Source organism: Streptomyces sp. DSM 116795, from assembly GCF_055792905.1.
The window spans coordinates 115,344-171,923 of the sequence record NZ_CM147707.1 but is presented as its reverse complement, the minus strand read 5'-3'; the positions used below and the strand labels follow the sequence as shown (position 1 = coordinate 171,923).

At 72.7% G+C, this 56,580-nt stretch carries 52 protein-coding genes, 1 pseudogene and 1 riboswitch (2 of these 54 running past the window's edge); of the genes and pseudogenes, 32 read left to right on the top strand and 21 right to left on the bottom strand.

What is annotated here, in order from left to right; translation table 11 throughout:
- The 4 genes in view from ACSMXX_RS00675 to ACSMXX_RS00660 are tightly spaced (at most 10 nt apart) and all read left to right on the top strand, a layout consistent with a single transcriptional unit that may run on beyond the window.
- A protein-coding gene (locus tag ACSMXX_RS00675) for a TRAP transporter substrate-binding protein (protein WP_473182050.1) crosses the window boundary here: on the top strand, positions 1-624 show its 3' portion. It extends 408 nt beyond the left edge of the window; 624 of the gene's 1,032 nt are visible here — the last part of the coding sequence; its start codon lies off the left edge, out of view; it ends in the stop codon at positions 622-624.
- A 10-nt stretch (positions 625-634) separates the two neighbouring features.
- Positions 635-1,288: a TRAP transporter small permease gene (locus ACSMXX_RS00670; protein WP_473182049.1), complete on the top strand. Its 654-nt coding sequence runs from the start codon at positions 635-637 to the stop codon at positions 1,286-1,288.
- Complete coding sequence (locus tag ACSMXX_RS00665; RefSeq protein ID WP_473182048.1) at positions 1,285-2,592, top strand: TRAP transporter large permease; 1,308 nt, start codon at positions 1,285-1,287, stop codon at positions 2,590-2,592. The genes ACSMXX_RS00670 and ACSMXX_RS00665 overlap by 4 nt, the downstream gene beginning before the upstream one ends.
- Positions 2,589-3,785, top strand: coding sequence for an MmgE/PrpD family protein (locus tag ACSMXX_RS00660; RefSeq protein ID WP_473182047.1), 1,197 nt, complete (start codon positions 2,589-2,591; stop codon positions 3,783-3,785). The genes ACSMXX_RS00665 and ACSMXX_RS00660 overlap by 4 nt, the downstream gene beginning before the upstream one ends.
- Before the next feature lie 45 nt (positions 3,786-3,830).
- On the opposite strand, the gene ACSMXX_RS00655 is transcribed toward ACSMXX_RS00660, so the two are convergent.
- Positions 3,831-4,577 carry an HAD family hydrolase gene (locus ACSMXX_RS00655; RefSeq protein WP_473182046.1) on the bottom strand — a complete coding sequence of 249 codons (747 nt, stop codon included), beginning with the start codon at positions 4,575-4,577 and terminating at the stop codon, positions 3,831-3,833.
- A 140-nt stretch (positions 4,578-4,717) separates the two neighbouring features.
- Here ACSMXX_RS00655 and ACSMXX_RS00650 point away from each other — a divergent pair, with 140 nt between their 5' ends.
- The gene (locus ACSMXX_RS00650) at positions 4,718-5,806 is read left to right on the top strand and encodes a lactonase family protein (RefSeq protein WP_473182045.1); all 1,089 of its coding nucleotides are present in this window, start codon (positions 4,718-4,720) and stop codon (positions 5,804-5,806) included.
- Positions 5,807-6,091: 285 nt separating this feature from the next.
- Here ACSMXX_RS00650 and ACSMXX_RS00645 read toward each other — a convergent pair whose 3' ends face one another.
- The 5 genes from ACSMXX_RS00645 to ACSMXX_RS00625 all read right to left on the bottom strand — a co-directional run bounded on the left by ACSMXX_RS00645 (position 6,092) and on the right by ACSMXX_RS00625 (position 11,254).
- On the bottom strand, positions 6,092-7,096 hold the full coding sequence (locus ACSMXX_RS00645; RefSeq protein WP_473182044.1) for a sirohydrochlorin chelatase family protein: 1,005 nt from the start codon (positions 7,094-7,096) through the stop codon (positions 6,092-6,094).
- Between the two features lie 106 nt (positions 7,097-7,202).
- Positions 7,203-8,234: an N-acetylglucosamine kinase gene (locus ACSMXX_RS00640; RefSeq protein ID WP_473182043.1), complete on the bottom strand. Its 1,032-nt coding sequence runs from the start codon at positions 8,232-8,234 to the stop codon at positions 7,203-7,205.
- A complete protein-coding gene (locus ACSMXX_RS00635; protein ID WP_473182042.1) occupies positions 8,231-8,908 on the bottom strand; it encodes a uracil-DNA glycosylase in 678 nt (225 codons plus the stop codon). Before ACSMXX_RS00635 ends, ACSMXX_RS00640 begins: the two co-directional genes overlap by 4 nt.
- Positions 8,909-9,097: 189 nt before the next feature.
- Positions 9,098-10,207, bottom strand: coding sequence for a WD40/YVTN/BNR-like repeat-containing protein (locus ACSMXX_RS00630; RefSeq protein ID WP_473182041.1), 1,110 nt, complete (start codon positions 10,205-10,207; stop codon positions 9,098-9,100).
- Positions 10,208-10,438: 231 nt separating this feature from the next.
- Positions 10,439-11,254, bottom strand: a complete 816-nt coding sequence (locus ACSMXX_RS00625; RefSeq protein ID WP_473182040.1) for a TetR/AcrR family transcriptional regulator — start codon at positions 11,252-11,254, stop codon at positions 10,439-10,441.
- Between the two features lie 427 nt (positions 11,255-11,681).
- Here ACSMXX_RS00625 and ACSMXX_RS00620 point away from each other — a divergent pair, with 427 nt between their 5' ends.
- Positions 11,682-12,191, top strand: a complete 510-nt coding sequence (locus tag ACSMXX_RS00620) for a hypothetical protein (protein ID WP_473182039.1) — start codon at positions 11,682-11,684, stop codon at positions 12,189-12,191.
- Positions 12,192-12,270: 79 nt separating this feature from the next.
- Here ACSMXX_RS00620 and ACSMXX_RS00615 read toward each other — a convergent pair whose 3' ends face one another.
- The 4 genes from ACSMXX_RS00615 to ACSMXX_RS00600 all read right to left on the bottom strand — a co-directional run bounded on the left by ACSMXX_RS00615 (position 12,271) and on the right by ACSMXX_RS00600 (position 15,236).
- Positions 12,271-12,996: a phosphatase PAP2 family protein gene (locus ACSMXX_RS00615; RefSeq protein ID WP_473182038.1), complete on the bottom strand. Its 726-nt coding sequence runs from the start codon at positions 12,994-12,996 to the stop codon at positions 12,271-12,273.
- 33 nt (positions 12,997-13,029) lie between these two features.
- Positions 13,030-13,974, bottom strand: coding sequence for a M56 family metallopeptidase (locus tag ACSMXX_RS00610; protein ID WP_473182037.1), 945 nt, complete (start codon positions 13,972-13,974; stop codon positions 13,030-13,032).
- Positions 13,975-14,039: 65 nt separating this feature from the next.
- A complete protein-coding gene (locus tag ACSMXX_RS00605; RefSeq protein ID WP_473182036.1) occupies positions 14,040-14,687 on the bottom strand; it encodes a DUF5134 domain-containing protein in 648 nt (215 codons plus the stop codon).
- Between the two features lie 156 nt (positions 14,688-14,843).
- Positions 14,844-15,236: a VOC family protein gene (locus tag ACSMXX_RS00600; RefSeq protein ID WP_473182035.1), complete on the bottom strand. Its 393-nt coding sequence runs from the start codon at positions 15,234-15,236 to the stop codon at positions 14,844-14,846.
- A 46-nt stretch (positions 15,237-15,282) separates the two neighbouring features.
- On the opposite strand from ACSMXX_RS00600, the gene ACSMXX_RS00595 reads away from it, so the two are divergent.
- The gene (locus ACSMXX_RS00595; RefSeq protein ID WP_473182034.1) at positions 15,283-15,840 is read left to right on the top strand and encodes a GNAT family N-acetyltransferase; all 558 of its coding nucleotides are present in this window, start codon (positions 15,283-15,285) and stop codon (positions 15,838-15,840) included.
- Here ACSMXX_RS00595 and ACSMXX_RS00590 read toward each other — a convergent pair.
- On the bottom strand, positions 15,812-16,495 hold the full coding sequence (locus ACSMXX_RS00590) for a glycerophosphodiester phosphodiesterase (protein WP_473182033.1): 684 nt from the start codon (positions 16,493-16,495) through the stop codon (positions 15,812-15,814). The two genes, ACSMXX_RS00595 and ACSMXX_RS00590, sit on opposite strands and share 29 nt — an antisense overlap.
- Positions 16,496-16,665: 170 nt before the next feature.
- Here ACSMXX_RS00590 and ACSMXX_RS00585 point away from each other — a divergent pair, with 170 nt between their 5' ends.
- The 4 genes from ACSMXX_RS00585 (at position 16,666) to ACSMXX_RS00570 (ending at position 21,060) form a co-directional block, all read left to right on the top strand.
- Entirely contained in the window at positions 16,666-17,661 is a 996-nt protein-coding gene (locus ACSMXX_RS00585; RefSeq protein WP_473182032.1) for an alpha/beta hydrolase, read from the top strand.
- Between the two features lie 102 nt (positions 17,662-17,763).
- The gene (locus ACSMXX_RS00580; protein WP_473182031.1) at positions 17,764-19,161 is read left to right on the top strand and encodes a DUF6421 family protein; all 1,398 of its coding nucleotides are present in this window, start codon (positions 17,764-17,766) and stop codon (positions 19,159-19,161) included.
- A gap of 61 nt (positions 19,162-19,222) precedes the next feature.
- A complete protein-coding gene (locus tag ACSMXX_RS00575) occupies positions 19,223-20,002 on the top strand; it encodes an SDR family NAD(P)-dependent oxidoreductase (RefSeq protein ID WP_473182030.1) in 780 nt (259 codons plus the stop codon).
- Entirely contained in the window at positions 19,981-21,060 is a 1,080-nt protein-coding gene (locus ACSMXX_RS00570) for a threonine aldolase family protein (protein ID WP_473182029.1), read from the top strand. Before ACSMXX_RS00575 ends, ACSMXX_RS00570 begins: the two co-directional genes overlap by 22 nt.
- 100 nt (positions 21,061-21,160) lie before the next feature.
- Here the strand turns inward: ACSMXX_RS00570 and ACSMXX_RS00565 are convergent, their stop codons facing one another.
- On the bottom strand, positions 21,161-21,880 hold the full coding sequence (locus tag ACSMXX_RS00565; protein ID WP_473182028.1) for a lysophospholipid acyltransferase family protein: 720 nt from the start codon (positions 21,878-21,880) through the stop codon (positions 21,161-21,163).
- Between the two features lie 178 nt (positions 21,881-22,058).
- Here ACSMXX_RS00565 and ACSMXX_RS00560 point away from each other — a divergent pair.
- From ACSMXX_RS00560 to ACSMXX_RS00520, 9 genes and pseudogenes are all read left to right on the top strand, one after another.
- Positions 22,059-22,490, top strand: a pseudogene (locus tag ACSMXX_RS00560) (thioredoxin family protein); the annotation flags it as partial.
- A gap of 336 nt (positions 22,491-22,826) precedes the next feature.
- Positions 22,827-23,612, top strand: a complete 786-nt coding sequence (locus ACSMXX_RS00555) for an electron transfer flavoprotein subunit beta/FixA family protein (RefSeq protein WP_473182027.1) — start codon at positions 22,827-22,829, stop codon at positions 23,610-23,612.
- Between the two features lie 77 nt (positions 23,613-23,689).
- On the top strand, positions 23,690-24,652 hold the full coding sequence (locus ACSMXX_RS00550) for an electron transfer flavoprotein subunit alpha/FixB family protein (protein ID WP_473182026.1): 963 nt from the start codon (positions 23,690-23,692) through the stop codon (positions 24,650-24,652).
- 152 nt (positions 24,653-24,804) lie between these two features.
- A complete protein-coding gene (locus ACSMXX_RS00545; protein ID WP_473182025.1) occupies positions 24,805-25,800 on the top strand; it encodes an NAD-dependent epimerase/dehydratase family protein in 996 nt (331 codons plus the stop codon).
- Between the two features lie 135 nt (positions 25,801-25,935).
- Complete coding sequence (locus ACSMXX_RS00540) at positions 25,936-26,649, top strand: class I SAM-dependent methyltransferase (RefSeq protein WP_473182024.1); 714 nt, start codon at positions 25,936-25,938, stop codon at positions 26,647-26,649.
- A 133-nt stretch (positions 26,650-26,782) separates the two neighbouring features.
- Positions 26,783-28,276 carry an amino acid permease gene (locus tag ACSMXX_RS00535; protein ID WP_473184578.1) on the top strand — a complete coding sequence of 498 codons (1,494 nt, stop codon included), beginning with the start codon at positions 26,783-26,785 and terminating at the stop codon, positions 28,274-28,276.
- Positions 28,277-28,286: 10 nt separating this feature from the next.
- Positions 28,287-28,742: an Lrp/AsnC family transcriptional regulator gene (locus ACSMXX_RS00530; protein ID WP_473182023.1), complete on the top strand. Its 456-nt coding sequence runs from the start codon at positions 28,287-28,289 to the stop codon at positions 28,740-28,742.
- 250 nt (positions 28,743-28,992) lie between these two features.
- Complete coding sequence (locus ACSMXX_RS00525; protein ID WP_473182022.1) at positions 28,993-29,793, top strand: carbon-nitrogen hydrolase family protein; 801 nt, start codon at positions 28,993-28,995, stop codon at positions 29,791-29,793.
- A 147-nt stretch (positions 29,794-29,940) separates the two neighbouring features.
- Positions 29,941-31,695 (top strand): flavin monoamine oxidase family protein, encoded by a 1,755-nt coding sequence (locus ACSMXX_RS00520; protein ID WP_473182021.1) that lies wholly within the window; start codon positions 29,941-29,943, stop codon positions 31,693-31,695.
- A gap of 32 nt (positions 31,696-31,727) precedes the next feature.
- Here ACSMXX_RS00520 and ACSMXX_RS00515 read toward each other — a convergent pair whose 3' ends face one another.
- The 3 genes from ACSMXX_RS00515 to ACSMXX_RS00505 form a co-directional block, all read right to left on the bottom strand.
- Entirely contained in the window at positions 31,728-32,939 is a 1,212-nt protein-coding gene (locus tag ACSMXX_RS00515) for an alpha/beta fold hydrolase (protein WP_473182020.1), read from the bottom strand.
- An 85-nt stretch (positions 32,940-33,024) separates the two neighbouring features.
- Positions 33,025-33,954: an LLM class F420-dependent oxidoreductase gene (locus ACSMXX_RS00510; RefSeq protein ID WP_473182019.1), complete on the bottom strand. Its 930-nt coding sequence runs from the start codon at positions 33,952-33,954 to the stop codon at positions 33,025-33,027.
- Between the two features lie 182 nt (positions 33,955-34,136).
- Positions 34,137-34,586, bottom strand: coding sequence for a hypothetical protein (locus ACSMXX_RS00505; protein ID WP_473182018.1), 450 nt, complete (start codon positions 34,584-34,586; stop codon positions 34,137-34,139).
- A gap of 51 nt (positions 34,587-34,637) precedes the next feature.
- Here ACSMXX_RS00505 and ACSMXX_RS00500 point away from each other — a divergent pair, with 51 nt between their 5' ends.
- Positions 34,638-39,134: a CHAT domain-containing protein gene (locus ACSMXX_RS00500; RefSeq protein ID WP_473182017.1), complete on the top strand. Its 4,497-nt coding sequence runs from the start codon at positions 34,638-34,640 to the stop codon at positions 39,132-39,134.
- 6 nt (positions 39,135-39,140) lie between these two features.
- Here the strand turns inward: ACSMXX_RS00500 and ACSMXX_RS00495 are convergent, their stop codons facing one another.
- The 4 genes from ACSMXX_RS00495 to ACSMXX_RS00480 form a co-directional block, all read right to left on the bottom strand.
- A complete protein-coding gene (locus ACSMXX_RS00495; protein WP_473182016.1) occupies positions 39,141-39,818 on the bottom strand; it encodes an alpha/beta hydrolase in 678 nt (225 codons plus the stop codon).
- A gap of 52 nt (positions 39,819-39,870) precedes the next feature.
- Entirely contained in the window at positions 39,871-40,815 is a 945-nt protein-coding gene (locus tag ACSMXX_RS00490) for a hypothetical protein (protein WP_473182015.1), read from the bottom strand.
- A gap of 200 nt (positions 40,816-41,015) precedes the next feature.
- Positions 41,016-41,798 carry a DUF5995 family protein gene (locus ACSMXX_RS00485; RefSeq protein WP_473182014.1) on the bottom strand — a complete coding sequence of 261 codons (783 nt, stop codon included), beginning with the start codon at positions 41,796-41,798 and terminating at the stop codon, positions 41,016-41,018.
- A 150-nt stretch (positions 41,799-41,948) separates the two neighbouring features.
- Positions 41,949-43,253 carry an MFS transporter gene (locus ACSMXX_RS00480; protein WP_473182013.1) on the bottom strand — a complete coding sequence of 435 codons (1,305 nt, stop codon included), beginning with the start codon at positions 43,251-43,253 and terminating at the stop codon, positions 41,949-41,951.
- Between the two features lie 284 nt (positions 43,254-43,537).
- Positions 43,538-43,668, top strand: a riboswitch (FMN riboswitch).
- 216 nt (positions 43,669-43,884) lie between these two features.
- On the opposite strand from ACSMXX_RS00480, the gene ribD reads away from it, so the two are divergent.
- The 10 genes from ribD (at position 43,885) to ACSMXX_RS00430 (ending at position 53,050) form a co-directional block, all read left to right on the top strand.
- The gene (gene ribD, locus ACSMXX_RS00475; RefSeq protein ID WP_473185049.1) at positions 43,885-45,012 is read left to right on the top strand and encodes a bifunctional diaminohydroxyphosphoribosylaminopyrimidine deaminase/5-amino-6-(5-phosphoribosylamino)uracil reductase RibD; all 1,128 of its coding nucleotides are present in this window, start codon (positions 43,885-43,887) and stop codon (positions 45,010-45,012) included.
- Positions 45,013-45,690, top strand: a complete 678-nt coding sequence (locus tag ACSMXX_RS00470) for a riboflavin synthase (RefSeq protein WP_473182012.1) — start codon at positions 45,013-45,015, stop codon at positions 45,688-45,690.
- Positions 45,687-46,361 carry a nicotinamide riboside transporter PnuC gene (gene pnuC, locus ACSMXX_RS00465; RefSeq protein ID WP_473182011.1) on the top strand — a complete coding sequence of 225 codons (675 nt, stop codon included), beginning with the start codon at positions 45,687-45,689 and terminating at the stop codon, positions 46,359-46,361. Before ACSMXX_RS00470 ends, pnuC begins: the two co-directional genes overlap by 4 nt.
- A 74-nt stretch (positions 46,362-46,435) precedes the next feature.
- The gene (locus tag ACSMXX_RS00460) at positions 46,436-47,812 is read left to right on the top strand and encodes a bifunctional 3,4-dihydroxy-2-butanone-4-phosphate synthase/GTP cyclohydrolase II (protein WP_473182010.1); all 1,377 of its coding nucleotides are present in this window, start codon (positions 46,436-46,438) and stop codon (positions 47,810-47,812) included.
- Positions 47,813-47,879: 67 nt separating this feature from the next.
- Positions 47,880-48,353 (top strand): 6,7-dimethyl-8-ribityllumazine synthase, encoded by a 474-nt coding sequence (gene ribH, locus ACSMXX_RS00455; RefSeq protein ID WP_473182009.1) that lies wholly within the window; start codon positions 47,880-47,882, stop codon positions 48,351-48,353.
- Positions 48,354-48,413: 60 nt separating this feature from the next.
- Positions 48,414-48,686 (top strand): phosphoribosyl-ATP diphosphatase, encoded by a 273-nt coding sequence (locus tag ACSMXX_RS00450; protein WP_473182008.1) that lies wholly within the window; start codon positions 48,414-48,416, stop codon positions 48,684-48,686.
- A gap of 137 nt (positions 48,687-48,823) precedes the next feature.
- Positions 48,824-49,672 (top strand): ATP phosphoribosyltransferase, encoded by an 849-nt coding sequence (hisG, locus tag ACSMXX_RS00445; RefSeq protein ID WP_473182007.1) that lies wholly within the window; start codon positions 48,824-48,826, stop codon positions 49,670-49,672.
- A 29-nt stretch (positions 49,673-49,701) separates the two neighbouring features.
- Entirely contained in the window at positions 49,702-50,148 is a 447-nt protein-coding gene (locus ACSMXX_RS00440) for a PH domain-containing protein (RefSeq protein ID WP_473182006.1), read from the top strand.
- A gap of 263 nt (positions 50,149-50,411) precedes the next feature.
- On the top strand, positions 50,412-51,797 hold the full coding sequence (locus ACSMXX_RS00435) for a hemolysin family protein (protein WP_473182005.1): 1,386 nt from the start codon (positions 50,412-50,414) through the stop codon (positions 51,795-51,797).
- Complete coding sequence (locus tag ACSMXX_RS00430) at positions 51,794-53,050, top strand: hemolysin family protein (RefSeq protein ID WP_473182004.1); 1,257 nt, start codon at positions 51,794-51,796, stop codon at positions 53,048-53,050. The genes ACSMXX_RS00435 and ACSMXX_RS00430 overlap by 4 nt, the downstream gene beginning before the upstream one ends.
- Here ACSMXX_RS00430 and ACSMXX_RS00425 read toward each other — a convergent pair.
- Positions 52,971-55,052, bottom strand: a complete 2,082-nt coding sequence (locus ACSMXX_RS00425; RefSeq protein ID WP_473182003.1) for an AAA family ATPase — start codon at positions 55,050-55,052, stop codon at positions 52,971-52,973. The genes ACSMXX_RS00430 and ACSMXX_RS00425 overlap by 80 nt on opposite strands.
- Before the next feature lie 504 nt (positions 55,053-55,556).
- Positions 55,557-56,168, bottom strand: a complete 612-nt coding sequence (locus ACSMXX_RS00420) for a uridine kinase family protein (RefSeq protein ID WP_473182002.1) — start codon at positions 56,166-56,168, stop codon at positions 55,557-55,559.
- A gap of 177 nt (positions 56,169-56,345) precedes the next feature.
- Here ACSMXX_RS00420 and ACSMXX_RS00415 point away from each other — a divergent pair, with 177 nt between their 5' ends.
- A protein-coding gene (locus tag ACSMXX_RS00415) for a peptidase C39 family protein (protein ID WP_473182001.1) crosses the window boundary here: on the top strand, positions 56,346-56,580 show its start. It continues 1,136 nt past the right edge of the window; 235 of the gene's 1,371 nt are visible here — the first part of the coding sequence; its start codon is at positions 56,346-56,348; its stop codon lies beyond the right edge, outside the window.

The following is a 56,580-nucleotide window of genomic DNA, read 5'->3' as shown; positions in this document are numbered from 1 at the left end:
CAGTTCGACCTCGTCAACGACAACCTGGCCCGCAAGGGCGTGCGCATCCTCGGCGGCATGCCCACGACGTTCGAATACCTGTGGACGGTGGACAAGCCGATCCGCAGGCCGGAGGACGTACGCGGCCTGCGCCTGCGCGTCGCGGGCGAGATCGAGGGTGAGACGGTCAAGGCGCTGGGCGGAGCGCCCGTCACCATGGGATCCGCCGAGGTGTACCAGGCGCTGGAGAAGAACACCATCGACGGGCTCGTCAGCTACATCGGCACCGTCGTCTCCCGCGACCTGCAGAAGATCGTCAAGTACGGGACGGCCGGGCACTTCGGCGCCTACACCGTCGACGCCTACTGCCGCAGCGACTGGTACGAGCAGCAGATCCCCGCGGTCCGCCGGGCGCTGGACGCGGCCGGCAAGACGCTGTACCGGCGCGGCACCGCGCACATGGTCAAGGTCCACACGGAGGAGTACCTCCCGAAGGTGAAGGCCGCCGGGGTGGAGCTGGTCGAGCCGGAGGGCGCCGAGATGGCGGCCTTCCGCAAGGCGATCGCACCGGTGTACGCGGACTGGAAGCGGCGCCTCGGCGCCCGCACGGCCGCGCAGGCACTCGAATCCATCAGGAACGCGTGAGGGGGCCGGCATGAGCGCACTGAACTCGATACGCAAGTACGTGCTGGGATGTGCCCTGGCGCTGGCCGTCGTCGCCATGGCCGTCGTCGGACTGATGATGCTGACCATCACCTACGACGTGATCGTCCGCTACGCCCTCGCCGCGCCTACGGACTGGGCGTACCCGCTGAACGCAGCCGGACTGCTCGCCGCGACGTCGCTGGCAGTCCCGTACTTCTACGCCAAGGGACAGCACATCTCGATGGACCTGGTGCACCGGGCACTGCCGTCCGGACTGCGCCGTGCCGCCGACCTGGTGACCGCCGCGGCGACCCTGTTCCTCGGGCTGGTGCTCGCCGTGACCGCCTTCCGCTCGATGACGGTGGCGATCGAGGGCGGTCTGACCGGCGCCGGCACCTTCAGCATCCCCCTGTGGGTCCCCGACGCCGTGCTGTTCACCAGCGGCGTGCTGCTGGCCGTCGTCGCCGTGCTCTTCCCGCCCGGAGCGGCCGACGGCGCCGCCGAAGACGGCGCGGAATCCGAACACCCGCCCGGCGAAGCCTCGTCCACGGTCACGTCGCCCGAGGAAGCCCCGCCCACCGCGGCACAGTCCACGGACGGCGCCCCGGCCCCCAGTGAGGGCCGCGCCGCTTCCGGCACGGGAGAAGGAGAGACCCGCTCATGATTCCCGACTCCGGTGTCGCGGCCCTCGCGGTCGTACTCCTCCTGCTGCTCATCGCTCTGCGCACACCGATCTTCGTGGCACTCGCCGTCGCCGGAATCGCAGGGCTCATCGGCCTGGACGGCCTCTCCGGGGTCGAGCTGGTGCCGCTGTCGCTGGTCGCGCAGCTGCAGAACTACGCGCTCGTCGCCGCACCGCTCTACATCCTCCTCGGTGAGGTGCTCGCGGTCAGCGGCCTGGGCCGCGACCTGTTCGGCGCGGCATACCGCTGGTTCAACCGGGTCCCCGGCGGTCTGGGAGCGTCCGCCATCGGCTCCTCGACGGTCTTCGGCGCGATGTCCGGCGTGAGCATCTCCTCGGTCGCGGTGATCGGCCGCATGGCCGTCCCCGAGATGCTCGCCCGCGGCTACGCCCCGGCGTTCGCCAGCGGTTCCGTCGCCGCCTCCGGGGCGCTGGCGATGCTCATCCCGCCGAGTCTGATGTTCATCCTCTACTCGTCCGTGACGGGCGTGAGCATCGCGGAACTCTTCGCCGGAGGCCTGATACCGGGGCTGCTGCTCGCCGCGTTCATGATCGTCTACGTGGTGGTGCGGGCGAAGGCCTCACCGGCGCAGGCGCCCAGGGCGAACGAGAGCTTCACCTGGGGGGAGCGCCTGACCGCGCTGATGAAGATCTCACCGGCGCTGGTGCTCATCGTCCTCGTCCTCGGATCGATCTACACCGGCTTCGCAACTCCCACCGAGGCGGCGGCAGTCGGTGCGCTCGCTGCGTTCGCCGTGACGGGATGGGTCTACCGGAAGCTGGGCTGGGCGAACCTGCGGACGATCTTCGTCTCCACCGCGCACGTCACCGCGTCCATCCTGGCCATCGTGGGCGCCGCGTTCGTCTTCACACAGATGCTCGTGGTCGCGCGGATCCCCGACGCGGTCTCCACCTTCGTCGTGGGCCTGGACATCTCGCCGTACCTGGTCATCGCGGCCATCATGCTGGTGCTCGTGCTGCTGGGCTGCCTGGTCGACGCCGCCTCGCTGCTGCTGGTGGTGACGCCGATCCTGGTACCGGCGATCGAAGGACTCGGCTTCGATCCCCTGTGGTTCGGAGTGCTGCTGGTGGTCAATCTGGAGATGGCGGTGATCACGCCACCGGTCGGGCTGAACCTTTACACGATGAGGTCCGTGGTGCCGGAACTGGACCTCGCCGACATCTTCCGTGGCATCCTGCCGTATCTCGCCATCGAGGCCGCGATGCTGGCGCTGGTCACCGCCGTACCCGAACTCGCCACCTGGCTGCCGGGGCTGATCGCTTGATCGCCGACCTCGCCGGCTGGGCCGCCGCGCTCGACCCGGGCGACGACGACCGCGAACTCGCCCGCACCGCGCTTGTGGACACGGCCGCGGTCACCCTCGCCGCGGCGGGCGAACCGGTCGCCGCCATGACGGCCGGGCTGCCGGAGCCGCTGCGCTGGGCCGCGACGGGACACATCCTGGACTTTGACGACGTCCATCTGCCCTCCACCTCGCACGTCAGCGTCGTATGCGTCAGCGCGACGCTGGCGTGCGGGGGCGGGGCCCGCGCCTACCTCGCGGGAGCGGGAGTGATGGCCCGGCTCGGTACGGCACTCGGCTGGAGCCACTACAGCAGCGGCTGGCACACCACCTGCACCGCGGGAGCACCCGCCGCAGCGGTCGCCGCCGGGGTCGCCCTCGGCCTCGACGCGGACGGACTCCGGCGGGCCATGGCGCTGGCCGTGCCCGCCGCGGGAGGGGTGCAGCGTGCCTTCGGCACCTCCGGCAAGTCCCTCCAGGTCGGCTTCGCGGCCGATGCCGGTGTGCGGGCGGCGCGGCTCGCGGCCGCGGGCGCGACGGCCGACCCGGCGGCGCTCGACGACTGGTTCGCCCTTGTCGGGGGCGCGTCGGCCCCCGAGTTGACGGGACCCGCCGTCCCCGGCGGACTCGCCGTCAAGCTGCACCCCTGCTGCTACGCGATGCAGCGGCCCATCAGCGCGGCACGCGAACTGCCTCGCGACGCCCGGGCCGTCGAGGACATCTCGCGCATCACCGTCACCACCCCCGAGGCAGGCATGCAGCCGCTGATCCACCACCGCCCCCGTACCGGGCTGGAGGCGAAGTTCAGCATGGAGTACGCGGTCGCGACGGCGCTCCTGGACGGCTTCCCCGGCATGGCCGACTTCACGGACACTGCCGCCGGCCGCCCCGAGGTGCGGCGCCTGCTGGAACGTACCGAGGTGCGCGTCCTCCCGGACGGCGGCACTCAGGGCCTCATGGGAGGGGAGACCCGCGTCGTCGTGGAACGCTCCGGAGGCGAACGGGCCGAAGCCGCACTGGAGTTGCCGCAGGGCCATCCGCAGCGCCCCGCGACCGGAGCGGAACTCGCCGCCAAGGTCGCCGCCTGCGTGGGCGAGGACCGCGCGGCCCAGGTCACGGGACTGACCTGGGAGGCCGCACCGCAGCTGCTCCGCGACACCCTCCCCGGACGCTGAACCGGGCGGGCCGGAGGCCGGGCGGGCAGGCCGGGGCCGAAGACGTCAGTCCACGCCCGTGCTTCCGGACCCTGTGCTCTCACGGTCCGTGTTCTCGCCGTCCGTTGCCCCGCCGCGCGTGATCCAGCGGTAGGCACGCCATGGGTCGAACTCGTCCTGGCCGCCGGCGAACAGCAGCCCCGCCGAGGCGAACGCCGGGTCCGTCTCCGTCCCGCGTACGTACGGAACAGCCGCACAGCGCATGCCGGCCCGGTGCGCCGCCTCGGCGCCGGGCGGTGCGTCCTCCAGCACCACACAGCCCTCCGGCTGCACGCCGAGCCGCCGCGCCGCCTCCAGGAAGACGTCGGGTTCGGGCTTGCCGTGGGCGACCTCCTCCGCGGAGACCCGTACGGGCAGCATCGGCGCCAGTCCCGACCCTGCGAGCACCGCGTCGATGGCCGCCCGCGAGGAGCCGGAGGCCACGGCGAGCGGATACGCGCCCTCGTGCAGCCGCTCCACGAGCGCGCGCATCGCCGGGAAGACCGGCGTGGAGCGCATGGCGAGCTCCAGATAGCTGCGGTTCTTCTCCTCCAGCAACTGCTCGACGGGCGCGGCGATTTGATGCTCGGTGCGCAGCGTCTCCATCGTCTGACGGGTGCCGATGCCGATGAACCGGGTGTGATCCCGCCATGTGAAGTCCATGACTCCGTGCGCGGCCAGCACGCGCCGCCCCGCCTCGTAGTAGTGGGGTTCGCTGTCAACGAGCGTGCCGTCGAGGTCGAAGATCACAGCGGTGGCGGGAGAGCTGTCCATGGTCACCAGGGTGCCAACAAGCACTCCGCGGGTGTGAGCGGGGCCGCAGGCGGGTGTGATCGAGTACGCCCCGGCCCCGAGCGGGCGCTGCTAACGTCGGCCAAGATCGCGGAACTCTCTGGCAGGAAGGGCGCAGCGCGGTGAGCGAAACGAACGGGCAGTGGGCCGACAGGGCGTACATCGGATCGTTCACCTCGGCGGGCGGCAGGGGCATCACCACCGCGTCACTCGACCCGGAGAGCGGTGCGCTGACGGAGCTGCACCACACCGAGACCCACCTCCCCGACCCCTCCTACCTCACCCTCACCGAGGGTCCCGGCGGACCGGGCAGCCCGGGCGGCCACCTGTACGCCGTGAGCGAGCGCGACACCGGCGGCGCCGCGGCCTTCTCCCTGGCCGACCGGGACAGACCCGAGCCGCTGGGCGAACCGACCCCCGTAAGAGGCGGCGGGCCGACCCACCTCGCCCTCGCCGCCGGCCACCTCATCACCGCCAACTACGGCTCCGGGAGCATCAGCGCACTGCCCGTACGGGCCGACGGCACGCTGGGCAGCCGCGCGTCCGTGCACCAGCACACCGGCAGCGGCCCCGAGGCGCAGCGTCAGGAGGGGCCGCACGCGCACGCCGTGGTGCCCGACCCGACGGGGCGGTGGCTGCTCGCCGTCGACCTCGGCACCGACTCGGTGTGGATCTACGACCTGCGCGACGCCTGCCCTGAGGGCGAGCCGCTGCCATACGCGGAGGCGCCGCTGCGCCCGGGAAGCGGGCCGCGGCATCTGGTCTTCCACCCTCGCGGCGACCACGCGTACGTCGTGGGTGAGCTCGACTCGTGCGTGACCGTGTGCAGTTGGGACGCGGACACCGGCGAACTCGAAGCCCTCTGCGGCATCGCGACCGTGCCCGACAGCGCCGCCCCGGAACGCAACTACCCCTCGGAGATCGTCGTTTCGCGGGACGGGCGCTTCGCCTGGGCCGCCAACCGCGGCCATGACAGCATCTCGGTGTTCACCGTCACCGCGTCCGGGGACTCGATGGAGCTGACCGGGACGGTGCCGTGCGGCGGGCACTGGCCGCGCGATCTAGCCCTGCACCCCTCGGGCCGCTGGCTCTACGCCGCCAACGAACGCTCGGGCGACGTCACCTGGTTCGGCATCGACCAGGCCACGGGCACCCCGCGCCGGGCGGGCACGATCGCGGCCCCGGCCGCGAGCTGCGTCGTCTTCGGCTGAGCCGCGCGGGGCGGGACGGCAGCCCGGGCCCCCGGCCCGGCGGAGCTGCCCGGCCGTCAGGACCCGCGCGGCGGCCCTTCCCGGCGACGCGGGCGGAGCCGGCCATGGAGGCGGCTCATGGAGAGCCCTCTCATGGAGAGCCCTCTCATGGAGAGGCGGCGTGCTCCGTCCTCCCCGACGGGCACACCGCCTCCGTTCCGCACCGGTGCGCGAGCCACGGCCTTCGCCCGCGCACCGCAGAGCCCTCCCGGCCGGTGCCGCCGCGGCAGCCCGGCCGCTGCCGCCTCAGCGCGCCGCCAGGCCCTGCGGCGACTGCTGCTGCGGGATGCCGAGCTTGGCCGCGTACGTCGACGCCACCAGCTTGCCCACCGCCGGGTAGGCGCCCAGCGGTTCGGCCACGGCGCAGCCTGCCTCCGCCGCCGCCGCGTCGAGCAGGCCCTCAGGAACCTCGGGTCCGATAAGGCAGGGGGCGACGGCGAGTTGCTGGGAGCCCGACTCGCGCAGCTGCTCGGCCACGCGTGCCACGGCGCCGGCCTCGTCGAGGCCCGCGGCGAGCACCGGAACCGCGAGCCGCGCGGCCAGCAGCATGCCGGTGATGCCCGCGGCCTGCACCGCCTCCTCACCGCCGACGGAGGCGAGGATGATGCCGTCGGCGGCGGTCGCGACGGTGAAGAGCCGGGCACGGTCCGCACGGGCGAGGCCCGCCTCGGAGAGCTTCACGTGCACGCCTTCGGCGAGCAGCGGGTGCGGCCCCAGCACGTCGGTGAGTTCCGCGCCCGTACCGCTGGAGAGCACCGCCTGCCGTATCTGCCGCATGCCTGCCGCGTCGGGGCCGGCGAGCAGCGGGATGACGAGAGCGACGAGGCGCTCCTCGGCACCCGTCTTCGGGCCCCGGCGTGCCTCGGCAGCCGCGCCGGGCTCCGCATGGCCGTTTCCGGCACCCTCCTCGGCGGCGGCTTCGACCGCGGCCAGTTCCGCGGCCCGCTCCTCGGCGGCCTGCTGGTCGGCGGCCGTCTGCGTGAGTACGCCCCCGAGGGTCGGGTACTCCTCGCCGTCGCCCTCCACGTAACCGATGCGGGCGTCCATCCCCGGCAGCTCCGAGCGGGCGATGCTGAGGATCTCCTCGGCGATGCTGCGGACGGTGCCGGAAGGGGCGCCGGGCACGGCGAGTACCAGGGCAGGGGCGTTCTCTGGTGCAACAACAGGCTCCGGCTTGCGGTGCCTTCCGGGCCTGCGTGGACGCGGCATTCGCACTGGCAGGCCGTTGTCCGGGTCAGTGGGGGAGCTCATGCGCCCGCATGCTAACGCCTTGTGGGACCTCGCAGTTCAGGCGGGGGAGACTGGCCTGAAATGCCCTTTTATTCGAGGGGTGGCTTGTTCTGATTTGCCGGAATTCTCAACTCACGGACAGCAGAGCCGGATCCGGCGGAAGCCGCAGCGCCCCCTCCGTGAGCCGGGCCGCGATGAGAAGCGCACCGTCCAGCGGACCGCCCGCGGGAGGCACGGTCCGGGCATGGGGGACATGCCGGGCCAACTCGGCCCGCAGCGGCTCCAGGAGCGGTGCGCCGGCATTGAACAGGCCACCGGTCAGGGCGACGGCGGCGCCCTCGCCGGAGGGACACACGGCGGCCGCGGCCGCGGCGATCTCCCGCGCCGCCGCCGACATCACCGCGCCGGCGACCGGGTCCCCGTCCGCGGCACAGGCGGTCACATCGGGAGCGAAGGAGGCCAGCACCGCGGGCCGGTCCGTACGGGGATACAGCTGCGGAGGCAGCCCGCTCAGCGGCGCTCCGAACCGGGCCTCGGCACGCTCCCTGAGCGGCTGTGAACCGCCCTCGCGTCCGTCGAACGCGCGCATCGCGGCCTGCAGACCGGCCTGCCCGATCCACGCTCCGCCGCCGCAGTCACCCAGCAGATGCCCCCAGCCGTCCGCGCGCCGCCAGCCGTGCAGATCGGTGCCCACGGCGATCAGGCCGGTGCCGCCGGCGACCACGGCTCCGGCCTGATCGCCGAGCGCGCCCGCGTACCCGGCCACCGCGTCGGCGGCAAGCGCCACGCGCCGGGTGCCGAACTCCCGGTGCAGCGCCTCGGGCAGCGCCGCACGCAGGCCACCGCCCAGCGTCGCCATTCCCGCCGCTCCGACGCAGACGGCGTCCAGGCCTTCGCCCTCCCCGCCTGCCTCGGCGAGCAGCCCGCGTACGGCGGGCACCAGTTGGGCCAGCATGTGGCCGGCGTCGATGCCCTCCGGGCCGGTGCGCACAGGCTCGGAGGAGCTGACCGTGCCCACCGTCTCCGGGTTGGCTCCCGGCCGTGACGCGTCGGCCAGCGCGATGCGCAGCCCCGAGCCGCCCGAGTCGGCGCCGAGCACCCATGAACGCGGCAGTGCCGCGCTGTCCGGGGCCGGGCGGCCGGGGACCGGTTCCGTCACGGAAGTTTCCAGTCCACCGGTTCCGCACCCTGCTGGGCGAGCAGTTCGTTGACGCGGCTGAAGGGGCGCGAGCCGAAGAACCCCCGGTCGGCGGACATGGGCGAGGGGTGCGAGGACTCCACGACCGGCCGGTTCTGCAGCAGAGGCCGCAGATTGCGTGCGTCGCGGCCCCAGAGCACCGAGACCATCGGCCGCTCCCGCGCGGCGAGCGCGCGGATGGCCTGCTCGGTGACCTCCTCCCACCCCTTGCCCCGGTGGGCGCCGGGGCTGCGCGGCGCCGTCGTCAGCGCCCTGTTGAGCAGCAGTACGCCCTGCCGCGTCCAGGGCGTCAGATCGCCGTTCGACGGCCGGGGGAGCCCGAGGTCGCTGCCCAGTTCGCGGAAGATGTTCTCCAGGCTGCCCGGGAGCGGACGCACGTCCGGCGCGACCGAGAACGAGAGCCCCACGGCGTGACCGGGAGTCGGATACGGGTCCTGTCCGACGATGAGGACCCGCACCTCGTCGAAGGGCTGCTGGAATGCGCGCAGTACGTTCTCCCCGGCGGGGAGGTAGGTTCTCCCCGCGGCGATCTCCGCGCGGAGGAACTCGCCCATGGAGGCGACCCGTTCGGCGACGGGCTCCAGCGCCTTGGCCCAGCCCGGTTCTACGATCTCGTTCAACGGTCGTGCAGCCACGGGCGGTTACTCTACTGGCTCCGCCGCGGTGCGAGGGGTGTCCGGCGGATCTTCGTGGGTCAGCGAGCTGGGGGCACTCCCCCTCGCTCCGCTGGGGGGACCCCCACCCGCGAAGCGGGGGAGAGGTGCGGTGCCGGGCGTCGCGAGCCCGCGAGGATCCGCCGGACACCCCTACGGCCGCCCGGCGGTTCAGTCGATCACCGCCGCCCGTACGCACAGCACATCGGGCAGATGCCCGGCCAGCTGCTGCCAGTTCTCTCCCTCGTCGGCGCTGGCGAAGAGCTCGCCGTTGCGGTTTCCGAAGTAGATGCCGGCCGGGTCGGCGCCGTCCGTGCACATCGCGTCGCGCAGCACCGGGCCGTAGTGCGCCGGTTCCGGGAGCCCGGCGCCGAGTTCCTGCCAGGTGGCGCCCGCGTCGTCCGTGCGGTGGACGCGGCAGCGGTGCCGCGCGGGAACCCGGTCGGAGTCGGCGTTGAGCGGGAAGACGTATGCGACGCCGCCTCGGCTCGGGTGGCTGACCACGGGAAAGCCGAAGTCGGAGGGCAGGGACTCGCCGATGGACGTCCAGCTCGTCCCGTCGTCGTCGCTGCGGTAGACGCCCCAGTGGTTCTGGAGATACAGCCGCGCCGGGTCGGCGGCGTCACGTGCCACCTTGTGCACGCACTGCCCGTACTCCGGGAAGCGCATGTTCTCCGGCAGGAACACCGCCTCCACGCCGCGGTTGCACGGCTCCCAGCTCTTGCCGGCGTCCGCGGTGCGGTAGGCGCCGCCTGTCGAGACCGCGACGGTCAGCCTCCGGGGATCCCTGGGATCGACAAGGATCGTGTGCAGGCCGAGACCGCCCCCGCCCGGCACCCAGTCCTTCCGTGTGGGGTGCTCCCACAGGCCGCGTACGAGTTCGAAGCTGCTCCCGCCGTCCTCCGAGCGGAACAGCGCGCCCGGTTCCGTGCCGGCCCAGACCACGTCGGGCTCGTCGGCGCCGCCTGGCTGGAGCTGCCAGACCCGCTCCAGGGAAACCTCCGTGTCCTGCGGGAACTTCACCGCCGGTGCCGGCGGCTCCGTCCAGGTCGAGCCCAGATCGTCGGAGTGGAAGACCGACGGCCCCCAGTGCGCGCTGTCCCCGCCCACGAGGATTCTGGGGGCTGAGTCGCGCCGGGTGTCGAAGGCGACCGAGTACACCGCCTGCGCGTTGAAGTGCGGGCCGTCGAACTCCCAGCCCCCGTCCCGCCGCGCGCCCACCGGCCGCCGGGCGAGGAAGAGTCCCTTTCTGGTGCCTGCCGCGAGAAGTACGTCTGACATGTCTGATCCCGCCTTCGTGACGTCTTTGTCCGGGCTGTCTGAGGTGGGCCATAGTCTGCACCCGACCACCGACAATGACGCCGGTGCTGATGTCGCCGCAGGTCAGCGCGGCGCGTGTGAGGCCTTCACGGGTCCCGGGCGCGGGATGCGGGATGGACGGCGCGGGAGGGACGGCGCGGGAGGGACGGCGCGGGAGGGGGTCCGGCGGGGCGGCGTCCGGCCTCCGCGCGTTCAGTTCGCCGAGGGCCGGTGCGGCCGTCCGGCCGGGGGATTCGGCCGGCGCAGCACCTCGTACGGCTGGGACGGAGGCTGCTCCGGCACCTCTGACGGCACCTGTGACGAGGGTTGCGGCGAGGGCTGCGGTGCGGCCGCAGGCCCGGTTGCTGCGGCCAGCCGCCGCCCGGGCGCCCGGCCGGACGGGCCGCAGGCGGGGCCTGCCGGGTCCTCCTGCGGCGGTCTGCCCAGCTCCCACTCCAGCCCGTAGCGCGCGAAGAGTTCGGCGCGCAGCCGCGCCACCGGCATCGGCGCACCGGGAAGCAGGACCGCGACCACGGCACCCATCAGCAGCGCGCGCAGCAGCGGGTAGTCGGCGTCCGGGTCGGGTGATCCGTAGCGCTCGACGGTCTCCCTCAGCAGTGCTGCCAGCCGCTGCTGCTCGGGGCACTGGACGAACCCCTCCTGCTGGAGGATTCCGGCCATATGCGCACGCATCAGGACGGGACGGTCCCGTCCCAGCCCGAGGACGGCGTCGATGGCTCGCGCGAGCGACTCGTCACCGGCGCCGGGGCCCTCCGGCAGCGGCGGGCGCGTCAGGGCCTCTTCGAGCGTGAGGTGCATCAGGCGGTGCACGGCGGACTGGAAGAGCTGGCGCTTCCCGGGGAAGTAGTACGAGATGAGCCCGCGCGCGGCGCCCGCGCGGTCCGCGATGTCGCCCAAGGTCGTCGCCTCGAAGCCGCGCTCGCCGACGAGATCGACCGTCGCCTGCAGCAACCGTTCCCGTGAGCGTCGGCGCAACTCTTCATTGACCGATGCGCTACGAGGGGACATCCTGTTAGCTCCTATGTTGACTGGCTCCCAGCCAATATACTCGTGGAGACTTCGGACGCACGCCCCCGACCAGGCTGCTTCCGGCCGGACCGCCGGTATTGGGCGACGCGGGGGATCGCCCAATACCGGTTCTGACGCGGCCCTCGCGACTCCGCCATGGAGGAGCGGGGCCGTTTTCGTGTGCGGGGCAGGCAACGCCCGTCGTGCGTGCCCTTTGCGGACGCCCGTTTCCCGGGCCGTCGTACCCCGCCGGGCGCGGCGCGGTACGACGCGGCTTGCCGCGCTCAACTCCCGTTGTTCAAACCGTTGTTGAATGACGGACAAGCAATAGTATGAGTGAACGAACACGCTGAGACGGGCACTTGTGCACGAGCTTCCCCGCCTGTTCTGCGGCCTTCCGGTATCCGCGGCCCCACAAGGAGAGCCCATGCCGTTAGCGGTGGTCTCGCTCATCTGGGATGCACAGAAGTCCTCCGGCTCGCAGCGCGTCGAGTACGACGACGACGGCTATTACCTCGTCCGGTTCCCCTACGGGGAGCAGGAGTCGTACGACCCGTGGAACATGCACGCCGCCCGGCGCGGGGGAGACACCTCCGAGTTCCCCGACGCCCGCTCGGGTCTCATCCACCCCAGCCACGAGGGCTGGGGCACGGTCTCGGCGATGGTCCACTGGGAGAAGGACGGAGATCCGCACGAGTACCGCGCCCGGTTCGTGCGCGATCCGCTCGGGGACGGATACGACTCGACGGCGACGACCGACGCGGCGGCGACGGGCGGCGGCCAGTACAAGGCGTACCAGTGGCAGATGTTCGTGTATCCGGACGTGCCGATCGGCCTGAAGGTCTCCGCACGCGGCAAGGGCGACAAGAAGATCGCCACGCCGCTCATGCACGCCCAGTTCAAACTCGCCATCCACACCGACGTGATCACGCCCTGAACACCGGACCCCGCGACGGGTGAGTGCCGGGCCGCGCGACGGCTGAGCACAGGGCGGCGCGGCGACGGCACTCCCGGCCTCAGGCGCCGGCTGACCTCGTCCCGGGCACGGCCCCCCGGTCCTCCAGCGAGTTCCACAGCCCCGCGGACGCCGAAGCCAGCGCCATGCCCAGCAGCGCTCCCGCGACGGTGTCCGAGAGCCAGTGCACGCCCAGCACGGTCCTCGTCAGGCACACCCCGGCGACCGAAATACAGACCAGGGCGAGCACCGTCGCACGCAACGCCTGCCCGGCGCCCGAACGCCCGACGAGCCACAGCACCAGTACGCACGCGATGGCGGCGGTCATGGAGTGGCCCGACGGCATGGAGGCGTAGTGGGCCGAGTCGACGGGCTGCTGCCACTGCGGCCGTTCCCGGTCCAGCAGCGTCTTGAGGCCCTGCTGAACCCCCACGCCGAGAACGGTCGTTGCCACACACCACACGGCGAGCAGCCGTTCGCCCCGCAGCCATACCCACACCGCTGCCACCACGACCAGGAGCCGCATGGTCACCGGGTCCCACACCCAGTCGGTGAGGATCCGGTTGGTCCCGGTCCAGGCCGGATGCGCCAGGGCATGTGCGTGCAGCGGTCCGGCGACGTCTCCGTCCACGCGCAGCAAAGGCCCCCAGCCGGCCTCGACCAGCACGATCACCGTGAGCGCGGCGACGCCCAGCGCGAGCGCCGTCCACAGCCACCGTGCCGCGGACTCGGGGCAGTTCGCGGTACGTGGCCGAGCCGGAGGCGGAGCATGAGTCGGTCCGTGCATGCGTCGATCTTCACCCGGCGGGCACGTTCCCCGCTAACGAAGCGCTGAGAGTCCCGGCACGAAAGCGACAAGCAGGGGCACGGCAGGCACGAGTACGGCAGCCGCGGTCATCCGCAGGCGGCGCGAGACGGGAAGCCGGGGAGCGGCGGCCAGCAGACGCTGCACCCTGTGTGGGACCTGGGCCAGCGGCGTCGGGGCCGGCCCGAACACCCCGCGGTCCTCGTTGAGTTCCACCAGGGCGAGGGCGATGGTGAGCCGGCCGTACCGTTTCGACGCGGCGTCGTCGGCGGCCATCTCGGCGAGGGCGTGCACCTGGTCGCGGAACGCGGCGAAGACCGGCACCTGGGGAAAGCCCGCCGCGAGCGCGGAGGAGCAGTGCATCAGCCAGTCGTGGCGGGCACGTGCGTGGCCCTGCTCGTGTTCCAGTACCGCGTCCAGCTGGCGGCCCTTCAGACGCCGGAGCGCGGCCGTGGTGACGACGAGCCGCGGCGTGCTGCCGGGCAGCCACCAGGCGTCCGGCTTGTTCCCCTCCAGCACCACCAGAGGGCCGGCGTCTGAGGGCTCCTCGCCGGGCAGCCGCGGGGCGCGCTCACGCAGTTCCGCACGCCGCCGGCGGCGCCTCATCCTTGCCTCGTGCACCTCGCGCAGCAGCATCGCGCCCGTCCAGGCGCCGCCGCAGGCCAGGAGCACCGCGAGGCCTCCGGCCCAGGGCCCGTACGTGCCGAGTCCGAGTCCGTATGCCTCCTCGACGCCGTTCGGTGCCGGCGCGAAGACATGACCCCGTACGACCTGCCACGCCGCCGCAGCCGAGAACGCCATGGCCAGCAGGCAGCACAGCAGGACCGCGGCGACGACGCACTGCCACATCCAGAGCCCGAGCACAGGCTCCCGTTCCGGCCAGGACGAACGGGCCAGTACGCGGGGGGCGACGGCAGCGGCCAGCCCGCCGAGTACGAGCAGCGCCAGCGGGACCATCATGACTGCAGACTATGAGCCGCCGGCCACGGGGCGGTACGCCCACCCGCGCAGAAGTGACCGATCCCTCACAGCATGAGCAGCATCGCCAACATGCCTGTGCCCATGGCGACTCGGCATGCCGCAGCCAGTCCCGGCACGTCGTGCGCCGCGCAGCCGCCGTCGGCCGTCCCGGCCGCGCCGGTCTCTCCGCAGGGCGCCGCCGGCAGCAGAAGCAGCCCCGTGCGCAGCACGTAGGCCGAGTAGTAGACGAGCAGCGCACCGGTCAGCAGCGGCAGCCCGGAAGCGGCGGCGCTCGCGGCCGAATGCCCCCCGGCGCCCGCCGAGGCGCCGTGGGACGCCGGCATCGCCAGCGCCATGTAGATCATCGCCAGCGCACCCACGAGGTGGTGAAGGTGATGAAGGTGGTGGGGGTGCGGCGCCTGCTCCGGACGTACGGTCCCGCGCGGCGGCCCGCCCGTACGCCGTGCTTCCAGCAGCAGCGCCAGCTCCCGCACACTGACGGCGCCGAAGAGCACCAGGAAGACGAGCGGGGACGGTGCCGCGGACACGCTGCCGGGCAGCGCCATCGCCGCCATCCCCAGCCCCATCAGGGCCTCGCTCGTGGCAGTACGCCGCCGCATCCCCCCGGCACCCCTCGCGCGCAGCAGGCATACGGCGGCGACGAACGCGCACAGAGCCGACAGCATCCAGCCGACCGTCGCTGACTCGTGCATCACCGGCCTCCCCGCTCGCCCCCGAGGTGAGGCTGCCCGCCGGGGCGCCGTCACACGGGAGCGCACGGGCGCAACGGGGGAGCGCTCAAGGGCTCGGCCGGGCGGCCCGCCGGTGCGGCCGGCGCCCGATGGGACCGGCCCCCTGACGGCTTCGGCTCAGATCCCCGGCCGGTAGCGCATCGGATGGTCCTCGGGAACCTCGACGACGCAGATGCGTACGCCGTCCGGATCGGCGATCCACATCTCGATCAGGCCCCACGGCTCCCGCACCGGCTCCCTCAGCACCTCGGCCCCGGCCCCGGTCAGCTCGCGCTCGGCCTCGTGTGCGTCCCGCACCTGAAGCCACAGTGAAAGGCCGGGCGCGGGAGGGGAGTCGGAGCGTCCGGACACCTCCAGGAATCCGCCGCCCAGGAAGTAGACCGTGCCGCGCTCCGGGCCCGTCCCGAACTCGCGGGCGACCGCGAGCCCGAGCGTCTGTCCGTAGAAGACCCGTGTGCGTTCCGGATCGGTCGGCCGCAGCAGCATGCGGCTGCTCAGTACGTGCACCATGCCGACCGACTCTATTCCCGGGCGCGGTGCCTTAGGGTCTCCGACCATGGAGAACGTCAAGGAGACCGGTGAGCTGACCTTCCGCGTCGCCGGGGCGGAGGACGTGCACGCTCTCGTCGCACTGCTGGAGTCCGCCTACCGCGGCGACTCCAGCCGCGCCGGCTGGACGACCGAGGCCGACCTGCTGGAAGGCCAGCGCACCGACCCGGAGGGCGTCGGCGCCGTCGTCACCGGTGACGGCAGCATCATGCTCGCGGTCGAGCGGGCGGGCGGCCTCGTGGCCTGCTGCCAGCTGGAGAGGCGCGGCGAGGCCGCCTACTTCGGGATGTTCGCGGTCCGTCCCGAAATGCAGGGCGCCGGGCTGGGCAAGGCCGTACTGGCGGAGGCCGAACGCACCGTCGCCGCCGAGTGGGATTCGCGCGAGATGCACATGACGGTGATCCGGCAGCGCGAGGACCTGATCGCCTGGTACGAGCGCCGCGGCTACGTCCGTACCGGCAAGGTCACGCCTTTCCCGTACGGCGACGAGCGGTTCGGGATTCCCCAGCGGGGCGACCTCGCCTTCGAGCTGCTGGTCAAGACGCTCGGCGCGCTGCCCTCTTGATCTCCGGCATATCGGTCACCAGGCCGTCGAGCCCCAGCTCGCGGACGCGGGCCAGTTCCTCGTCGGTGTTCACCGTCCAGGTGATGACCTTGATTCCGTGGGCGTGACAGCGCTCCACGGTCCCGGCCTCCAGCCACTGCAGCTCGCACGAGACCATGAACGCGCCCAGGTCCACGGCCCGTTCGGGGGCTGTGGGCGTCGACTGGCCGGTGACCAGCACCAGGGGCATCTCGGGCAGGTGCTCGCGGACCTCGCGCAGCGCCTCGTCGTGGAAGGAGATGACGGTGACGCGGTCGTGCAGCCCGAGTTCGGAGATCACCCCAGACAGCACCCGGGCGGCGGCCCGGTCCTTGATCTCGGCCTGCAGCGGGGACCGTACGGCGTCCACGACCTCCTGGAAGACGGGGATGCGTTCGCCCTGCCCGGCGTCGAGTTCGCGCAGTTCCGCCAGGGTGAAGTCGCCGATGGCGCCCGAACCGTCCGTGGTGCGCGAGACGTCGGCGTCGTGCATCACCACCAGCGCGCCGTCCTTGCTCAGGTGCAGGTCCAGTTCGATGACGTCGAGCCCCTCGTGCTCGGCGCGGACGAAGGAGCGCAGGGTGTTCTCGGGCTCCACGCCCATCACCCCGCGGTGGCCGACGGTGAGCAGTGACACGGCACCTTCTCTCTTCTCTGTGGCGACGGGCGCACATGGTGACGTGCGCGGCGGACAGACTAGCGGCCGGGGAGCCCCGGCCGGTTCCCCGGCCATCCTCGGCACCACGGGCGACGCCCGGACGAACACCCGGCGGACGAAACGTACATACGCGACGAAGGAGCAGCAACGTGAGCGGCAGCACCGCGTCCCACGAACCCGAGCGCCTCGCCCCGGGAGCCCGCGAGCTGATGGAGCTCCTGGTCGCCGCGTTCCCCGATGTCGGCGTCACCGTCCATGACGCCGCCGAGGCCCGCCGCGTCCTGGCCCTGTCGATGCCGGAGCCGCCGCGGCTTCCCGCCGTGGGCGAGGTCTCCGACCGGCTGATCCCCGGGCCCGAGGGCGCGCCCGAGCTGCCGGTGCGGGTCTACCGCCCGTACGGGGAGGAGTCCGGCCGCGCCGGTGTGCCCACGGTGGTCTTCTTCCACGGGGGCGGCTGGGTGCTGGGCGGTCTCGATTCGCACGACACGACGGCGCGTGCCATGTGCACGGCGTCCGGCGCGGTGGTCGTCTCCGTCGACTACCGGCTGGCACCCGAGGCCCGCTTCCCCGAGCCGGCCGAGGACGCCTACGCGGCGGTGTGCTGGGCCGCGGAGAACATCGCCGCTCTGGGCGGGGACCAGGACGCGCTGATCGTGGCGGGCGACAGCGCCGGCGGGAATCTGGCCGCCGTGTGCGCGATCATGGCCCGCGAGCGCGGCGGTCCGCGGATCGCACACCAGTCGCTGATCTACCCCTCCACCGACCCGCTGGCCGAGACGGAGTCCCGCCGTCTCAACGCGGAGGGGTTCTTCCTCACCGAGGCGGCCATGCTGTGGTTCGGCGCGCAGTACTTCGGTCCGGACTCCGACCCGACGCACCACTACGCGGCGCCGCTGCGCGCGGACCTGGCGGGACTGCCGCCCGCACACGTGATCACCGCGGGCTGCGATCCGCTGTGCGACGAGGGCCGGGCGTACGCGGCGAAGCTGCGCGAGGCCGGAGTCGCCGTGACCGAGGCGCACTTCCCGGGGATGTTCCACGGCTTCCTGGCGGTCGGCGAGCTGCTGCCGGACGCTTCCGAAGCCATGGCCGGACTGGGCAAAGTCATTGCGGCGACCGTGTCAGACAGGAAGATCGACGATTGAGGTAGGGGTTACGGCGAACGATTTCCTGCTGCTCCACTTGAGGGTACGCCCGGGCCCGGCTACCGTTTCCTTGACGCCAGGTTCTTCTGTGGAGGGGTAGTCATGACGGAAATGCTTTCGTCCAAGGCCGCGGACGCCGGGGATGCGTCCGCCGCCCGCGTGGTCGAACACCCGGCATGGGCAGTGCTGAAGGACGCCGTCGAAGCCATACGGGCCGGGCAGTCGAAGGACGGCTCGATCGACTTCGAGGCGGAGGGCGCGCCGTCCCGGGCCGCCGTGGAATCCGACCTGGAGCAGATCTGCAACGCTGTGCGGGACCTGACCCCGCTGCTGCCGCACGACTCCGCATACCACGAGGCCCTCGTCGCCGACCTGCGTGGCTGGGCGGACGCCGGTTTCGGCGTCCCGGACTTCCTCGACTCCCTGCTCGCCTTCCAGCCCGCGCAGGACCGCCGGGACGGCCTCCAGCACCTGGTCGTCTTCCCGATGTACACCCAGAACGGCAACCCCGACCGCAATCTCGAAGCCGTCGTGCTGCGCATGGTCTGGCCCGACTGGCTGGCCGAACTGGAGCGCGTCCGTTACGACAACCCGCTCTTCTGCGGCATCACCTTCGAGGACTTCACTTCCGGCTACGACACGAACTCGGCCGTCCTCTTCCCGGAGACCGTCGCCGTGCGCGAGGCGCCCGAACGCTTCTCCTGGGGCGGCATCTTCTGCGACCGCGAGGCCGCCCGCTTCCGCCGCGTCGTGGACGCCGCGTGCGACGTCACGAGCCTCGAACTCCCCGAGTACGCCCGCGGGCTCGTCACCGACCAGTCGCGCTGCCAGCAGACCTTCGTGCTCTGGGACATGATCCACGACCGCACCCACAGCCACGGCGACCTGCCCTTCGACCCGTTCATGATCAAACAGCGGCAGCCGTTCTGGATGTACGGACTGGAGGAGCTGCGCTGCGACCTGACGGCCTTCCACGAGGGCGTACGCCTGGAGGCCGAGGGCTACCCGCAGGGCCGTGACGTGCAGTTCGCCGTGCTGCTCGACCGCCTCTTCCGCTTCCCGGTCACCGGCGAGCGCAACCGCAACTACGACGGACTGGGCGGCCAGCTCCTCTTCGCCTACCTCCACCAGCACGGTGCGCTGCGCTGGACCGACAACAAGCTCGACATCGACTGGGACCGGGCGCGCCAGGTGACGGTGCGGCTGCGCGAGGAGATCGAGACCCTCTACCGCGCGGGCATCGACCGGCCCAAGCTGGTCCACTGGTTCAAGGCCTACGAGCTGGTCGCCGGCTACCTCGCGCCGCACCCCGGCTCCACCTGGGCCAAGGGCCCCGACGCGCTCGATCTGAGCCTCCCGCCGCGCAAGCTCGTGGACGAGGTGCTTCCGGATGAGTTTCCGCTGAGCATGTTCTATGAGGCCCTCGCGAAGAAGCTCCGATCCGTGATCGCATCGACCAAGGGCATCACCGCGCAGACCCCCTTGCAGGCCGCCGCCTGAGCACACCGGCGGGCGGTACGGCGAAGAAGCGGCGGGCGTCGAGGACCAGGAGGCGACAGGGATGAGCAACACGACGGCACGCGGATACCAGGGGAACGGAAAAGGCAGCCTCGAAGGGTCCGTCATCGCCGTCGCCGGAGCGGCGGGTCCGGCCGGAGCGGCGGCGCTGCTCCGGCTCGCCGAGGAGGGGGCCACGGTCGTCGCGGCCGACTCCGACGTCGAACGCCTCGCCCAGGCCGTCGACGCCGCCCGCTTCGCCCACGGCGGCGCGAGCGTCACGGGGGAGACCGTCGACCTGCTCGACCTGGCGGCGACTCGCGAGTGGGCCGCCCGTACGGAGAAGGAGTTCGGGAAGGTGCACGGGCTCGTGCACCTCGTGGGCGGCTGGCGCGGTTCGGCGACCTTCGCCGAGACCGATCTGGAGCACTGGGACACACTCCACGATCTGCTGATCCGTACCGTGCAGCACACTTCGCTCGCCTTCGAGGCGCCGCTGGCACGCAGCGGCAACGGCCGCTATCTGCTGGTCAGCGCCGCCGGAGCGAGCAGCCCGACCGCGGGCAACGCCGCGTACTCCGCGTCCAAGGCGGCGGCCGAGGCGTGGACGCTGGCGCTCGGTGACTCCTTCCGCAAGGCAGGGGGCGAAGCGGGACCGCAGGCGGCGGCTGCCATCCTTGTCGTCAAGGCACTGGTGAGCGATCAGATGCGGGCCGAGCGCCCCAAGGCCAAGTTCGCGGGCTTCACCGACGTCAAGGATCTGGCAGACACCATCGCCGGCACGTGGAGCAAGCCCACCGAGGAAGTGAACGGACAACGCCTGTGGCTGACCCCGAAGCCGTGACCACCGACGCGAAGCGCCGCCACGACCCCGGGACGCGCGGATTCGCGAGCGACAACTACGCGGGCGCGCATCCCGAGATCCTGGCGGCACTCGCCCTCGCCAACGGCGGCCACCAGCCGGCGTACGGCGACGACGAGTACACCGCGCATCTCCAGCAGACCGTACGAAGCCACTTCGGGCCGCGCGCCGAGGCGTACCCGGTCTTCAACGGCACGGGCGCCAACGTGATTTCGCTGCAGGCGCTGACGGACCGCTGGGGCGCCGTCATCTGCGCCGACAGCGCCCACATCCACGTCGACGAGTGCGGCGCACCGGAACGGGTCGGCGGGCTGAAGCTGCTGACCGTGCCCACCGAGGACGGCAAGCTCACGCCCGAGCTCATCGACCGCGAGGCTCACGGCTGGGACGACGAGCACCGCGCGATGCCGCAGGTCGTCTCCATCACCCAGAGCACCGAACTCGGCACCCTCTACACGGTGGAGGAGATCCGGGCGATCTGCGACCACGCCCACGAGCGCGGCATGAAGGTCCACCTCGACGGTGCCCGCATCGCCAACGCGGCCGCGGCGCTGGACAGGCCCATGCGCGCCTTCACCAACGCCGCAGGTGTGGACGTCGTCTCCCTCGGCGGCACCAAGAACGGAATGCTCTTCGGCGAGGCCGTCGTCGTGCTCGACCCAGGCTCCGTCCGGGCGATGAAGCACCTGCGCAAGCTGTCGATGCAGCTCGCCTCCAAGATGCGTTTCATATCCGCCCAGTGGGACGCCCTGCTCTCCGGCGATCTGTGGCTGCGTAACGCCCGGCACTCCAACGCCATGGCCCGCCGGCTCGCCGAGGGCGTCAAGGACGTCGACGGCGTGGAGATCCTCCATCCCGTCCAGGCGAACGCAGTGTTCGCGCGGCTCCCGAACGAGGTCAGCGAGCGCCTGCAGAAGCGCTACCGGTTCTATTTCTGGGACGAGGCCGCGGGCGACGTGCGCTGGATGTGCTCCTTCGACACCAGCGAGGCGGACGTCGACGGATTCGTCGCGGCGCTGCGCGAGGAGATGGGCCGCTGACGTACCGGCCGTGCCGACGCACCGGCAGTCGGCGGTGCTGACGTACGGGCAGTGCGGGCGGCGGCCCTCGCCGCCCGGGCCGGTGGCGGGTCAGCGTCCGCTACATCGCCCTCGCCTCGGCGGGCGTCGGCGCCGTGCCGCCCATGTGGGCCGGCAGCCACCACGAGTCGTGCGGGCCGTCCGGAACGGCCGGGTATGCGCGCTGCGCGGCCTCCAGCAGCTCCTGGATGCGCTCGCGCACCTTGGACGTCAGCCCCGCCGCCGGTTCGCCGGCCGTGGCGTGCAGAGGTTCGCCGACGCGGATGCCGACGGGGAAGTGGTTGCGTCCGAAGTCCCGCTTGCGGCCCTTGGTCCACAGCCGCTGCGTCCCCCACAGGGCGACGGGCACCAGGGGCACGCGCGCCTCCTGTGCCATCCGCGCCGCACCGGACTTGAAGTCCTTGAGCGTGAAGGAGCGGGAGATCGTCGCCTCGGGGAACACCCCGACGATCTCGCCCGAACGCAGCGCCTTCAGCGCGTGTTCGTAGGCGCCCTCCCCGCGCGACCGGTCGACGGGTATGTGCTTCATCGCCCGCATCAGCGGCCCGGAGACCTTGTGCCGGAAGACCGAGTCCTTCGCCATGAAGCGCACCAGCCGCTTCGCGGGCAGCGCCGCGAGGCCGGCGAAGACGAAGTCCAGATAGCTGATGTGATTGCTGACCAGCACGGCGCCGCCGCGGCGTGGCACGTGCTCGGTGCCCTGGATGTCGAATCGCAGGTCGAGGGCCTTGAACCAGGCACGCGCCGTGGCGATCACGGGTGGGTAGACGAGTTCTGCCATCTCGGGAGCCCTTCCTGTCCGTCCTGGAAGGGAGTGGCTCCCGCCAGGCGCGCAATCGTACCTACGGACGCGTAACTTCTGTCCGACGCAGATGGTTCCTCATCGGCGTCCCCGATGGCTACACCCGGGGCCGCCCGGCGGCCCGCCGCAGTCCGGCGCCGGCCGGGAATGCCCGTACATGCGGCATGTGCTGCACACTGCGGGACGCGGGGCCGCCGAGCGCGGTGACCGGACGGCGCAGCACCATACGAGCAGCACCACACGACGGGAGGGCGGAGTGCGGCAGCAGACCGGAGGCGAGGGCGCACGCCTGGATGCCGGGACACTCGGGCCCGGAGCCCTGGGGCGCCGTGCCACGCTCGTGCAGTTCTCCAGCGCTTTCTGCCAGCCCTGCCGTGCGACGAGGCGCATCCTGCGCGAAGTGACCGCGATGGTGCCGGGCGTGGGCCACGCGGAGATCGACGCCGAGGAGCACCTCGCGCTCGTACGGGAGTTGGGCATCCTGCACACCCCGGCGGTGCTCGTCCTGGACGCCGGCGGGCGGGAGGTGAGCCGCGCGTACGGCCAGCCGCGCAAGGCCGACGTCATCGCGGCGCTGGGCGCGGCGGTCGCGGCCAGGGAGGGCCACGAAACGGCCACGGAGCATCAGGCACCGGGGGAGCGCGACGGCCACGGGCGGTCCCGTGATTGATGTCGCATCCCGCGGTCCTTCCTTGACCCTCCCGCACGGCCTCGGCACGGTGACAGCGCGGTCGCCGATGGCGTCGCGGTGCAGCTGCCGTGATTGAGTTGGGCCCGTGCTCCGGCGGGCCCGGGGGTTGGCAAGGTCACAGTTCCCGGCCTTGAGAACCGGGTACGCGCTATGTGTACTGGCGAGTAATATAGTGAACGGGGTGCCGGTTCAGCGACGGACCGGAACCGTAGGACAAGCAGTAGGAGAGCCGGCGTGAGCCTGAGGATCGTTGTCTGTGTGAAGTACGTGCCCGACGCCACCGGCGACCGGCACTTCGCCGAGGACCTGACCACCGACCGCGAGTCCGTGGACGGCCTGCTCTCGGAGCTGGACGAGTACGCGGTGGAGCAGGCGCTGCAGATCTCCGAGGAGGCGGACGACGCGGAGATCACCGTGCTGACCGTCGGCCCGGATGACGCGAAGGACGCGCTGCGCAAGGCGCTGTCCATGGGTGCCGACAAGGCCGTCCACGTCGAGGACGACGACCTGCACGGCACCGATGTGCTGGGCACCTCGGCCGTACTGGCCAAGGCCATCGAGAAGACCGGATACGACCTCGTCGTGTGCGGCATGGCCTCCACCGACGGCACAATGGGCGTGCTCCCGGCCATCCTCGCCGAGCGCCTGGGCGTGCCCCAGGTGACGCTGCTGTCCGAGGTCTCCGTCACCGACGGCAAGGTCAACGGGCGGCGCGACGGCGACACCGCGACCGAACAGCTGGAGGCCTCGCTGCCGGCGCTCATCTCCGTCACCGACCAGTCCGGCGAGGCGCGTTACCCGTCCTTCAAGGGCATCATGGCGGCGAAGAAGAAGCCCGTGGAGTCCCTGGACCTGGACGACCTGGACATCGAGGCGGACGAGGTCGGACTCGAGGGCGCCTGGACCAAGGTCGACGACGCCACGCCGCGCCCGCCGCGCACCGCGGGCACCGTCGTCAAGGACGAGGGCGAGGGCGGCAAGCAGCTCGCTGAGTACCTGGTGGGCCAGAAGTTCATCTGAGACCCGACCGAGCGACGCGAACGCGACGCGAACGCCCGCCCGCACCACCCGCCCCACTTTTCCGCAGGAGCAATGCCATGGCTGAAGTCCTTGTCTACGTCGACCACGTGGACGGTGCCGTCCGCAAGCCGACTCTCGAACTGCTCACCCTCGCCCGCCGCATCGGCGACCCGGTCGCCGTCCACCTCGGACCGGGCGCCGAAGAGGCCGCGAAGACGCTCGCCGAATACGGCGCCGTGAAGGTACTGGCCGCCGACAGCGGCGAGTTCGCCGACTACCTCGTCGTGCCGAAGGTGGACGCGCTGCAGGCCGCCTACGACGCCGTCTCCCCGTCCGCCGTGCTCGTCCCGTCGTCCGCGGAGGGCAAGGAGATCGCCGCCCGCCTCGCGGTGCGCATCGGCTCCGGCATCATCACGGACGCCGTCGACCTGGAGGCCGGCGCCGAGGGCCCCGTGGCCTCCCAGTCCGTCTTCGCGGCGGCCTTCACCACCAAGTCCCGCGTCAGCAAGGGCACTCCGGTCATCACGGTCAAGCCCAACTCCACGTCACCGGAGGCCGCTCCGGCCGCCGGCGCCGTCGAGCAGCTGACGGTGTCCTTCGGCGAGACGGCGACCGGCACCAGGATCGTCTCCCGTACGCCGCGCGAGTCGACCGGGCGCCCGGAGCTGACCGAGGCCGCGATCGTGGTCTCCGGCGGCCGCGGCGTCAACGGCGCCGAGAACTTCCACATCATCGAGGAGCTGGCCGACTCGCTCGGCGCGGCCGTCGGCGCCTCCCGTGCCGCCGTCGACGCCGGCTGGTACCCGCACTCCAACCAGGTCGGCCAGACCGGCAAGACCGTCTCCCCGCAGCTGTACGTCGCGACCGGCATCTCCGGCGCGATCCAGCACCGGGCCGGCATGCAGACGTCAAAGACGATCGTGGCCATCAACAAGGACGCCGAGGCCCCGATCTTCGATCTCGTGGACTACGGCATCGTCGGCGACCTCTTCGAGGTCGTGCCGAAGCTGACGGAAGAGGTCAAGACCCGCAAGGGCTGACCGCACGCCCGGCCGTTCCCGCCCGGCCTTCCGCCGAACCGCCCCCGTACGCCCCCGGCGACGGGGGCGGCGTACGTGTCGGCCCGTTCGCACCGGTTTCGCCGAGAGCGCGAAGCGGCCTGCGCCCGCGGGCGCTTGGGCACAGTCGAAGCATGAGACTGCTGATGCTGGGCGGCACGGAGTTCGTGGGACGCGCCGTCACCGGTGAGGCGCTCGCGCGCGGCTGGCAGGTGAGCGTCTTCCACCGGGGACTTCACGAGGCGCCGCCCGGCGTGAGCGTGCTGCACGGCGACCGCACCACGACGGACGGTCTGGCCGCCCTGGCGCACGGCGAATGGGACGTCGTCGTCGACACCTGGTCCGGTGCGCCGAGGGCGGTACGGGAGACGGCGCGGCTCCTGGCCGAGGGCGACCGGGCGGGACGGTACGTCTACGTATCCAGCCGGTCGGTGTACGCAGAACCCGTCGCTGCGGGGCTCGATGAGGAAGGGCCCGTGGTGGAGGCGTCCGCTGCGGACGGAGAAGTCGACTACGCACGGGCCAAGCGCGGCGGGGAGCTCGCCGCATCGGAGGCCTTCGGCGGGCGGGCCCTGCTGGCCCGGGCGGGGCTGATCCTCGGGCCCTGGGAGAACGTCAACCGGCTGCCGTGGTGGCTGCTGCGCACGGCACGTGGCGGAGCCGTGCCGGCTCCGGGGCCGCGCGAGCTGCCGATCCAGTACATCGACGTGCGTGATCTGGCGGAATGGCTGCTCGACGCGACGGCCGGAGGGCTGGCCGGCGCCTACAACGTGGTGTCCCCGCCCGGGCACACCACCATGGGAGAGCTCCTGGAGTCGTGCGTGCGTGTCACGGGCGGCAAGGCCGAACTGCACTGGAGAAGCCCGGAGTCGGTCCTGGCCGCAGGCGCCGAGCCGTGGACGGGCCTGCCGGTCTGGCTGCCGCCGGGCGCCGACTACGACCACATGCACCGGAGCGACGTCTCGAAGGCCCTCGGGGCGGGACTGCGTTGCCGTCCCGTGGCCGAAACGGTGGCCGACACCTGGGAGTGGCTCATGCGGATCGGCGGGAAGGCCCCGACGCGTCCGGACCGTGCACCGACAGGGGTGGACGCGGAGACGGAGGCCAGGCTGCTGGCGATGCCCGGGTGACGAGCGGCCCGCTGCCCGCCCGGGGCCGGGCCGGAGGCCGGGGGCGACGGCGCGAGCCGCCGGCGCTAGGGCGGGCGGGCTTCGTGGTCAGACGAATCGCTTCCGGGCCGGTGCCCGCCGTGCTGCGATCCCCTCATGACCTCATTCACGCGTGACGGGCACTCAGGCACGGGTCCAGGCGAATTCACCCGCGACGGCTGCTCGGTGGAGATGTACGCCCGACTGCCCGGCAACGGCGAGACCGACATCATCATCGCGGCCGTGCCGCCGGGAGCCGCCGTTCTCGAACTCGGCGCCGGAGCGGGCCGGATGACGCGGCCCCTGGCGGCGGGCGGGCTCCGCGTCACCGCCGTCGACGAGTCGGAGGCGATGCTGGCACACATCGGGGACGTGGCGGAGAGGGTGCAGTCCGCGATCGAAGACCTCGACCTCGGGCGGCAGTTCGACGCCGTGACGCTCGCCTCTTTCCTCGTGAACACCGCCGACGACGCTCACCGCACCCGGCTGCTGCGGACATGCGCCCGGCACACCGCCCCGGACGGCTGCGTCGTCGTCCAGCGTGAGCGCGACGGCCTGCACACGAGCCTGAGCGCGGGGACGTCGTGGAGCAGAGGCGACATGACCGTCTCGGTCGTGTCCATCGAACCGCTGGGCGAGGACGCCTCCCGTACATGCATCGCCTACGAACTCGGGGGCGCACGGTGGACCCAGACCTTCTTCTCACAGAGCCTGTCCGAACCCCGTTTCGAAGCGGCGCTCGCCGAGGCCGGACTGGCCGTGGACGCCTACCTCACCGACGACCGCACCTGGGTGCGCGCCCGCGTGGAGCGCGGACTCGCGCGCTCCTGAACGATTCGCCTCCACGGGCCTCCCGCGCGCAACGGATCGCCGCGCACGCGCAAGGATGCCCAGTTACCGGCCGCCGTCGAGGCCTCGTAGGGTCGTGCCGCCACAGCAGACCAACAGCGAGGAGACCGCTGCCGTGTTGGACCAGGGCGCAGGCCCGACCGCTCCGAAGACCCCCGACGGGCGGCAAGGCGGGAGGCGGGGCGACGCCGCGCAGCTGATGCGCCGCAAGCCGGTGGAGACACTCGTCGCCGAGAGCGGCCACGGCGAGGGCGGTGAGCTGCGGCGCAGCCTCGGCCTGTGGCAGCTGACCATGATCAGCATCGGGGCGACGCTGGGCACGGGGATCTTCGTCGTCCTCGGCGAGGCCGTCCCCGACGCCGGGCCCGCGGTCGTCGTCTCGTTCGTCATCGCGGGGCTCACGGCGCTCTTCTCCGCGCTCTCCTACGCGGAGCTGGCCGGCACGATCCCCGTCGCCGGCTCCTCCTACTCCTACGCCTACGCGACGATGGGCGAGCTGGTCGCCTGGGTGTGCGGCTGGTGTCTGCTGCTGGAGTACGGGGTGTCGGTGGCCGCCGTCGCCGTCGGCTGGGGTCAGTACATCGACGAACTGCTGCACGGCACACTCGGCCTCGGCCTTCCCCAGGCCCTCTCGGCGCCGCCCGGCGAGGGCGGGCTCTTCAACGTTCCGGCGCTCGTCGTCGTACTGCTCGCCATGGCCTTTCTGCTCGGCGGCGCGAAGGAGAGCGCACGCGCCAACACCGTCATGGTCGTCGTGAAGATCGCCGCGCTGCTGCTCTTCTGCGGCATCGCCGCCGCGGGTATCCGGGCGGGCAACTACCAGCCCTTCATGCCGCTGGGCATGGCCGGGGTGAGCGCCGCCGGTGCCACCCTCTTCTTCTCGTACATCGGATTCGACGCGGCATCCACGGCGGGGGAGGAGGCGAAGAACCCGCAGCGCGACCTTCCGCGCGCGATCCTCCTCTCGCTCGTACTGGTCACCTTGCTGTACTGCCTGGTCGCGGCGGTGGCGGTGGGCGCCCTGCCCTGGCAGCGGTTCGAGGGCAGCGAGGCGGCGCTCTCGGGCGTCCTGCACAGCGTCACCGGACAGGGCTTCTGGCCGGCCGTGCTCGCCTTCGGCGCGGTCGTCGCCATCGCGTCGGTCGTGCTGACGGTGCTGTACGGACAGACCCGCATCCTCTTCGCGATGTCGCGGGACGGGCTGGTGCCCGCCGTCTTCTCCAAGGTCGACCCGCGCAGCGGCAGCCCCCGGGCCAACACCCTCATCGTCTCCGCGTTCTGCGGGACGCTCGCCGCGGCCGTGCCGCTGGGCCGGCTCGCCGATGCCACGAGCATCGGCACCCTCTTCGCCTTCGCCCTCGTCAACGTCGCGGTGATCGTGCTGCGGCGTACCAGGCCGGAGATGCGGCGGGGCTTCCGCGTGCCGCTCTCGCCGCTCTTTCCGCTCGTCGGCCTGGGGCTGTGCGCATGGATGATGCTCGCCCTGGACGCCGTTACCTGGGGGGTGTTCGGCGTCTGGATGGCCGTGGGCGCTGTGGTGTACTTCGGGTACGGGATGCGCCGCTCCCGGCTGAAGACCGCACCGACGCCCGCGCGCACGGAAGAGTGACCGGCCCGCAGTGACACTCGACGACCTCGACGAACGCATCGTCCACCTCCTCTCCGAGGACGCCCGCCGCTCGTACGCCGACATCGGCGCCGAAGTGGGCCTCTCCGCCCCCGCCGTGAAACGCCGCGTGGACCGGCTGCGGGCGGAGGGAGCCATCACCGGGTTCACCGTGCGCGTGGACCCGGCGGCGCTGGGCTGGCAGACCGAGGGCTACATCGAGATGTACTGCCGCTCGAAGACCGCACCCGAGGACATCCGCCGAGCGCTGGCCCGCTATCCGGAGGTCGCCTCCGCGTCCACGGTCACCGGCGAGGCGGACGCCATGGTGCAGATCTTCGCCTCCGACATGCGCCACTTCGAGCAGGTGCTGGAACGCATCGCCGGTGAGCCGTTCGTCGAGCGGACGAAGTCGGTGCTGGTGCTCTCGCCGCTGCTGCGCCGCTACACCGCGGGGGCGCCGCGCTGAGCAGGTTCTGACCTGCGACTTCTGGGTCGGGACACGGGTCGGAGCACGGTTCGGAGCACCAGCCGGTTCGGGCCGGTGCAACGAATCTCCGTGGAGCGTGCTGTATGCGCAACGGACAGCCTGCGAGCGCGCAACAGATGGGCCTTGTCGGCCGGTGTGCGGGACCGTACCGTCGAAGTGTTCCCCCGCACCTCCGTACGTGCGGGCCGCCGCGCCCGCGTCCGTACGCACGAGCACAGCCAGAGGTCACATGCCGACGTTGCGCCTCGCCCTGCACCAGGGCCCAGCCGGTGTTCCCCGCACCGCCGAGGACGGTCTCGCCGCGCTCGACGCCGCCGCCCGCGCTGCCGCCGCGGGGGGCGCCCGGCTGCTGGTGACGCCCGAACTCTCCCTGACCGGGTACGCGTTGGGGGACGGCGTCGCCGAGCGCGCCGAGACGGCCGACGGGCCGTCCGCCCGCGCGGTCTCCCGGATCGCCGCCGCACACGGCATCGCCGTGGTCTACGGATACCCCGAACGTGCCCCGGACAGCGGCGCGTTGCACAACACGGCCGCCCTCGTCGGCGCGGACGGGAGCGTCCTCGCCGGCTACCGCAAGACACACCTCTACGGCGGCTACGAGACCCGCCACTTCACGCCCGGTGACCGACTCCTCGTGCAGGCCGACCTGGAGGGCGTCCGCACCGGCCTTCTCATCTGCTACGACGTGGAGTTCCCCGAAGCGGTGCGTGCCCACGCCCTCGCCGGGACGGAGCTGCTGGTGGTGCCGACCGCACTGATGCGCCCGTACGACTTCGTGGCGGAAACGGTCCTGCCCGCGCGTGCCTGGGAGAACCAGCTCTACGTGGCGTACGCCGACCGCACCGGCCGGGAGGGGGAGTTCGACTTCGCGGGGCTCAGCTGCCTCGCCGCTCCCGACGGGAGCGTCCCGGCCCGTGCCGGCCGCGAGGAGGCCCTCCTGATCGCCGACGTCGACACCGGGCTGCTGCACGCCTCGCGGGCCCGCAACACCTACCTCACCGACCGGCGGCCCGCGCTCTACGCCGCCTGAACCCGACCGATCCCGCCCCCCGGAGCGGGTCCGCCCGGCCGGACCGACCGCCCGCCCGGCCCGGCGCGCGCCGTGAACAGCCCGGCGCCCCCGGCCCCCTGAACACCCGTGCCCAGAGCAGGCACCCCGGAGAGGAGAAGCGCGCCGATGACGTCCACGGTGCCCACCGCCGTACACGAGGAGCAGCAGAGCGCGGCCACCGCCGCCCCGCCGCTGACGATGTCCGGGCCCGACTTCCCGTTCGCCTATGACGACTTCCTCGCCCACCCGGCAGGACTGGGATCGGTACCCGCCACCGAACACGGCACCGAGGTCGCCGTCATCGGCGGCGGACTCTCCGGCATCGTCACGGCCTTCGAGCTGATGAAGACCGGCCTCAAGCCCGTCGTCTACGAGGCCGACCAGATCGGCGGCCGGCTGCGCACCGCACGCTTCGAAGGCTGCGAGGACGGACTGCGGGCCGAGATGGGCGCCATGCGCTTCCCGCCGTCCTCGACCGCCTTCCAGCACTACGTCGAGCTGACCGGGCTCGAGACCGAGCCGTTCCCCAACCCCCTTGCGCCCGGGACCCCTTCGACCGTGGTCGACCTCAAGGGCCGCTCGCACTACGCCCGTACGCTCGAAGACCTCCCGCCCGTCTTCCACCAGGTCATGGACGCCTGGAACGCCTGCCTGGAGGACGGCGCCGAATTCACCGCCATGCAGCGGGCGTTGCGGGAGCGCGACGTGCCGCGCATCCGTGAGATCTGGTCCCGGCTGGTCACGCGGCTCGACGACCAGACCTTCTACGGGTTCCTGTGCGGCTCGGAGTCCTTCGCTTCCTTCCGGCACCGCGAGATCTTCGGGCAGGTCGGATTCGGCACCGGCGGCTGGGACACCGACTTCCCCAACTCCATCCTGGAGATCCTCCGCGTCGTCTACACCGGTGCCGACGACGACCACCGCAGCATCGTCGGCGGCAGCCAGCAGCTCCCGCTGCGGCTGTGGGAGCTGGAGCCGGACAAGCTCGTCCACTGGCCCGCCGGAACCTCCCTGGCCAAGCTCCACGAGGGGCACCGGGACCGGCCGGAGGGCCGCGGAGCGGGGCAGCCCAGGCCCGCCGTGACCCACCTGCGCCGCACCGCCGGCAACCGCATCACCGTCACCGACGCCACGGGCGACATCCGCACCTACCGCGCGGCGGTCTTCACGGCCCAGTCGTGGATGCTGCTCAGCAAGATCGACTGTGCCGACGAACTGCTGCCCATCGACCACTGGACGGCCGTGGAGCGCACCCACTACATGGAGTCCTCCAAGCTGTTCGTGCCCGTGGACCGGCCGTTCTGGCTCGACAAGGCCGTCGACGGGAACGGCGAGACGACCGGCCGCGACGTGATGAGCATGACGCTCACCGACCGGATGACGCGCGGCACCTACCTGCTGGACGACGGTCCGGACCGGCCCGCCGTCATCTGCCTCTCGTACACATGGTGCGACGACAGCCTCAAGTGGCTGCCGCTGGACGCGAATCAGCGCATGGAGGTGATGCTGAAGTCGCTGGGGGAGATCTATCCGAAGGTGGACATCCGCAGTCACATCACCGGCAGCCCCGTCACGGTCTCCTGGGAGAACGAGCCGTACTTCATGGGCGCCTTCAAGGCCAACCTGCCCGGCCACTACCGCTACCAGCGGCGGCTGTTCACGCACTTCATGCAGGACTCCCTCCCCGAGGACAAGCGCGGACTCTTCCTCGCCGGCGACGACGTCTCCTGGACGGCGGGCTGGGCGGAGGGCGCCGTGCAGACCGCGCTCAACGCCGTGTGGGGCGTGCTGCACCACCTCGGCGGCGGCACGGATCCCTCCAACCCCGGCCCGGGCGACGTCTACGACGAGATCGCGCCGGTGCTGCTGCCGGAGGACTGAGCACGGCGCGGGCCGGCCGCGCCCGTCAGGATTCAGGCGTCCCCGCGGGCGAGGCCGATGAGCCGGTCGAGGACACGGTCGCCGTCGGCGCGGAGGCCGTTGTGCTCGTACTCGTTGGTGACCCATGCGCGCATGGTCGGGATGAGCTGCGCCGTCTCCTCGGAGAACGCCCGCTCGACGTAGGCGTCGTCGGCGTACACCGCGGCTGCGCAGGGCACCCGGCAGTCGCGGAGCCGGCCGGCGTCGTAGAGCGCGGGCCACTCGTGCTCGGCGAGCAGATCCGCCGCCTCACGCAGCGGTTGCAGCTCGCCGTAGTCGCTGAACATCCAGGGGAACACGTGCTCCCCGGTGAACAGGGCCGGGTCCGCCTCGAATTCGGCGGGCCGCACCCGTTGTGCGGACCAGCGCGTCGCGTGACCGTCGGCGTAACTGGATTCGTGGATGACGGCGTAGAGCGGGTTGCGGCCGGAGAACGGGAGGGCTGCGGCGACGTCGTGCCCGAACGAGGGGGCGTCCGGGTCCCGTTCGAGCAGATAGTGCAGTCGTTCGGCGCCGTCGCTCATGCCGAGCATGTGGCCGAGCTGCCGGAAGCGGCGGGACGTCAGACGGTCGCCGGCGGGCAGCCGTACGTCCTGGGAATCCAGCCGCTCCACCAGTGCGCGCACACGGTCACGGTCGGCCGGATAGCGCCGGTAGTAGCGCCGGTTGCGCTCCAGCATCGTCTCGAACGTGGCGCGGTAGATCTCGTCCGGATGGCGTCCGACGGGCGGCAGACCTCCGGTGAAGAGGGCCTCCCGCAGCCCGTGGGGCGCCCGGCACAGGTAGTGCAGTGTGCAGAAGCCGCCGAAGGACTGGCCCAGCACGCTCCACTTCTCCACGCCCAGTGCGGCACGGATCCACTCGGCGTCCTGCACGATCGCGTCGGCGCGGAAGTACGTCAGATACACGGCCTGCTGCCGGGGAGTCATCCCCGGCAGCACGCCGACCGGCGTGGAACGGCCGGTGCCGCGCTGGTCGAGCATCAGCACCCGGTAGTCGCGAAGTGCCCGCCCCAGCCAGCCCGGCGCCGTCGGCGCCCTTGCCGGCCGGGGCGCCTCCTGACCCGGCCCTCCCTCCAGATACACCAGGAACGGGAGGTCACGGCCGCCGGGAGCGGCGACTTCGCGCGCGAACACGGTGATCCGCTCGCCGTCCGGTGCGGCGTGGTCCAGGGGAACACTGAACTCGTGTTCCGTCAGGGTCATACCGGGAGCATGCAGGGTGAGAGCCATGTCCTTGATCCTGGCACGCAGGGCTGCCGTCCCTCCGTAGCGCCCCCGCATGGTCCCCCTACATGCCCGCGTCGCGGACCGCCGCGTACAACTCCCGTCCCGCGCCGATCAGTTCGTCCGCGTCACGCGTCCCGTTCTGGAGGTCCAGGACCGCCTCGTCGACTCCGGCCGCCACGCCCTCGGCGAGGTCCTCGACGATCTGCTCGACGCTTCCCTGGTGCTTCCTGCGGTCGCCGCCCATCGGCTTGCCGGTGACGCGCACGCTGCACCGCTGGACGACGGTGAGCGCATCCGGGTCGCGGCCGTGCCGCTCGGCGAGTTCGCGGAGCGTGGCGCGGGTGCGGGCCACGACGGGGTGCGGGGTGAGGGAGGGAATCCAGCCGTCCGCGCGGCGGGCGATGCGCTCCAGGGTGCGCGAGTTGCTCGCGGCCAGCAGTACGGGGATCTTCCCGCCCGGCGGCTTGGGGCCGACGTCGGACGGAGCGAGTCGCGTGCGGCCGCCCGTGTACGCGGACGGGCCGGGGCTCCACACCTCCTCGCACACGTCGAGCAGTTCGTCCAGCAGCGCACCCCGCCGGCCGAAGTCCGCGCCCGCCGCAGCGTATTCGTCGCGGGACCAGCCGGTGCCGAGGCCCGCGACGAGCCGGCCGCCGCTCGCCGCGCTCAACGTGCCGAACGTACGGGCCAGTTCGAAGGGCGCGTGCAGGGGCGCGACCAGTACCGACGTGCCCAGCCGCACCCGCTCAGTGACCGCCGCGGCCTGCGCGAGCGTGACCAGCGGATCGGCGACGTGCCGGAAGGTGCCGGGCCAGGGGCGGCCGTCGATGCCGTACATGCCGTCGACCGGGTCCTCGGGCACGAGCGTGCGCTCGAAGACCCACAGGCTGTCGAAGCCGCACGCCTCGGCGTCCCGCGCGACCGCCGTCACATCGCGTCCAGGCGCGTAGTGCTTCATCTGCGGCAGCCCCAGGCCCAGTCGCAGCGTCATGTCTCCTCCGTACGGCTCGCCTCCGGACGGGGACGTCCTCCCGTCCCACTCTGCAAGAGTGCCCCCTTGCGCCCCCGTGACCCCTCACGTCGCTTCAACCCTCCACCGGCGCCCCTGCCTGGGCTGCTCAGTCCCGAACCCCCTGGACACGTAAGGCATCCGGCCGTCACGTAGGCGTCGGGTCACGGCGCGAGCGTGGTGCGGCGCAGCGGGGTACCGCTCACCTGGCAGACGGGCGGGTCGCCGTCCGGCTCGGGCCAGGCGTACCGGGCGCAGGGGTGGTGGGTGCGCGGGCAGAGGAGGACCGGCTCATAGGGCCGGTCGGCCGCGACGCCGGGCGGGCTCAGCACCGAGGCGTTTCCGGCGGGGAGCGAGTCGAGGCCGCGGGTGGCGCCGAAGACGCCCAGGGCGTCCTGCGCCGCGCGCAGCGCCCGGTGTACGTCGTCGAGGCGGGCGGACGGGTCCTCGCCCGCCCGCAGCGCGGACAGCAGAGCGTCGAGCCGGGCCGGGCCGTCGGCCGGGCCGCGCTCCAGCGTGGTGCGGATCAGGGCGACGTGCTCGCACACGTACCCCAGCCCTTCGGCGATCTGCTCCTCGTCGCGACGGGCTCCGCCGTTTCTGTCGCGTGACACGCCGTCATCTTACGATGGGGCGGAGCCGGGACGCGGCGGACGGGGGTCGAAATGGCGTGCTGGGACGAGCTGTTGGCGATGCTGGGCGAGGCGCTGCACCGCATCAGCGAAACCCGCGATCCGTCCCTGGCGCTGACGCCGGGCGTCGCGGCGATCGCCGATGAGGTGGCCAAGGGCCTTGCCGACGCTGAGAAGGAGGGGTGGGACCTGCCGACCCGGCAGGCGCTGGCCTGGTTCGGCTGGTACCAGTACGAGGCCTTGCCGGAGGGGCAGAACCGTGCGGCGGCCGAGGCGGCGCTGGCGGTGCTGGCCCCGGTGGCCCCGTTCATCCTCGGCGAGGCCGAGCTCCCGCCGCCGCTGCTGCCGGCCGTGGTGGACGAGGCCGCGCCCAGGCTGTCCGCCGTGCTCCAGCACGTCTCGGCCGGCTCCGACACGGCGCTGCTCTCCGACGTGGTCGACAAGTGGATCCACCTGGTCGACGCCACCCCCGAGGACCACCCGGACCGGGCGCAGCGGCTGGCGATCCTCTGCGGCGGCCTCCAGACGCGGTTCATGCGGACCGGGGACGCGCGCGACCTCGACAACGCGCTGGCCAGCGGGCGGCAGGCCGTGGAGATCGCGCCGAGCGACCTGGCGCGCGGCAGGTGTCTGCTCAACCTCGCCGCCGCGCTCAAGTCCCAGTACGGGCACACGCACGCCGCATCGGACCTCGACGAGGCCGTGGCGGTGGCGCGCCGGGCGGTCGCCGCCACCGACGGGCACCCCCCGGAGCAGAGCGCGGCCCTGAGCAACCTGGGCGCGGTGCTGCAGTCACGCTTCGGGCTCCTCGGCGGACCGGACGACCTGGCCGAGGCCGTCACCACGACCCAGCGGGCCGTGTCCGCCACCCCCGAGGGCCACCCCGATCGCGCGGCGATGCTCAACAACCTCTGCACCGCTCTCTCCCGGCGGCTCGCCCTCGCGAACGAGGCGGCCGACGCCGACGAGGCGGTGCGGGCCGGGCACGAAGCCGTGGCGGCGGCCGGCGACGACCACCCCGAGCGGCCCATGTACCTGTCGAACCTGGGCGCGGCGCTCCGGACCCGGTTCGACCACACGGGCGCAGCGCGGGACCTGGACGAGGCCGTGGCCGCCATGCGCCGGGCCGTGGACGCGACGCCCGCGCAGTCGCGCGACCTGGCCGGGCGCCTGACGGATCTGGGCAAGGCCCTCCAGACGCGCTGCGAGTTGAGCGAGCCTGGCGGCGCCCAGGCCGATGCCGACGAGGCCGTGGCGGTGCTGCGCCGGGCGGTCGGCGCGTCGACCCACGGGCCCGGCCGCGCACTTCGCCTGCTGGATCTCGCTGTGGCGCTGCGCAGCCGTTTCGAGCGGACCCGGGCACCGGCAGAGCTCGACGAGGCGGTGACCGTGGCGCGCGAGGCCGCCGGGCCCGCCGGGAGGGACGCCGACGCCGATCGCCACATCCGGGCAGTGGCCCTCGCCCACCTCGGAACCCTGCTGCTGACCCGCTACGAGAAGACGGACGAGGCAGCCGACCTCGGCGCGGCGGTCACAGCGGCCCGTGAGGCCGTCGAGACCATCGGGGCGGTCGAGACCACAGGCGACGACGACAGCCGCGCCGACTTCCCGCTGATCGTCCTCGACACCGCGCTGGGGGTTCGCTTCGAACGCTACGGGTCGCTCGACGACCTCGACGAGGTGATCGTCACGAAACGGCGGATCGCCGAGACGACCCCCGCCGGCCACACCGAGCTGTGCGACCGGCTGATGGGCCTGGCCACCGCGCTGATCAGGCGGTTCCAGCGTGGTGACGGCGGGGTCGCCGAGCTGGACGAGGCGATCGACGTCTCGCGCCGGGCCGCGGCCACCGCGGACGTCGCGACGGACGCTCCAAAGCGCGCCGCCTGCCTGGCCAACCTCAGCTCCGGCCTCTACGCCCGCTTCGGCCGCACGGACAAGGATGAGGACCTGGACGAGGCCGTCGACGTCGGCCGCCGGGCCGTCGAGGCGATGAGCGCCGCGCCGGGCGAGGAGCGGCCGGCGGAGCCGCTGAACCTGTCGAAGATGCTGCTGACGCGCTCGCGCCGGACGGGATCACTGGACGACCTCGACGCGTCGATCGCCCTCGCCCGCCGCGCCGTCGCCGCCGGCACGGGACGACCCTCCATGGACACGCTCGTGCTCAACGCCCTCGGCCGGCAGACCGGCCGCCCGTGCGCAGCCGGCGGGGACGGGCACGTGGACGCCGTGTGCCAGCTCGCCGGTGCCCTCAACGACCGCTACGCCCGTATCGGCTCCAGCACCGACGCGGACGAGGCGATCGACGCGCTGCGCGGACTCGCCGACGACACCACCCTTGACCCCGCCGAGCGTGCCCGGATCCTGGCTTCACTCAGCTCGGCGTTCCGGCGCCTCGCGGAGGCGGGCAGGAACGTGGACCTCGACGAGTCGGTCGACACCGCCCGCCGCGTCGTCGATGTGGCCCCGGCGGACGACCCGCATCTCCCGGTCTACGTGGCCTCGTTGAGCAACGCCCTGCACATCCGGTTCCAGAAGCGGGGCGACACGGTCGACCTCGATGAGTCGGTGACGGTAGGCCGCCGCGCGGTCGGCCTCGCGCCGGACGACGAACGCGACCGGGCCCAGGGCCTGGCGAACCTGTGCAACCTGCTGCGGACGCGCTTCCAGGCCGGTGAGGATCCGGGGGATCTCGACGAGGCGGTGGACGCTGGGCGCCGGTCCCTCGCCGTGGCCCCGGCCGGCAGCCGGCACCGCCACGAGGCCCTGATGGTGACGGCGGCGGCGCTGCAGACGCGGTTCGACCGCCGCGGCGAGGACTTCGCCGATCGGGACGAGGGGACGCGCGTCGCGGCCGAACTTGTCCGTTCCGAGGCGGCGTCGCCGAGGCTCCGGATCCTCGGCGCGGACATCGGCGTCGCGCTCGTCGCCACCACCGACCGGGCCCTGGCGGCCGAGCTGGCGGAGACCGCGGTGTCGCTCCTGCCGGAGATGGCGTCCCACCGCGTAGGCCGCGCCGACCAGCAGCACGCGATCCGGTCGATCGCCTACCTCGCCGACGGCGCCGCCGCCCTCGTGCTCAACGACACGGCTCGCCCCGCGCCGCGCCGGGCGCGGCGCGCGCTGCAACTGCTGGAGCTAGGCCGCGCCGTCCTGCTGGGCCAGACCCTCGACACCCGCGGCGACCTGCCCGAGCTGCGCCGCGTCCACCCCGAGCTGGCGGCGCGGTTCTCCGCGCTGCGGGAGCGTCTCGACCGGGTCGCCGTCCCCGCCCACGCTGCGAGCGACGACCCCGACCGCGAAGTCGACGCCGCCGCGCAGATGTCGGCGCTGCTCGCGCGGATCCGCGCGCTGGACGGCTTCGCCGGCTTCGCGTCGCCGCCGGCCCTCGACGAGCTGCTGGCCGAGGCCGAGCCGGGCCCGATCGTCACCTTCACGCTCCACGAACTCCACAGCCACGCCCTGCTGCTCACGGCGGACGGCGTCACCGCGCTGCCGCTGCCCGGCCTCACGCCGCGGGCCGTGATCGAGCAGGTCAACGCGTTCCACGTGGCGCTGGGCGAGGCCACGGATCCGCGTGCCGACCGCGCGGCGGCGCAGGCCGTGCTCACCGAGGTGCTGGCGTGGCTGTGGGACAACGCGGCGGGCCCGGTCCTCGACGCCCTCGGGTACGACCGCCCGCCGCCCGAGGGTGCGGCATGGCCGCGGGTGTGGTGGGCACCGAGCGGACGGCTGAGCCTGCTTCCCCTGCACGCCGCGGGGCACCACGGCACGGGCCGGACCGCCACGACCGTCATGGACCGTGCCGTCTCCGCCTACACACCCACTGTCAGGGCACTGCACCACGCCCGGCGGCGGCAGCGGCAGGCCGCCTACGCGACGGGGCCGGCGGCCGGGCGCTCGCTCGTCGTCGCCATGCCGACCACGCCGGGGCTGCCGCGCCACGGCCGGCTCGACCACGTCGCGGCGGAGGCGATGGCGGTGGCGACGCTGCTTCCGGATCCCCTCACCCTGATCGAGCCGGAAAACGACGCCGACGACTCGCCGCAGCCCACCCGCGACCGTGTGCTGGCCGAGATGGGCCGCCCCCTCATGCACTTCGCCTGCCACGGCGAGTACGACGCCGACGACCCGTCGGCCGCCCGCCTCCTCCTCCACGACCACGAGGAACACCCGTTGACCGTCGGCGGCCTCGCTGCCGTAGACCTCGAAGGCGCCCAGCTCGCGTACCTGTCGGCCTGCCACACCGCGCTCAACGTCGCCGACCGCCTCCTCGACGAGTCGGTCCACCTGGCCGGTGCCTGCCAACTCGCGGGCTTTCCCAGGGTCGTCGGCACCCTGTGGATGCTCGACGACGAGGTCGCCGTCGAGATAGCCGAGGACTTCTACACGGCGCTCCGCGACCCGGTGACCGGCACGCTCGACCCCGGCCGAAGCGCCGACGCCCTGCACCGCGCCACCCGCACTCAGCGGGACCGCTATCCCGGCACGCCGTCGCTGTGGGCGGCGCACCTGTACACCGGCGCCTGACGGCGGTCAGTGCGCCAGGATGATGCGTCGCAGCGAAGGCAGATAGCGGACCAGGGGGTCTCCGCCGTACGCGAGCGGGCCGGGCTGGAGCACCGTCGCGCCGAACTCCGGTGCGTCCGGCCGCGGTCCGTGCACCCCGTAGGGCGTGCCGTCGCCGTTGACGTCGGGCGACGTCGCGTAGACCGGGCCGTCGACGCGCAACCCGCTCGCCGTCTCCGCGCCCGCCCCGGCGGTCCCGAGCAGCACCAACGCGTGGGCCGCCAGGCCGTGGTCGCGGGCGGCGAGGCCCGCGACGAGGCCACCGTATCCGTGCCCGACGACCGTGAGCCGCGGGCCGCCGGGGAGCTGCGACGTCACGGGCAGCACGGCGACGAAGCGAGCCAACGGGAGCGCCCCGAGTTCGGCGTGCGCATGTTCCCGGGCGTCGCGCGGCGAGCGGGGCGGGGCGTAGTCGAGCCACGTGATCACCGACACGGTCTCGTCGTCCGACCCCGAGGCGAGGTGGCGGCAGAGCCACTCGGCACGGCCCATGAGGTCCGCGGGGCCGAGCGCCGCCGCGTCGATGCCGGGGACCAGGACCACCACAGCGCGGGCGTGGTCCGGGTTGTTCCGCGCGATGACCACGCGCCCGTCGGGGTCGAACTTCAGGAGAAGGATCCGGTCGCTCTCGCCCGACGCAGCCATGCGCGGCAGTTTGCCCGACGACGCGTCACGAGCACAACGCGGCTGATGGGCCTTACGGTTCGGGAACTGGCGGGTCGCCGTGGAGCCGGCGGCTCAGCTCCTCGCCCAGCTCGGGGGTCAGCGCTCCCGGCTCCTCCGTCCCGAGCATCCCGAGCTGGCGCGCGAGGTCGCCGACGTGGAGCCGGACGGCCGCCTCCAACAGCAGCGCGTACGTGTCGGTCGCCGCCCGCGTCCGGCTCCGGCTGACGACGGCGAGCGCCGCGCAGACCAGCGCCCCCGGCCACCAGATCGCGGCCACCGGCAGGTAGAGCAGCGCCCACGCCGCCAGCGTGGTGGCCCGGGTCAGTGCCTCCCGGGTGGCCGTGATCTCCGCGCGCGGCGCGTCGGGCAGGATCAGCCACAGGTGGGGCCAGGCGACGGCGAGGTCGAGGCGGTACTGGCGGTCCAGGCGGCCGGCGACGGAGTGGACGCGGTCGCCGCACCATGTCGGCCGGGCGGGGCGTTCCGGCGCGATCGACGTGATCGCCCGGTGGGCGGCGCGGCGTTCCGCGCGTGCCGCAGGATCGACCGGCCGACGCCGGGCCAACGCGCGGGCGGCGTCCTCGCGGAGCCGGTCGTAGCTGCGCGCGGCCGTGTCCCAGCGCTCCCGGCGCCGGGCGACCCGCCGGCCGGCCAGCCGCCGCAGTGGGTCCGGCCACGCCTCCCAGCCGGCGGCGAACCACAGCCGTTCAGCCAGCGAGCCGAGGGCCTGGGCGGCTACCCCGATGGCCGCCGCACCGCCCAACACGGCGGCCAGCACCACGACTTGGCCGCCGACGCCCGACACGGCCGGGGCGCCGGCCCAGGCCGTGACCCGGTCGGCGAGACGCGGCACGTCGAAGGGGTGCGAGTGGCCGAGGGCGTGGGCGGCTGCCAGTACGGCGAGATAGAGCGCGCCGGGCAGGACCAGCAGCGAGACCCACCGTTCGGCCATCTTCCTGCCGAGTTCGGAGAGCAAGCCCCCCAAGGCACCGCCCTCCCCTTGTGCGCCGGCGTCCGGGTCATACCACCACACCGCGGCCGGCGGGGGATAGTGATCACGTTCCGGCGCCCGCCCGCCGTGAACACCCCGCACGCCTCAGCGCCTTCCTGCACACTTCTCGTGGCCGTACGGGAAGGTCCCGTCCTGCAGGGTGCCCCTTGCGCTCCCGCGACCCCTCACGTCTCCACGGCACCCGCGGCCGGCGCGCGGCGCGGGGAGGGGGAGCACGGCAGCGGAGTCAGCAGGCAGCGACCGGCCATGCCGGCGCTCGCGTCCAGCCGCTCGGTGAACTCCCCGGCCAGCTCCGGCAGTTCGCGCAGACCCCAGAGCGCCCGGAATGCGAGCCAGGCTCCCGCGCGCGCCATCTCCAGGCTCCAGGCGCCCGTCAGATGTGTCAGCGGATCCGCCACGTCGAGAAGGTCGGGGCCGGGCATCAGTTCCTCGCGGATGCGCTCCTCAAGGAGAGTCAGCAGATCCCCGACGCGCTCGAAGTCGCCCTCCAGCTCCTCCGGTTCGCTCCGCCGGGCACGGCAGGTGGCCAGCAGGGCCAGCGGCAGGTCGTGTCCGACGTGCGCGTTGATCCCCGCCAGGGCGAACTGGAGGGGACGTACGTAGGGATGGCGGCGCAGCTGGAACAGCGGACGCCAGCAGGCTGGCGGACGGCTGCCCTCGCGCTGTGCCTCCACCGCCGCGAGATAGCGGCCCGCGAAGCGCGCACTCAGCTCCTCCGTGGACGCCCGGTCGGTGAACCAGCCCGAGTCCAGGCGCCGTTGGAGCTCCAGCGTCACCGAGAGATAGACCCGGTTGAAGACTGCGACACCGTCGCCCTGCGGCAACTCCGCGCCGATGCCGCGCATTCGCAGCACGACGGAGTGCAGGGCGCCGTGCGTACGCGGAGGGAGCGGAGGCCGCAGGCCGGCCGCCCTCGCCCGCAGGGGTGTCCGTTCAGCTGAGGTCATGCGGGCAGCGTGGCAGCCGTGGTGGCGCGGTGTGGCGGACACGGCCCGCGGGGCGCCCGGACGGGGGACACGGCCCCGGCGTCCGCGGGCTCAGACAGCCCGCCGGGCGCGCGGGGAGGAAGCGGGGTGCCATGCGCGGCCCCGCCCCGGTCAGGTGGCGTCAGGAGCCGAGGCCGGACGGCTTTCCGGCACGGCGGGAGCGTCGCCGGCGGCGGAGTCGGCGGGAGAATCGCCTGCGGTCGCCGAGACCGTCGTACGCCCCTCCTGGCGCAGCACACCCGCACCCAGCACGAGCCCGAACAGCAGCACGGTGACCAGCCCGAACGACGCCGACAGCGACGTGGCCTCCGCTATCCAGCCGACGGCGGCGGGGGCCGCCAGGCCCGACGCGTAGGCGAGCGTGGCGACGCCCGCGATCTCCTGGCCCGGCGAGGAGGACGGTATGCGGCCCGCTGCGGCGAAGCACAGCGGGACGACCACCGCGACGCCGATCCCGATCAGCGCGAACCCCGTGATCGCCAGAGCCGGGGTGGAGGCGGCGGCCACCAGGGCACCGCCCGCTGCCGCCGTGACGCCGCTTGCTCGTACGGTCCGCACCGGCCCCAGACGCCGGACCACCGCGTCGCCGAGCAGGCGGGCGACGGCCATCGTGCAGGCGAAGGCGGTGAACGCCGAGGCGGCCAGGCCGGGATCGGCGTCCACCACATCGCGCAGATAGATGGCGGACCAGTCCATCGACGCGCCCTCCGCGAAGACCGCGAAGAAGCCCATGAGCCCGACCGTGAGCGCGGCGCGGCTCGGCAGTGCGAAGCGCGGCGGCTCCTCCGCCTCGGGAGCGCCGGCTGACGCGTCCCCGTCCTGCCCGCCGGCCTTGCTCTGCTCCGGTACGTCAAGCACCCAGCGGGAGGCGACGAGCGCCGTGACCGCCATCAGCGGCGCGACCACGCCCAGGTGGATCCGTCCGTCCAGACCGGTGTGCGCCGCGAGCGCACCGCCCGCGCCTCCCAGCAGCGTGCCGACGCTCCACATGCCGTGCAGTCCGGACATGACCGAGCGCCCGTACCGTTCCTCGATCTGCACCCCGTGGGCGTTCATCGCAACGTCCATCAGGCCGAGGCCGCACCCGTAGACGAAGAGGATCACGCACAGCCACACCAGGGAGGGCGAAAGAGCGGGCAGCGCGAGCCCCGCACAGCACATCAGTGACAGCCACACCAGTGAACGGCGCGGCCCGTAGCGGTGGGCGAGGCGTGCGGACAGCGGCATCGCGGCCGAAGCGCCGACCGTGAGGAAGACCAGCGCCATCCCCAGCCAGCCGTGCCCGAGTTGGAGGTGCTCACGGATCCACGGAATGGCGGTCGCGAAGCTGCCGCTCACGCCGCCGTGCACGGCGAAGACGACGGAGATCGCGCGCCGTGCCCGGCGGGTGGCGCCGTCGGGGGCGGTCTGCTGCATGTACGGGGTCCTCCGGCCTGTACGTATATGTCTCTCCGCTGCGCAGCCACTTGTGCTTTCAGCGCTCCGCGGTCCGCGCCCGTACCCTGCGGCCTGCGCGATCCGGGCCACTGTACGGGGGTTCGTACGCACCCGAACAAGGGGTTTTCGCAAGGCTTTTGCAAGCGGCTGAAAGTACTCGCACCCGCCCGCGCATCCGTGTGCACGCACTGTGAGTGAGCCCACAGGGCACGCGGGCGTGGCCGGTGCGGGGCCGTGGCAGACTGGGGGCGTACCAGTGACGTCAGCGCACTCCGGGGTCGGTGAAAGTCCGAACCGGCGGTTACAGTCCGCGACCCGATCGCCTCCAGCGACCGGTTGACCAGGTGGAATTCCTGGACCGACGGTGAAAGTCCGGATGGGAGGCAGTGCGCGGCGGGCCGAGACCGGTACACCGCCCGGGCGGGCGGACGCTGCCGTGCATCCCACGGAGGCGTCCCTCCCTTCACGGCGGTGCCCCGGTCCCGATGAGCCCGTACACATCCCTAAGCGCCCCGGAGTCCGTGCCCGAAGAGGCAGGAGAGACCCGGTGGCCACCGACGCAGCAGCCGCAGTGTCAGCCCCTTCCGCCGAACCGGCCGAACGGGCCGCCATGCGCCGTGCCGTCGAACTCGCCGCCCGCGGCCTGGGTTCCACCAGCCCCAACCCCGTGGTGGGTTGCGTCGTCCTCAGCTCCGAGGGCTACCCCGTCGGAGAGGGCTGGCACCAGCGCGCCGGCGGCCCGCACGCCGAGATCCACGCACTGGCCGAGGCGGGGGACGACGCACGCGGCGGCACCGCGGTCGTCACCCTCGAACCCTGCGACCGCACCGGCCGCACGGGTCCCTGTACCCAGGCGCTCATCGAGGCGGGCATCGCCCGCGTCGTCTACGCCGTCGCCGACCCCTCCGCCCCCGGCGGGGCGGGCCGGCTCGCCGAAGCGGGCATCGACGTCGTACGGGGGCTGCTGGCCGACGAGGCGGCGGCGGGCAACGCCGCGTGGCTGACCTCGGTGCGGCTGCGGCGCCCGTACGTCATCTGGAAGTACGCCGCGACGCTCGACGGGCGCATCGCCGCCGCCGACGGCTCCAGCCGCTGGATCACCTCCGACGAGGCCCGCGCCGACGTCCACCGTCTGCGTGCCCGCACCGACGCCGTGCTCGTCGGCTCCGGCACGGCACGCGCGGACGATCCGCACCTCGCGGTGCGCGGCGTCTCGGGCGCGGTGCAGCCGCTGCGTGTCGTCATCGACACCGAGGCGGCCGTCGTACGGCCCGGCGCCCGCGTCCTCGACACGGACGCCCCCACTCTCGTCGCCGTAGCGCAGGACGCCGACGCGCACGAACTCGAAGGCGCGGCCGAGCTGTTGAGGCTGCCACGCGCCGACGGCGGCGGGCCGGGAGTCGACCTGACGGCGTTGCTGGCGGAGCTGCACGCACGAGAGGTGCGTTCGGTGCTCCTCGAAGGCGGCCCGACGCTCGCCGGGTCCTTCGTACGAGCCGGGGCCGTCGACGAGGTCATCGGTTACGTCGCGCCCGTACTGCTGGGCGCGGGGCCGTCAGCGCTCGGCGACGCCGGAATCGCCACCATCGCGCAGGCGTTGCGGCTGAAGGTGACCGAATCCGTCCGCGTCGGCCCTGACTTGCGCATCACCGCCGTACCGGCGACCGCCGCACGCGCCGCCGCGACCGGCGCCTCCGCCGCCGTCACCGCTTCCACCGCCGCGACTGAGGAGTCCTGAGTGTTCACCGGAATCGTCGAAGAACTGGGCGAGGTCGTCGCCGTGGAGAAGCTGCCCGGTGCGGCCCGCTTCCGGCTGCGCGGTCCCGTCGTCACCGACGGGGTGCGGCACGGCCAGTCGATCGCCGTCAACGGCGTCTGCCTCACCGTGGTGGAGGCGTCCGGCGGCGAGTTCACCGCGGACGTCATCGGCGAGACCCTCGCACGCTCCAGCCTCGGCGCCCTCACCGCCGGCTCCCGCGTCAACCTGGAGCGCCCCATGGCGCTGGGCGGCAGGCTGGACGGCCACATCGTCCAGGGCCACGTCGACGGGACGGGCACTCTCGTGGAGCGGACCGGGGACGGGACGGTGCGGGTCCAACTGCCGCCGGAACTGGCCAAGTACATCGTCGAGAAGGGGTCCATCACCGTCGACGGGGTCAGCCTCACCGTCGTCGAGGCCGGCGAGGAACACTTCACCGTCAGCCTCATCCCGACCACGCTGGAGCTGACCACGCTGGGCGTCAAGCAGCCAGGAGACCCGGTCAACCTGGAGGTCGACGTACTGGCCAAGTACGTCGAGCGGCTTCTCACCCACGGGGACACGCGTGCGGGCGGGGCCGGCTCCCAGACGAGGGCAGCCGCGGCTGACGACGGCGCCGGCGACGGCGTCGGCGGTGCGAGGGAAGCCCTCCGGTGAACGCCCTGGAGATGCTCAACGACGAGGCGTTCACGGCCTTCGGCCAGCAGGTCATCTACTCCGACCTGATCGGCAACGTCATCGGCCTGGCCGCCCTCGCGCTGGGCTGGCGCCGCTCCGTCCTCACCTGGCCCGTGCAGGTGCTGGCCGGCGCCGTCCTCGTGTGCGCCTACTACTCGGCGCAGCTCGCGGGCGGAGTCGGCAAGCAGCTCCTGGTCGTGCTCGTCGCACTGTGGGGCTGGCACCAGTGGCGCCGCGGCAACCGCACGGCAGAGGACGGCGCGATCACCGTGCGCTTCGCGACCGCCCGGGAACGCGGGGTGCTGCTGGCCGGCACGGTGCTCGGCACCCTCGCCGTCGGCGGGCTCTTCACCCTCGCGCCGGAGCTGTCGTGGAGCCCCTGGCCCGACGCCTACATCTTCGTCGGCACCCTCGCGGCGATGACGGCCCAGGCGCGCGGCCTCGTGGAGTTCTGGTTCGCCTGGCTGCTCGTCGACATCGTCGGCGTCCCGCTGGCCTTCAGCAGCGGGCTTCCCTTCTCCGGACTGGTCTACGTCGTCTACCTCGTGCTCGTGCTGTGGGGCATGCGCAGCTGGTGGCTGAGGACCCGCGACGCCGCACCCGCGGCCCGCGCACCGCGGGAGTCCGCCGTCGAAGGAGCACGTCCATGAACGGGTCCGGCAGCGTCGCCGGGCCGCTGCCCGGAACAACCGGCCCGAGCGGGCCGCACCGAGGAGGCGCAGGCATGAGCGCAGCCACAACCGGCTGGTACGCGGACGGCGAAGCCGCCGGGACATCTCAGATCCCGGAGCACAGCCCCGACGACTTCACCCTCGACCCCGTCGAGCGCGCCATAGCCGACATGGCCCTGGGGCGGCCCGTCGTCGTCGTCGACGACGAGAACCGGGAGAACGAGGGCGATCTGATCGTCGCCGCCGAGCGGATCACCCCCGAGGTCGTCGCCTTCATGATGAGCGAGTGCCGGGGCCTGATCTGCACGCCCATGGAGGCCGCCGACCTCGACCGGCTGGACCTGCCGCAGATGGTCGAGCGGAACTCCGAGGCGATGGGCACCGCATTCACCGTCTCCGTCGACGCGGTCGCCCACCACGGGGTCACCACCGGGATCTCCGCCGCCGACCGCGCCACCACCATCCGGCTGCTGGCCGATCCGGAGGCCGTGCCGTCGGACTTCGTACGGCCCGGGCACGCCTTCCCGCTGCGCGCCAAGCCCGGCGGCGTCCTGGCACGGGCCGGGCACACCGAGGCCGGGGTCGACCTGGCACGGCTGGCCGGGCTGCGTCCCGCCGCCGCCATCGTCGAGATCGCCGGTGAGGACGGCACGATGCTGCGCCTGCCCGAACTCGTGCCGTTCGCCCGCAAGCACGGCCTCGCGGTGATCTCCATCGAGGACCTCATCGCCTACCGCCAGGCCCGCCCCGCTCTCCGCCGGGAGGAGCCCGAGCCGGTCGTCCTCCCCGACGAGGCCCTCGTACGGCGTGAGGCCGTCACGCGGCTGCCCACGCGCCACGGCGACTTCCGGGCGTACGGCTACCGCTCGACGGCCGACGGCGTCGAGCACATCGCCCTGGTCGCGGGAGACCTCGCGGACGCCGACGGCGAGGACGTGCTGGTTCGGGTGCATTCCGAGTGCCTGACCGGCGACGTCTTCGGCTCGCTGCGCTGCGACTGCGGCCTGCAGCTGGAGGCGTCCCTGGAGCGAGTGCAGGCCGAGGGCCGCGGCGTGGTGGTGTATCTGCGCGGCCACGAGGGCCGCGGCATCGGGCTGCTGTCCAAGCTGCGCGCGTACGAGCTGCAGGAGCGCGGCCGCGACACCCTCGACGCCAACCTCGAACTGGGGCTGCCCGCCGACGCCCGCGACTACGCGGCCGCCGCCCGGATGCTCGACGACCTGGGCGTGCGCTCCGTGCGGCTGATGACCAACAACCCGGAGAAGTCCGAGGCGCTTGCCCGCTACGGGCTGCGCGTCGCGGAGCGGGTGGTCATGCCCGTGGAGGCCGGCGAGCACAGCCTGCACTACCTGCGTACCAAGCGGGACCGCATGGGCCACGACCTGCCGTGGCTGGAGGCGCAGCCCGCCTCACCCTGCGGAAACCAGTGAGCGCCCGACGGCCCCGACGGCCACGACGGCACGGAATCGACAGCGGACCGAGGCAAGGAGCGAGAACGTGAGCGGCAAGGGCGCCCCCGAAGTGAGCGTGCAGGAGTGCGGCGATCTGCGAGTGGCCGTGGTCGCGGCACAGTGGCACGTGACGGTGATGGACGGCCTCGTGGCCGGCGCCATGCGGGCCGCACGTGAGCTGGGCACCGCCGAACCGGCGCTGCTTCGTGTCCCCGGCAGCTTCGAACTGCCCGTCGCGGCCAGGGCCCTGGCCAGGGCCGGCTACGACGCGGTCGTCGCGCTCGGCGTCGTCATCCGCGGCGGTACGCCGCACTTCGACTACGTCTGCCAGGGAGTCACCCAGGGCCTGACCCAGGTCGGCGTCGAGACCGGGGTCCCCGTCGGCTTCGGGCTCCTCACCTGCGACAACGAGGAACAGGCCCTCGACCGCGCCGGGCTGGAGGGCTCCTCCGAGGACAAGGGCCACGAGGCCACCACCGCCGCCGTGGCGACGGCCGCCGCGCTGCGCTCCGTGGTCTGAGCGGACAGCCCGACCCGGGCGCAGGAGGCCGCCGGACCTCCACGTAGAGTTGGGAACACCATGGCGAACAAGACATTCGAGGAGCTCTTCGCCGAGCTCCAGGACAAGGCCGCCAACGGCGACCCCATCACCTCGCGCACGGCCGAACTGGCCGCCCAGGGCGTGCACTCCATCGGCAAGAAGATCGTCGAGGAGGCCGCCGAGGTGTGGATGGCGGCCGAGTACGAGGGCGACGAGCGCACCGCGGAGGAGATCTCGCAGCTCCTCTACCATCTGCAGGTCATGATGATCGCCCGCGGCGTCACCCTTGAGGACGTATACGCTCACCTCTGAGCCGTCCGTACGCACGTACACCGCTGCACCGGACACCCGGAAACGGCTCCGGGTCCCCGGACTCCCGCACATCCGGCCCCCGCACATCCCGCCTCCCGCACATGCTTCACGTCACCCGAGCAAAGGAAGCCCGCACCATGCTGCGCATCGCCGTCCCCAACAAGGGTTCACTCTCCGAGCCTGCGGCGGAGATGCTCCATGAGGCCGGTTACCGGCAGCGCAAGGACCGCCGCGAACTGGTGCTGACGGACAGCGAGAACGACGTCGAGTTCTTCTTCCTGCGGCCCCGCGACATCGCCGTCTACGTCGGCTCCGGCAAGCTCGACATCGGCATCACAGGACGGGACCTGCTGCTGGACTCCGGAGCGCAGGCCGAGGAGATCCTCCAACTCGGCTTCGCCGGCTCGACGTTCCGCTACGCCACCCGCCCCGGCACCGCCAAGGACGTCGGCGAGTTCGGCGGCATGACGGTGGCCACGTCCTTCGCGGGCATCGTCCGCCGCCACCTCGCGGAACACGGCGTGGAGGCGTCCGTCGTGCACCTCGACGGCGCCGTGGAGACGGCCATCCAGCTCGGCGTCGCCGAAGTCGTCGCCGACGTCGTGGAGACGGGAAGCACCCTGCGCAACGCGGGACTCGAGATCATCAGCGAGCCGATCATGCACTCCGAGGCCGTCGTCGTACGTGGCACCGACGCCCCCGGCGACGACCCGAAGGTCGGCCAGTTCCTCCGCCGCATGCAGGGCGTCCTCGTGGCCCGCCGGTACGTGATGATGGACTACGACATCCGCGCCGAGCACCTGGAGCAGGCCGTCGCCCTCACGCCCGGTCTGGAATCGCCCACCGTGTCCCCGCTGCACGACCAGGGCTGGGTCGCCGTACGCTCCATGGTGCGTACGAAGGAGGCGCAGCGGATCATGGACGACCTCTACGAGCTGGGCGCCCGCGCCATCCTCACCACCGGCATCCACGCCTGCCGCCTCTGATCCGCCGCGCGCACTCCAGGAGGATCCGGATGTCCGAACTGCCCGCTCTGCCCGTAACGTTCCGTCCGAACCGCACGCGGGCCGTTCTCGTCACGGTCGGCGTCGCGCTCTTCGCCGTGCTCACGGTGGTCGCGCTGACGCTGCCGTCCTCCAGCCCGGGGGAGCGGGTCAGCTTCGTCTTCACGGGGCTGCTCTTCCTAGGCGTACTGCTCCTGCTGTCGCGTCCGCATGTGAACGCCGACGAAGGCGGAGTCACCGTCGTCAATCTGACGACCAGGCGCCGCCTCGAATGGGCGGAAGTGCTGCGCGTCAACCTCCGCCAGGGCGACCCCTGGGTCAGCCTCGACCTCGCCGACGGCACCAGCCTCGCCGTCATGGGCATCCAGCCGGGAATCGCGAAGGAGCGGGCCATCGCCGACGCCGGCGCACTGCGTGCGCTGGCGGAGAAGCACGGCACGGGAGAGACGGTGCGCTGATGCGCTGACAGGCGTCCCCGCCGACTTCCCGGATACGCCCTGCCGCAGAGCCGTCACAGCCTGCTGAAGTGCCCGGGGCGGAACCAACTCGTCCGCCGGCTGCCTCTGCCGCACGCCGCGCGGACGTGTTTACTCTGGTCGGAACGGCGGACCCAGCCGCCGCCCCACCGCGACCCGCTACCCGAGGAGTGACCCCCGTCAGAGATGGACGGATCGTCCTGTAGTACCTGCGCTGTGCCCCCCGCCCTCCGGGGAGACACAGCATGACCCTTTCGCTCGCACTCCTCGCCGCCGCCTTCGTGCTGATCCTCGCCAACGGCTTCTTCGTCGCCGCGGAGTTCGGCCTCGTCACGGTCGAGCGGCCGGAAGCCGAACGGGCCGCCGCCGAGGGCGACCGCCGCGCCCGCGCCGTCACCGCGGCTCTGCGTGAGCTCTCCTTCCAGCTCTCCGGCACCCAGCTCGGCATCACGCTCACCTCCCTCGTCGTCGGCATGCTCTGCGAGCCGGCCCTCGCGCATCTGCTGAGCGCTCCGCTGACGGCCGCGGGGCTGCCCGAGGGGGCCGTGCACGGAACGGCCGTCACCGTCGGCATGCTCGTCGCCTCCGCCGTGCAGATGGTCATCGGCGAACTCGTGCCGAAGAACTGGGCGGTCTCCCGGCCGCTGGCCGTGGCGCGCTTCGTCGCCCGGCCCCAGCGGCTCTTCTCCGCCGCGTTCCGGCCCGTGATCACACTGCTCAACGCACTGGCCAACCGCATCGTCCGCGCGTTCGGCGTCCAGCCCGCCGAGGAGCTGGCCTCCGCCCGTACCCCGGGCGAACTGGTCTCCCTCGCCAGGCACTCCGCGCAAGCGGGAGCCATCGAGCAGGACACCGCGGACCTCTTCGTACGGACGCTCTCCCTGGCGGGGCTGACCGCGCAGCACGTGATGACGCCGCGTGTACGGGTCAGCGCGCTGCAGACGGGCGCCACGGCGGAGGACGTCGTCAACCTGACCCGCGCCACCGGTCTCTCGCGCTTCCCCGTCTGCCGTGAACGCCTCGACGAGATCACCGGCACGGCACACCTTAAGGACGCCCTGGCCGTTCCCGCGCAGGAACGGCTGCGCACACCCGTCGACGACATCACCGCCCCCGCTCTGCTCGTCCCGGAGACGCTGCCCGTGCAGCCGCTGCTGAAGCGCCTGCGCAGTGAGGCACCCATCGCGGTCGTCGTCGACGAGTACGGCGGTACGGCCGGCGTGGTCACCCTGGAGGACATCGTCGAGGAAATCGTCGGCGAAGTACGCGACGAGCACGACGAGCACGACCTGCCGGAGCTCGCCCCCGCCGCGCCCGACCCGGAAGGCCGTCCCGCCTGGGAGGCCGACGGCGGCTGCCGCGTCGGCGTGCTGCGCCGCATCGGGCTCGACGCACCGGAAGGCCCGTACGAGACCGTGGCCGGCCTCGTCGCCGACCGCCTCGGCCGCATTCCCGCACCCGGCGACACCGCGCACCTTCCGGGCGGCCCCGGCGGGCCGGGCTGGCAGCTGAGGGTCCGGCTCGTCGACCATCACCGCGCCGAACGGGTCCGGATCGTACGGACCGAGGAGAGCGGGCGCGGCGTGCCACCGGCCCCCCGGGCCGTGCCCGCGGAGAGGATCCTGCGGTGAGCGCCCTCCAACTCCTCTTCGCCGCACTGCTGGTGCTCGGCAACGGATTCTTCGTAGGGGCGGAGTTCGCGCTGGTCTCGGTGCGCCGCAGCCAGATCGAGCCGCTCGCCGCCGCCGGATCGGCCCGCGCCCGCCAGGTGATGAACGGCCTGGAGAACCTGCCGCAGATGATGGCCGCCGCGCAGTTCGGCATCACCGTGTGCTCGCTGACGCTCGGTGCCGTGGCGGAACCCACCATCGCTCACCTGCTGGAGCCCGTCTTCGACGCGGTGCGGCTGCCCGAAGCGCTGATCCACCCCGTCGGATACGTGGTGGCGCTGGCCGTCGTGGTCGTCTGCCACCTCGTCATCGGCGAGATGGTGCCGAAGAACCTCGCGATGGCGGCACCGGAGCGCACCGCGCTGTGGCTGAGCCCGGCCCTGGTGGCCTTCGCCCGGCTGTGCCGGCCGGTGACGGCGGGGCTCGGCGAGTGCTCCAAGGTCGTGCTGCGGCTCTTCCGCGTCGAGCCCAGGGACGAGGTGGAGGCCGCGTTCACCAGCGAACAGCTCACCCGTCTCCTCGCCGACTCCCGCCAGGCGGGACTGCTGGACCACGAGGAACACGAACGCCTCTCTGACGCGCTCGAACTCGGCTCCCGCGCGGTGACGGACGTGCTCCTCGCCCGCGGGTCCCTGGTGACCGTGGGCCCCGGTGTCACACCCCGCCAGGTCGAGGAACTCACCGTGCGCACCGGCTACTCACGCTTCCCGATCTGCGCACCCGACGGCGCGTTCATGGGCTATCTGCATGTGAAGGACATACTCGACCTCACCGAGGACGACCGCGCCGTGCCCCAGCATCTGTGGCGCGGCATGACCACGCTGCGTGCCGAACTACCCCTGGACGACGCCCTCGCCGCCATGCGCGGCGCCGCCTCGCACCTCGCCGCCGTCGCGGACGCCTCGGGACGGGTGCTGGGAGTGGTGGCGCTGGAAGACGTGCTGGAGATGCTCGTAGGAGAAGTGCACGACCCGGCGCACGAGCCGGCGGGAGCGCCGCCGCAGCAGCGGAGCGGGGGAGGGCCCGCCGGCACCGCGAACACCGGGGGCAGCGAGGACTCTTCGGCCTCGGCCGGGAGAGCTGGGGCGGCCGGGGCGGATGCGGCCGGACCGGACACGGCAGAGGGGGAGCCGGTCAGGACAGCGGAGGCGGCGGATCGGGACGGGGACCGTCCGGACCCCGGCCGGAGAGCACCTCACCGTACGCCTGCATGAGGTCCGGCAGCCGCAGAGTGGCCAGATCGTCCCGCGTCGGCGTGCCCGGGTAGCCCGACAGCCGCAGATCGCGGTAGGCGCAGCTCTTCTCGTAAAGGGTGCGCAGGAAGCGGCCGTTGCCCAGTTCGTCGACCCAGCCCTGGTCGACGACGTGGCCGCTGATGCTGCGCATCTCCTCCAGGCTCTCCTCGTCCCACACGTCGCCGTTCTCGGCGGCGAGCACCTCGCCGATCGCGGTGAGCTCCAGCGGCCGGTAGCTGGGGAAGTCGACGCGCGTCGTGAAGCGCGAGGAGAGCCCCGGGTTGACGGCCAGCAGCCGGTCCATGCCTTCCCGGTAGCCGGCGAGGATCACCACGAGCTGGTCCCGGTTGTCCTCCGCTCGCTTCAGCAGCACCTGCAGCGCCTCGTCGCCGTACGCGTCGCCCTTGCTGTAGCCGGAGTTGGACAGGGCGTACGCCTCGTCGACGAAGAGCACGCCGCCCATGGCCGAGTCGATGAGCTCGTTGGCCTTCACCGCCGTCTGACCGAGGAACTCGCCGACCAGATCGGCCCGTTGGGCCTCCACGAGGTGGTCGCCGCCCAAGAGTCCCAGCGCGTAGAACGCGCGGCCGAGTATGCGTGCCACGGTCGTCTTGCCCGTACCGGACGGGCCCGAGAAGACGAAGTGCCGCTTCGGCGGCTGCACCGGCAGCCCCTGCGCGGCACGCAGCCGGGCCATGTGCAGCTGGGCCGAGAGGGCACGCACCTGCCGCTTGACGGGCTCCAAACCCACCATCCGCTCCAGCTCGCCCAGCGCCTGGGCGAGCAGCACCGGGTCGGAGGGCCCGGTCAGCACCCGGTCGGCCGCCGTGCCGGCGGTGTGCGGCACCATCCGGTCCCGTACGGCGTCGGAGTCGACGCGCACCGGCTCCGCCGGGTCGCCCGAGTCCTCCAGGCGCAGCGCGTCCGCGCCGGGATCGAGGTCCGGGTCGGCGCTCTCCGCCGGGTCGGGCACCACGGGGCCGCCCCGCCCGTCGAGGCCGGCGGCGCCGTTGGAGACGCCGGGTCCGGGCCCGGACCCGCCGTCCGCCGCGGACGGCTCGGCGCCGGCAGGCTGCTCGGCCGTGTCCGTACCCGTCTCGAAGGGGGCGTCCAGACCCTCAAGGCCGTCCGGTCCCACCCGGCCGCCGGCGCCCGTGTCGGTGCCGGCGAGGGTGAAGGCCGCCGCCAGGTCGCCGTTGTCGCCGAGGCCGTCGCCCTCGGCGATGGTGGTGAGCCGCGCGGCCGTGTCCATGAAAGCCGGGTCGATGCGGTGCACCGCGCGGTACAGCGGCAGGGCGGCGGCGCTGCGTCCGGTGCCCTCGCGGGCACGCGCGAGCCAGTAGCGCAGCTCCTTGCGCTGCGGCTGCTCGCTGCGGCAGCGCATCAGAGCGGCGGCCAGCAGCGGCTCGGCCTGCCCGTACATCTCCAGACGCACCCGCGCCATCCCCGCGAACAGCCCCGCCTCTATGCCCAGCAGGGCGTCGTCGACGAGCGGTTCGGTGTGCGCCACCAGGCGCTCCCAGTCCTTGGCGAGGTAGGCGCGGCACGCGTGCAGGAACCGCACCTGAGGATCGGTCTCCACGGGAGGGCAGTCCGCGAGCGCCCTGTCCAGCTCGGCGACGTGCCGTCCGTCCAGCCAGTGCGACGCGTGCGCCAGCAGCAGATCGCGGTCGTTCTCCAGCACCGGCTGCACCCACCACCCCAGCCAGTACCAGGAGTTGAGGTTACGGGCGTGACGCGAGCGCTGCTCGCCGAAGCGGTTGCGGTTCTGGTACATGCGCAGCAGCGCCGTGGCGGTGTCCGCGCGCAGTGCGTGCAGCCCCAGCCAGCCGTCGGCCATGCCGGGATCGAGCCGCACAGCCGTGTGGAACTCCTCCTCGGCCTGGGCGTACTGGCCGACGGTGTAGGCGTCCACGCCCCGAAGCCAGGCAAGGTCGGCAGGGGTGTGCAGATGCGGGCCGCCCTGCGTGCCGTAATCCATCACGTCCCCCACGAAACGTCCCCCGTCATCCGCCGACGGCCCGCCCGCTCCGTCCCCGGGCCGCCGCGCCCCGGAGCCCCGGCGCCTGGCAGCCGGATGAGGTGTGGGACGAACGTCCGTACTCCGGGCGGGAATTGAGGCTCGTTGCCCCTGGTTTGCCCGATGTCCCGCTCCCCTACGCATCGTACCTGCGGGGTCGTCCCGGCCGAAGGGTGGTGCATGCGGTGCCGGGCGGTTCCGTGGGGCATTCCGCTGCGAGCCGACTCGGTCACATACGGTGAACACCGCCTCGGAGGGATCCGCGTACAAAGGGACGCGGGCAGAACGAAGCCCCCGATCACGGGGGAACAACCGGGGGCTTCGCGTCTGCAGGCGACCTGTACAGACCGCCTGTTGGAAAAGTAATTCCTGTGAGGCTTCCGGGTCAAGCGGCCCTGTGAGGCGGCATTCCGCCGAGAGCCCCGAAACCCCCAACGGGTCACCGAGCGTGAGGAGTTGGGACTGTCAGCGGTCTCCCGCGGGCCCCTTGTGCACCTCGAATCCCAGCTCTCCCTGGCGCACCAGGAAATTCGCAGATGAATACGAGGAGTCCTCCGCGAAGTGCGCTGTCTCCGCGCGCGTCCACGCGTCCCAGAATTCCGTCAGTCCGGGGCCGTCCCGCTGCCGGCCGCGCCGCCAGGCGTCCCCGGGCGCCATGTCCATCCAGAGCAGACAGGCCAGCCGGGGGCGCAGCGCGCGCCGCCCCGCGCCGACGCCCTCCAGCAGGACCACGGGCGCGGGAGGCAGCAGCGTCGTGGCGTCCCGGCCGCCGGGGAAGGCCGCACGAGTCCAGTCGTACGCCGTGTAGCGGGCGCTGCGGCCCTGCGAAAGCGGCGTGAGCACCTGCTCGTCCAGCCGGGCGGTCCAGTCGAAGAAGGCGTCGTGGCTGGCCAGGTCGTCCAGGTGGAGTACGGGGGCGCCGGCGAGGGCTTCGCCGAGCAGCGCGGCGAAGGTCGTCTTGCCCGATCCGGCATGCCCGTCCACCGCGATCAGCCTGACGGGCCCGCAGGACGGCGGCCGCGCCCGCAGACCCGCGGCGAGCGCGGCGACGGAGCGGGGCGTGGACACCGGAGACACCGGATCAGCGTACGGAACCGCCCGAGGGGTGCCGCGGCCTCCCCGTGTCACTGGTCCACTCCAATATTGGTGAGTGCGTCGGAGCCGGACTGCTGGCCCGGGGGGCGCCGGAGCGGGGATAGTGGCACTCTGACGCGCACCTGCCGCATGGGAACCGAGGTTGAGGGATCTATGGCCATGAACAGCAGACCCACCACGCGCCGCACCGTACTCGCCGCCGCCGTCGCCACAGCTGCCGTGGCGGCCGCCTCGCCGGCTTCCGCCGCCGAGCGGGCCGGCAGGCCCGGACGAGCGGGAGGCAGCAAGTCGAAGGTCTCGCTGCACAGCTGGAACACCCGCAGCGACTGGGCGGCAGGCAAGGCCGAGGGCACCCGCGTGGCCGGGGGAGGCCGTCCCGCCGTCGTCTTCGAGA

Bases quoted from the DNA above. Each gene is read 5' to 3' on its own strand.
- ACSMXX_RS00670 (WP_473182049.1), top strand. From the start codon at position 635: ATGAGCGCACTGAACTCGATACGCAAGTACGTGCTGGGATGTGCCCTG.
- ACSMXX_RS00665 (WP_473182048.1), top strand. From the start codon at position 1,285: ATGATTCCCGACTCCGGTGTCGCGGCCCTCGCGGTCGTACTCCTCCTG.
- ACSMXX_RS00655 (WP_473182046.1), bottom strand. From the start codon at position 4,577: ATGGACAGCTCTCCCGCCACCGCTGTGATCTTCGACCTCGACGGCACG.
- ACSMXX_RS00645 (WP_473182044.1), bottom strand. From the start codon at position 7,096: ATGAGCTCCCCCACTGACCCGGACAACGGCCTGCCAGTGCGAATGCCG.
- ACSMXX_RS00630 (WP_473182041.1), bottom strand. From the start codon at position 10,207: ATGTCAGACGTACTTCTCGCGGCAGGCACCAGAAAGGGACTCTTCCTC.
- ACSMXX_RS00625 (WP_473182040.1), bottom strand. From the start codon at position 11,254: ATGTCCCCTCGTAGCGCATCGGTCAATGAAGAGTTGCGCCGACGCTCA.
- ACSMXX_RS00620 (WP_473182039.1), top strand. From the start codon at position 11,682: ATGCCGTTAGCGGTGGTCTCGCTCATCTGGGATGCACAGAAGTCCTCC.
- ACSMXX_RS00615 (WP_473182038.1), bottom strand. From the start codon at position 12,996: ATGCACGGACCGACTCATGCTCCGCCTCCGGCTCGGCCACGTACCGCG.
- ACSMXX_RS00610 (WP_473182037.1), bottom strand. From the start codon at position 13,974: ATGATGGTCCCGCTGGCGCTGCTCGTACTCGGCGGGCTGGCCGCTGCC.
- ACSMXX_RS00605 (WP_473182036.1), bottom strand. From the start codon at position 14,687: ATGCACGAGTCAGCGACGGTCGGCTGGATGCTGTCGGCTCTGTGCGCG.
- ACSMXX_RS00600 (WP_473182035.1), bottom strand. From the start codon at position 15,236: ATGGTGCACGTACTGAGCAGCCGCATGCTGCTGCGGCCGACCGATCCG.
- ACSMXX_RS00595 (WP_473182034.1), top strand. From the start codon at position 15,283: ATGGAGAACGTCAAGGAGACCGGTGAGCTGACCTTCCGCGTCGCCGGG.
- ACSMXX_RS00580 (WP_473182031.1), top strand. From the start codon at position 17,764: ATGACGGAAATGCTTTCGTCCAAGGCCGCGGACGCCGGGGATGCGTCC.
- ACSMXX_RS00575 (WP_473182030.1), top strand. From the start codon at position 19,223: ATGAGCAACACGACGGCACGCGGATACCAGGGGAACGGAAAAGGCAGC.
- ACSMXX_RS00565 (WP_473182028.1), bottom strand. From the start codon at position 21,880: ATGGCAGAACTCGTCTACCCACCCGTGATCGCCACGGCGCGTGCCTGG.
- ACSMXX_RS00550 (WP_473182026.1), top strand. From the start codon at position 23,690: ATGGCTGAAGTCCTTGTCTACGTCGACCACGTGGACGGTGCCGTCCGC.
- ACSMXX_RS00545 (WP_473182025.1), top strand. From the start codon at position 24,805: ATGAGACTGCTGATGCTGGGCGGCACGGAGTTCGTGGGACGCGCCGTC.
- ACSMXX_RS00540 (WP_473182024.1), top strand. From the start codon at position 25,936: ATGACCTCATTCACGCGTGACGGGCACTCAGGCACGGGTCCAGGCGAA.
- ACSMXX_RS00525 (WP_473182022.1), top strand. From the start codon at position 28,993: ATGCCGACGTTGCGCCTCGCCCTGCACCAGGGCCCAGCCGGTGTTCCC.
- ACSMXX_RS00520 (WP_473182021.1), top strand. From the start codon at position 29,941: ATGACGTCCACGGTGCCCACCGCCGTACACGAGGAGCAGCAGAGCGCG.
- ACSMXX_RS00515 (WP_473182020.1), bottom strand. From the start codon at position 32,939: ATGACCCTGACGGAACACGAGTTCAGTGTTCCCCTGGACCACGCCGCA.
- ACSMXX_RS00510 (WP_473182019.1), bottom strand. From the start codon at position 33,954: ATGACGCTGCGACTGGGCCTGGGGCTGCCGCAGATGAAGCACTACGCG.
- ACSMXX_RS00500 (WP_473182017.1), top strand. From the start codon at position 34,638: ATGGCGTGCTGGGACGAGCTGTTGGCGATGCTGGGCGAGGCGCTGCAC.
- ACSMXX_RS00495 (WP_473182016.1), bottom strand. From the start codon at position 39,818: ATGGCTGCGTCGGGCGAGAGCGACCGGATCCTTCTCCTGAAGTTCGAC.
- ACSMXX_RS00485 (WP_473182014.1), bottom strand. From the start codon at position 41,798: ATGACCTCAGCTGAACGGACACCCCTGCGGGCGAGGGCGGCCGGCCTG.
- ACSMXX_RS00480 (WP_473182013.1), bottom strand. From the start codon at position 43,253: ATGCAGCAGACCGCCCCCGACGGCGCCACCCGCCGGGCACGGCGCGCG.
- ribD (WP_473185049.1), top strand. From the start codon at position 43,885: ATGCGCCGTGCCGTCGAACTCGCCGCCCGCGGCCTGGGTTCCACCAGC.
- ACSMXX_RS00460 (WP_473182010.1), top strand. From the start codon at position 46,436: ATGAGCGCAGCCACAACCGGCTGGTACGCGGACGGCGAAGCCGCCGGG.
- ACSMXX_RS00450 (WP_473182008.1), top strand. From the start codon at position 48,414: ATGGCGAACAAGACATTCGAGGAGCTCTTCGCCGAGCTCCAGGACAAG.
- hisG (WP_473182007.1), top strand. From the start codon at position 48,824: ATGCTGCGCATCGCCGTCCCCAACAAGGGTTCACTCTCCGAGCCTGCG.
- ACSMXX_RS00440 (WP_473182006.1), top strand. From the start codon at position 49,702: ATGTCCGAACTGCCCGCTCTGCCCGTAACGTTCCGTCCGAACCGCACG.
- ACSMXX_RS00435 (WP_473182005.1), top strand. From the start codon at position 50,412: ATGACCCTTTCGCTCGCACTCCTCGCCGCCGCCTTCGTGCTGATCCTC.
- ACSMXX_RS00425 (WP_473182003.1), bottom strand. From the start codon at position 55,052: ATGGATTACGGCACGCAGGGCGGCCCGCATCTGCACACCCCTGCCGAC.